This window comes from Luteibacter sp. (assembly GCF_009912395.1).
In the GTDB taxonomy this organism is placed as follows: domain Bacteria; phylum Pseudomonadota; class Gammaproteobacteria; order Xanthomonadales; family Rhodanobacteraceae; genus Luteibacter.
Genome location: NZ_WNDO01000012.1, coordinates 115,343 through 160,100 on the forward strand (window position 1 = coordinate 115,343; position 44,758 = coordinate 160,100).

At 65.4% G+C, this 44,758-nt stretch carries 33 protein-coding genes and 1 pseudogene (1 of these 34 only partly in view); 13 read left to right on the forward strand and 21 right to left on the reverse strand.

The features are described from left to right. Positions 1-583: the final stretch of a TonB-dependent siderophore receptor gene (locus GAK28_RS12615; protein WP_291779425.1), read on the forward strand. The gene continues 1,520 nt to the left of window position 1, outside the view; 583 of the gene's 2,103 nt are visible here — the last part of the coding sequence; the start codon falls outside the window, past its left edge; it ends in the stop codon at positions 581-583. Between the two features lie 126 nt (positions 584-709). On the opposite strand, the gene GAK28_RS12620 is transcribed toward GAK28_RS12615, so the two are convergent. The 8 genes and pseudogenes from GAK28_RS12620 to GAK28_RS12655 all read right to left on the reverse strand — a co-directional run bounded on the left by GAK28_RS12620 (position 710) and on the right by GAK28_RS12655 (position 7,679). Then, on the reverse strand, positions 710-1,177 hold the full coding sequence (locus GAK28_RS12620; protein WP_291779429.1) for a hypothetical protein: 468 nt from the start codon (positions 1,175-1,177) through the stop codon (positions 710-712). Then, on the reverse strand, positions 1,174-2,259 hold the full coding sequence (locus GAK28_RS12625) for an RHS repeat-associated core domain-containing protein (RefSeq protein ID WP_291779432.1): 1,086 nt from the start codon (positions 2,257-2,259) through the stop codon (positions 1,174-1,176). Before GAK28_RS12625 ends, GAK28_RS12620 begins: the two co-directional genes overlap by 4 nt. A 79-nt stretch (positions 2,260-2,338) precedes the next feature. Then, complete coding sequence (locus GAK28_RS12630) at positions 2,339-3,283, reverse strand: hypothetical protein (protein ID WP_291779434.1); 945 nt, start codon at positions 3,281-3,283, stop codon at positions 2,339-2,341. Next, positions 3,280-4,137: an ABC transporter ATP-binding protein gene (locus tag GAK28_RS12635; protein WP_291779438.1), complete on the reverse strand. Its 858-nt coding sequence runs from the start codon at positions 4,135-4,137 to the stop codon at positions 3,280-3,282. The genes GAK28_RS12630 and GAK28_RS12635 overlap by 4 nt, the downstream gene beginning before the upstream one ends. Then, positions 4,134-4,508, reverse strand: a complete 375-nt coding sequence (locus GAK28_RS12640; RefSeq protein ID WP_291779440.1) for a GntR family transcriptional regulator — start codon at positions 4,506-4,508, stop codon at positions 4,134-4,136. Before GAK28_RS12640 ends, GAK28_RS12635 begins: the two co-directional genes overlap by 4 nt. 5 nt (positions 4,509-4,513) lie before the next feature. Continuing rightward, on the reverse strand, positions 4,514-4,849 hold the full coding sequence (locus GAK28_RS12645; RefSeq protein ID WP_291779443.1) for a hypothetical protein: 336 nt from the start codon (positions 4,847-4,849) through the stop codon (positions 4,514-4,516). A 39-nt stretch (positions 4,850-4,888) separates the two neighbouring features. Further along, on the reverse strand, positions 4,889-5,077 hold the full coding sequence (locus GAK28_RS12650) for a hypothetical protein (protein ID WP_291779447.1): 189 nt from the start codon (positions 5,075-5,077) through the stop codon (positions 4,889-4,891). Positions 5,078-5,408: 331 nt separating this feature from the next. Then, positions 5,409-7,679, reverse strand: a pseudogene (locus tag GAK28_RS12655) (TonB-dependent receptor). A 332-nt stretch (positions 7,680-8,011) separates the two neighbouring features. On the opposite strand from GAK28_RS12655, the gene GAK28_RS12660 reads away from it, so the two are divergent. Then, positions 8,012-9,376 carry a porin gene (locus GAK28_RS12660; RefSeq protein ID WP_291779519.1) on the forward strand — a complete coding sequence of 455 codons (1,365 nt, stop codon included), beginning with the start codon at positions 8,012-8,014 and terminating at the stop codon, positions 9,374-9,376. Between the two features lie 258 nt (positions 9,377-9,634). Here GAK28_RS12660 and GAK28_RS12665 read toward each other — a convergent pair whose 3' ends face one another. After that, positions 9,635-11,392, reverse strand: coding sequence for a M28 family metallopeptidase (locus GAK28_RS12665; RefSeq protein ID WP_291779450.1), 1,758 nt, complete (start codon positions 11,390-11,392; stop codon positions 9,635-9,637). Between the two features lie 113 nt (positions 11,393-11,505). Here GAK28_RS12665 and GAK28_RS12670 point away from each other — a divergent pair, with 113 nt between their 5' ends. The 6 genes from GAK28_RS12670 to GAK28_RS12695 all read left to right on the forward strand — a co-directional run bounded on the left by GAK28_RS12670 (position 11,506) and on the right by GAK28_RS12695 (position 25,047). Next, complete coding sequence (locus tag GAK28_RS12670) at positions 11,506-12,888, forward strand: Hsp70 family protein (protein WP_291779453.1); 1,383 nt, start codon at positions 11,506-11,508, stop codon at positions 12,886-12,888. Positions 12,889-13,181: 293 nt separating this feature from the next. Further along, positions 13,182-14,168 carry a helix-turn-helix domain-containing protein gene (locus tag GAK28_RS12675; protein WP_291779456.1) on the forward strand — a complete coding sequence of 329 codons (987 nt, stop codon included), beginning with the start codon at positions 13,182-13,184 and terminating at the stop codon, positions 14,166-14,168. 132 nt (positions 14,169-14,300) lie between these two features. Further along, positions 14,301-20,699: a YadA-like family protein gene (locus GAK28_RS12680; RefSeq protein WP_291779459.1), complete on the forward strand. Its 6,399-nt coding sequence runs from the start codon at positions 14,301-14,303 to the stop codon at positions 20,697-20,699. Positions 20,700-20,797: 98 nt separating this feature from the next. Then, positions 20,798-21,763, forward strand: coding sequence for an LD-carboxypeptidase (locus GAK28_RS12685; RefSeq protein WP_291779462.1), 966 nt, complete (start codon positions 20,798-20,800; stop codon positions 21,761-21,763). Positions 21,764-21,897: 134 nt separating this feature from the next. Beyond that, entirely contained in the window at positions 21,898-23,538 is a 1,641-nt protein-coding gene (locus tag GAK28_RS12690; RefSeq protein ID WP_291779465.1) for a methyl-accepting chemotaxis protein, read from the forward strand. Between the two features lie 99 nt (positions 23,539-23,637). Further along, complete coding sequence (locus GAK28_RS12695; RefSeq protein WP_343161870.1) at positions 23,638-25,047, forward strand: chloride channel protein; 1,410 nt, start codon at positions 23,638-23,640, stop codon at positions 25,045-25,047. 180 nt (positions 25,048-25,227) lie between these two features. Here GAK28_RS12695 and GAK28_RS12700 read toward each other — a convergent pair whose 3' ends face one another. The 4 genes from GAK28_RS12700 to sbcB form a co-directional block, all read right to left on the reverse strand. Continuing rightward, the gene (locus GAK28_RS12700; protein ID WP_291779468.1) at positions 25,228-25,515 is read right to left on the reverse strand and encodes a hypothetical protein; all 288 of its coding nucleotides are present in this window, start codon (positions 25,513-25,515) and stop codon (positions 25,228-25,230) included. Between the two features lie 97 nt (positions 25,516-25,612). After that, on the reverse strand, positions 25,613-25,825 hold the full coding sequence (locus GAK28_RS12705; protein ID WP_291779471.1) for a hypothetical protein: 213 nt from the start codon (positions 25,823-25,825) through the stop codon (positions 25,613-25,615). Positions 25,826-26,077: 252 nt separating this feature from the next. Beyond that, on the reverse strand, positions 26,078-26,767 hold the full coding sequence (locus tag GAK28_RS12710; protein ID WP_291779474.1) for a DUF2461 domain-containing protein: 690 nt from the start codon (positions 26,765-26,767) through the stop codon (positions 26,078-26,080). A gap of 10 nt (positions 26,768-26,777) precedes the next feature. Then, positions 26,778-28,208: an exodeoxyribonuclease I gene (sbcB, locus tag GAK28_RS12715; protein WP_291779477.1), complete on the reverse strand. Its 1,431-nt coding sequence runs from the start codon at positions 28,206-28,208 to the stop codon at positions 26,778-26,780. A 75-nt stretch (positions 28,209-28,283) separates the two neighbouring features. Between sbcB and orn the strand changes: the two genes are divergently transcribed. From orn to GAK28_RS12735, 4 genes are read left to right on the forward strand one after another with little or no spacing between them, the layout of a single operon-like run. Next, a complete protein-coding gene (orn, locus tag GAK28_RS12720) occupies positions 28,284-28,850 on the forward strand; it encodes an oligoribonuclease (RefSeq protein ID WP_291779479.1) in 567 nt (188 codons plus the stop codon). 4 nt (positions 28,851-28,854) lie between these two features. Continuing rightward, on the forward strand, positions 28,855-29,760 hold the full coding sequence (gene folP / locus GAK28_RS12725) for a dihydropteroate synthase (protein ID WP_291779482.1): 906 nt from the start codon (positions 28,855-28,857) through the stop codon (positions 29,758-29,760). A gap of 48 nt (positions 29,761-29,808) precedes the next feature. Beyond that, the gene (glmM, locus tag GAK28_RS12730; RefSeq protein WP_291779485.1) at positions 29,809-31,212 is read left to right on the forward strand and encodes a phosphoglucosamine mutase; all 1,404 of its coding nucleotides are present in this window, start codon (positions 29,809-29,811) and stop codon (positions 31,210-31,212) included. Between the two features lie 17 nt (positions 31,213-31,229). Further along, positions 31,230-32,165: a 2-oxoglutarate and iron-dependent oxygenase domain-containing protein gene (locus GAK28_RS12735; protein ID WP_291779488.1), complete on the forward strand. Its 936-nt coding sequence runs from the start codon at positions 31,230-31,232 to the stop codon at positions 32,163-32,165. A 260-nt stretch (positions 32,166-32,425) separates the two neighbouring features. On the opposite strand, the gene GAK28_RS12740 is transcribed toward GAK28_RS12735, so the two are convergent. The 6 genes from GAK28_RS12740 to GAK28_RS12765 all read right to left on the reverse strand — a co-directional run bounded on the left by GAK28_RS12740 (position 32,426) and on the right by GAK28_RS12765 (position 39,874). Further along, positions 32,426-33,322: a DMT family transporter gene (locus tag GAK28_RS12740; RefSeq protein ID WP_291779491.1), complete on the reverse strand. Its 897-nt coding sequence runs from the start codon at positions 33,320-33,322 to the stop codon at positions 32,426-32,428. 94 nt (positions 33,323-33,416) lie between these two features. Then, on the reverse strand, positions 33,417-35,564 hold the full coding sequence (locus GAK28_RS12745) for an AsmA family protein (RefSeq protein ID WP_291779522.1): 2,148 nt from the start codon (positions 35,562-35,564) through the stop codon (positions 33,417-33,419). 109 nt (positions 35,565-35,673) lie between these two features. Beyond that, positions 35,674-37,287 carry a hypothetical protein gene (locus GAK28_RS12750; RefSeq protein WP_291779493.1) on the reverse strand — a complete coding sequence of 538 codons (1,614 nt, stop codon included), beginning with the start codon at positions 37,285-37,287 and terminating at the stop codon, positions 35,674-35,676. Positions 37,288-37,339: 52 nt separating this feature from the next. Further along, a complete protein-coding gene (locus GAK28_RS12755) occupies positions 37,340-38,089 on the reverse strand; it encodes a siderophore-interacting protein (protein WP_291779496.1) in 750 nt (249 codons plus the stop codon). Beyond that, the gene (locus tag GAK28_RS12760; protein WP_291779499.1) at positions 38,089-38,727 is read right to left on the reverse strand and encodes a PadR family transcriptional regulator; all 639 of its coding nucleotides are present in this window, start codon (positions 38,725-38,727) and stop codon (positions 38,089-38,091) included. Before GAK28_RS12760 ends, GAK28_RS12755 begins: the two co-directional genes overlap by 1 nt. A gap of 175 nt (positions 38,728-38,902) precedes the next feature. Then, positions 38,903-39,874: a thioredoxin family protein gene (locus GAK28_RS12765; RefSeq protein WP_291779503.1), complete on the reverse strand. Its 972-nt coding sequence runs from the start codon at positions 39,872-39,874 to the stop codon at positions 38,903-38,905. A gap of 119 nt (positions 39,875-39,993) precedes the next feature. On the opposite strand from GAK28_RS12765, the gene GAK28_RS12770 reads away from it, so the two are divergent. Next, positions 39,994-41,511: a fumarate hydratase gene (locus GAK28_RS12770; protein WP_291779506.1), complete on the forward strand. Its 1,518-nt coding sequence runs from the start codon at positions 39,994-39,996 to the stop codon at positions 41,509-41,511. Positions 41,512-41,580: 69 nt separating this feature from the next. On the opposite strand, the gene GAK28_RS12775 is transcribed toward GAK28_RS12770, so the two are convergent. Both GAK28_RS12775 and GAK28_RS12780 read right to left on the reverse strand, forming a co-directional pair. Continuing rightward, positions 41,581-42,615, reverse strand: a complete 1,035-nt coding sequence (locus GAK28_RS12775) for an acetate kinase (protein ID WP_291779509.1) — start codon at positions 42,613-42,615, stop codon at positions 41,581-41,583. After that, positions 42,612-44,648: a phosphoketolase family protein gene (locus tag GAK28_RS12780; protein WP_343161871.1), complete on the reverse strand. Its 2,037-nt coding sequence runs from the start codon at positions 44,646-44,648 to the stop codon at positions 42,612-42,614. Before GAK28_RS12780 ends, GAK28_RS12775 begins: the two co-directional genes overlap by 4 nt. Positions 44,649-44,758 lie beyond the last annotated feature (110 nt).

Genomic DNA, 44,758 nt, shown 5'->3' on the forward strand with positions numbered 1-44,758 from the left:
CTTCACGCCGACCTCGCGCACGATGATCCACGCGGACGTCTATCGCATCGACTTCGACAAGCAGATCCAGCTCGACAACACCACGCGTACCTACGGCAACATCGGCAAGACGATCCACCAGGGTCTCGAAGCCGACATCGAGTGGTCGCCGGAAGCACTTGATGGCCTGAAGCTCAACCTGGGCTACGCCTATCTCGATGCTGCGCAGAAGTCGGGCCAATTCGACGGCAAGCGCGTGCCCTACACCTCGCGCAACCAGGTGACCCTGGGCGCCTCGTACACCGCGGGACCCACGGTTTATGCCCTGTCGGGCTACTACTTCAGCAAGTCCTACAGCGACACGGCCAACACCAAGGCCGAAAACGCCATCGCTTCCATCGGACAGTTGCCGTCGTATGCGGTGTGGAACGCCCAGGTCACGCACACCTTCGCCACCTGGGGCACTTCGTCGCTGAAGGGCTCGCTGGCGCTAAATAATATGTTCGACAAGAAGTACTGGTTCCGCGGCATCGACACCAGCCCCTGGGGCCGCCAACCCGCCCCCAGCCGCAGTGTCACCCTGGGCGCAGAACTCACTTTCTAACCCCACTCCCTGTAGGAGCGCGCCTGAGCGCGACCGGTCACCGCGAAACCCGGTCGCGCGCAGCAGCTGCGAAGATGCACAACAGGAAAAGGCACGCTTTAGCAGGATCGCCTGCGGACGTCACCACTACTCACCCTCGGGCCCCTTCTTTGTCGGCCATGGCTGGCCTTCCGCTTGCCCCAATCCCTTGATGGCAGTGAGCGCTCCAGCACTTCGGAACGAACCGTACCCGGTCACATCCAGTGGTTCTGCAATATATCGTCCTTCAAGGTAGACATAATGACCCTCGTACGGCTTGAGAGCCTTGGCCACGTCCTCGGATATCGCGCCCATGACGAGGATTCCGGCCGAAGCATCGCGCATTTCGTAAGCGTCTCGGGACGCGAACAACATGGGGCGCACGCCGCCTACATAGAAGCCCCTCACAAACACGGGCTTTCGATCAAATAGTTCGCTTCGCGCGATCAGTGTGGTGAACGCGACGGGGCATATCTCACCCCCACCCGAGCCCCTTTTGAAGCACGCATCTGCAGGGCTGCTTGCGATGGAGGCGGCAGAACAAAGCGCGCAGATCCAGAAGGCAAGTAGTCTCATCTGGCCTCTCCTCGAATGGTTGTGATGCCATCCCCAAGCTGTCGTTGTCCGTGCCTGTCTACATCCGATTTAAATGACCGGTAATCCCACCCGTAAATAGTCCCATTGGGTAGGGATACGTAACCGTTGATTCCATTGTTGAAGTAGCGCACGAGGTCTCCGTGACCGTAATCACCACTTCTGACTGCAGCACTCTGTAGCGGAAGGGCTACGGCCGTTCTTCCGGAGAAACTATTGTTATCCGGGTGAGTGTGGATCTCCCCCTGCTTTCTATCGGGATCCAGCACGTTACGCAACATGAGTATGTCGATCGTGTTGCGGTCGCCGGTGCTGTACGAATTCGACGAAGAGTAGCCCGTACCATTTCTGAATAGAATGTCCGCGCCAATCTCGACCTTGAGCCTGTTTGTTATGGGTTGAACTACATCGGACCAAGCAATCGACAGTGCGCCTGCGGATCCATAGGATGAACCAAGGACGCCGGCGGATATCAGGGCTTTGTCCGCGAGCTTGCTGGCCCGCAGTCCTTGAGTGAACCTTTCGCCGTCTCCAGGGCCGATGTTTTCGCAGCGGTAAATTTCGCAGTTGATCTGCTCGCCGCTCATTCCCTCTGCATAGAGGCCTGTGTAATCAGCGAGAGTCGCAGGGCTGTTTGCGGCGTACGTGAAACGATTAAAAGTGAATCCCCGCCCCGCGGCAAGATCGAGAGGGTCGGGACTTAAGAATCTTCCCATAGAGGGGTCGTAGTAGCGAGCCTGCATGTAAACGTAATCCGATTCCGCATCAGTTACGTGACCAACAAATCCCGCTTGATTCGCCCGAGAGTCCATGGCTTCACGGCCAAATGGTGTGTATTCAGCTTTGGATCGAAGATTTCCATTTGCATCAGTAGTTGCAAGCACATTTCCTTGAGGGTCAGTGTAGTAATAAGTGACCTCTTCGGTAGCTAATGCTGGCTGAGTGGCTACCAGTGCTAATAAATAGGCCGATAGAAAACTTGCACGTCTTTGGATGTCCAATTCCAGCCCCCTGTTGATGACTCCTCGTTGATCACGATAAAGGACGTCACGAGTGATGGGCAAGAGTGCCCGTGGCGAGGGGGCGGGCAAAAAAAAGACACTAGCCACAGGGCTAGTGTCTTTTTTTTGGGTGTTGCGGGGCTCAGCTCTCGTCCCGCCACCGCCTGAACCAGATGGCCCCCGCGATCATCGCGATCCCTGCGATGGCACCGATCCACAGCGAGGGCTGGGCAAGGGTGCTGTAGTGGTAGGCGAGGTTGACCTTGTCGAGCGCCGCAGCTGGATTGCTGGTGTCGAGGCCGGCGAGGGACGAGGCCTCGGTCAACCAGCCGCCGGGAATCAGTCCGCCAAGCAGGCGACCCGCCACGTAGTGCCAGTAGTTGCTGGAGATGCCGTGCACGCCACCCATCAGGCCCATCCAGGCGATGACCGCGCCGGTGCCCAGGGGTAGGGCGATGGCCCAGAGGAACGGCTTGCTGCGGGCCCAGGCAGAGCAGAGCATCAGCCAGCCGACGGTAGGCAGGGCCCAGATCGCATACAGCGGGATCAGCAGCACGAGGTTGACGATGACCTTGAGCGGGTGGGCCTGCATCAGCAGCGGCCAGATGGAGATGCCGTGGTACGTGCCGACCATGGCGAACATGATCGCCAGCATGAGGCCGGTGACGACACCTACAACCACCGCGACCGCTGGCGCCACAAGGATCGCGCTGGCGACCTTGGACAGCACCGTGTCGGTATCTGACAGCGGCAGCGACTTCCAGAACAGGATGCTGCGATCGCGCCGGTCGTCGTACAGGGCGCCCAGGCAGTAGAAGAACACCACGATGGCGGTGACGATCAGCACCAGGTAGGTCATGCCGTAGAGCAGGCCATCGATGACCGCGCCGGCCTGGACCAGGTCCGCGTCTTCATAGGCACGGGAGAAGTTACTGTGGAAGTTGCCCATGGCGGTATGGGCCTCGCCCACCGCGATGAGCATCGCATTGAGCACAAAGGCGATGGCGCCCGCCACGATCGGCGCGGTGATGAAGCCGCCCTTGTGCTCCCAGAATTCGCGCTTGACCAGCCAGTAGAAGGTTTTCATGCGTAGGTGCCCTTCATGGTGGCGACGAAGAGGTCGCCGATCGATGGGCGTCGTACCTCGCCCAGGCGTTCCAGCTCGGGCCGGCTGACGTTGTCGAACAGGAAGATGCTCTTGCCGAACACTTGGCGCTCGTCCAGCGGTTTCAGCTCGCGGGCGGCGGCGGCCATGTCAGCGCTGACCAGCACCTCGGCGAAGCGTTCGCCCACGGCCTCCATGTCGGCGTCGAGCACGATCTTGCCATCGCGGATGAACATCAGGTCGGTGAGGATATGTTCGATCTCCTCGACCTGGTGGGTGGTGACCAGGATCGTCTTGTCCTCGTCGAAGTAGTCTTCCAGGAGCGTCTGGTAAAACTGCTTGCGATAGAGGATATCGAGGCCGAGCGTCGGCTCGTCCAGCACCAGCAGTTTCGCGTCGATGGACATCACCAAGGCCAGGTGCAACTGCACGATCATGCCCTTGGAGAGCTGCTTCACGCGCTGCTTCGGCTGCAGCTTGGTTCGCGCCAGGAAGCTTTCGCACTTGGCCCGGTCGAAACGGGGATGGGTGTTGGCGACAAAGTCGATCGCTTCGCCCACGCGCAGCCAGCGGGGCAGGACGGCCACGTCGGCGATGAAACAGACCTGCTCCATCAGTCGGTCGCGATCCTTGCGCGGGTCGAGTCCCAGGACGTCCAGGTGGCCGTCGAACGTAGTGAGACCGAGGATGGCCTTCAGTGCCGTGGTCTTGCCGGCGCCGTTCGGACCGATCAGGCCCACGATGCGCCCGGCGCCGATCTGGAACGACGCGCCGTCCAGCGCCAGTTGCGACTTGTAGCGCTTGGTCAGGCCATTGGCGGTGACGACCGCGGTCATGACGCGTCCTCCGCGGGGCCATCGGCCTCCCGCATAAGGGTTTTCAGGTCGAGGCCCATGCGCTGGAGGCGGGCGTACAGCGCCGGCCATTCTTCGCGCAGGAAGCGCTCCCTCTCACTCTTGAGCAGCGCGTCGCGCGCTCCATCGATCACGAACATGCCAAGACCCCTCCGTTTCTCAACCAATTGTTCGTCGACCAGCTCCTGGTACGCCTTGGACACGGTGAGGGGGTTGATCTGGAAATCCCCCGCGACCTGGCGGACCGACGGCAGCGGATCGCCTTCGTTCAAGGCGCCATCCAGGATCATCGCCACGACGCGTTCGCGTAGCTGGCGGTAGATCGGGATGCTGTCGTTCCAGGTGATGGACATGTAGTTCAATCCTTCGCCGAGTGGCGCAGTGCGTTCCCAAACGAATAGTAAGGCATGCTCAGCTGGGCACCGATGATGGCGGCGGCACGATCTTCGGCGCTGCGCTTGATGGCGTCGGCGGCCGAGCCGAGGGACGCCTCGGTGGCGAGCATGGCCTGTCGTACATCGGCGTCCGTCGGGCGGACAGTCAGCGACGGCAGGTCGACAACCCGGACGCCGTTGATGAAATGCGGTTCGGCGGACATGAGGGCCGCGCGGTCATCGAAGGAGCGCAGGGCGAACACGCTGGTCCCGGCGATCAGGATGGACGCGGTAAGGGCGATGAAGTTCGGCGCTTTCATGGTTCTACGACTCCGATGACGTTCGGACGACTGTCCGGTTTAGAGAGCTGCGACGGTGTCGGCGTTGGCGTAGACGACAACCGGGGCCAGGTCGGTGACGTGGGTGCCGTTGATCTCGGTCAGCGGGGCGGTCTTGGTCGACGTGCTGCTGAACATGGCGAGCGAGGCGGCGGCGATGGCGAAAGAGGCGGCCAGGGCGAGGTAGTTGGGGCGGTTCATGGCGTTCATGGTGCTTTCTCCTCTAGTGATCTGGGTGACCGGTGTTGTAGTGAACTATAACACCAGATTTGAGGCCGTCAATCGAAATTTCGTGAATTTCCATATGACTTATGGCCTAGGCCCGGGCGGGGTGTGCTGGTGAGGTAGCGCTCCGGGCAGGCATGAGATGCACCGATTCCGGAAAGGGTTTACATGCTGCTTTTGTAGGAGCGCGCTTGCGCGCGACCGGTACGGGTAGAAGCGTCCCGGCGATCCCGGGTTGCGCGCAAGCGCGCTCCTACAAAAGCGAACGACCGGCTCCTTGCGGGGCCGGCCGTCGCTGGACTACCTGTGCTTCGCCTTACAGTTCGGCGCGGAACTCCACGCCGATGATGCGCGGGTCGTTCACGAAGGCCGTGCGGTTGTTGAAGTCGATGCCGCCGGTGATCACCTTCTTGTTGGTGATGTTGCGGCCATAAAGTGCGACCTCGCGCTTGCCGAAGTCCCAGTTGTAGCCCACGCGCACGCCGCCTTCGAGGAAGGGCTTGCTGCGGAACTCGGCCGAGTCATACAGGAAGAAGTTCACTTCGCTGCGGTAGTTCCAGTCGGTGTAGACGAAGAACTCGCCGCTCTCGCCGTACGGGATGCCGTAGCGGGCGGTCTAGGTACCGATCCACTTCGGTGCGTTCGGCAGCGGGTTGCCGTTGATGAGGGCGTTACCCGAAGCGTTGAGCGGATCGAACACGGTGCAGCCGCCACCGCACGGAGCCACCGCGAGGTTGCGGTCCTTCAGCTCGGTGTGGTTGTAGCTGCCGCCGGCGGTCATGTAGAAGTTGGGCGTCAGGTAGGCTTCGAGGTCGAACTCGGCACCGTAGCCTTCGGTCTTCTTCGCGTTGATCAGCTGCGTGACGTTGGTGGCACCACCCACAGCGGTGAGCTGCTGGTTGTGCATGTTGTACTTGTAGATGTCGGCGTTGAAACGCAGCTTGTTGTCTTCGGAGGTCGACTTGAAGCCGATCTCGTACGAGGTGATCGTCTCCGGCTTCGCCGTGGAGATGCTGTTGGCGAAGTTGATGCGGCCCTGCACGCTGGGCGCGCGGAAGCCGTTGGCGATGCGGGCATAGACGTTGGCGTTGGGCGAGAACTGCCAGGTGGCCGTCAGATCGCCGCTCCAGCGCGAGTCGGTCGGGTCGGAAGCGAGCGGACCCACCGGGCCGGTGAAGCCGAGGAATCGCTGCGCCTTGAAGTCACGCTTGTCGTGCGACCAGCGGGCGCCGGCGCGCACGTCGAAGGTGTCGGTGAAGTTGTAGTCGGCCGAACCGAACACCGCCCAGGCCTTGGTGCGCTGGCTCTGATTCACCCAACCGTTGAGGACGTGGTTGTTGAGCGTGTCGTACGAGTAGTTCGCGATCGCGATGTCCTCGTCGAAATAGTACGTACCCACCTGCCACTTCAGGCGCTCGGCGGTGTCGTTCGATAGGCGGAATTCCTGCGTGATCTGGCGATCCTTGGGCAGGGCGTCGGCGGTCTCGGAATAGAACGGGGTGACGTAGCGATTGCCGAGGCCGGCCTTCGCGGGCGTCTCGGAGGCGTCGTAGCCGCCGTCCACGTCGCCCAGGCTGTACGTGGTGGCGCGCTCCAGGCCCGTGATGGACGCGAAGTTGAGGTCGCCGAAGTGCCAGTTCAGGTGCAGGTTGCTGCCCCAGGTGAACAGGTGCTGCTTGTTGCGGCCGTCCTGCGCGACCTTATCGCGATCGAAGCCCGGCACGAACTGGTCGCTGCCGAGCGTGATGGCGTTGGCGCGGTTGACCATCGCGCTGCCGTCGAGCCAGCGGGCATGCACGTTGATCAGGGCGTCGAAGTCTTCCGACGCCTTGTACAGCGCCTGTAGGCGCACGGCGCGATCGTTGTAGCCGCCGAGCGAATCCTTGCGGCCATTGTATTCGTTGTCGATCCACCCGTCGCGATGCTGGGCGATGGCCGACACGCGACCGGCCCAGTTGGAGCTGAGCTTGCCGCCCAGTGCCGCCTCGGCGTTAGCCGTGCCGTACGAGCCGTAGGACACGCGGGCATAGCCCTCGGTTTCCTGCGTGGGCTTGCGCGATTCGAACTTGATCACGCCGGCGGGGGAGTTGCGGCCGAACAGCGTGCCCTGCGGGCCGCGAAGCACTTCCACCTGCTCGAGGTCGAACAGCGGGAAGCCCTTGAGGATCGGGTTTTCCTGAACGATGTCGTCGTAGACCATCGAAACGGGCTGCGAGGCGTTGAGGTCGAAGTCGCTGTTGCCCAGGCCGCGGATGTAGAAGCGGGGGAACTCACGGCCGTACGAGGTTTCGGCGTAGACGCTCGGGGCGCGCGAGGCAAGCTGGAGCACGCCGTCGCCGGCCTGCCCGAAGGCCTCGAGCTTCTCGCTCGTCACCACGGTCATCGAGATGGGCACCTTCTGAAGATCTTCGGTGCGCTTTTCGGCCGTCACGGTGACGGTCTGCAGCGTGGCCGTCTTGGCCGGGGCGCTGGAGGGCTGCGCGGTGGACGTGGCGTCCTGGGCGATGGCAGCGCCAGCGGACAGGGCCGTGGCGATGGACAGGGCAATGACGAGACGTCGCGGCGAGCGCGAGCTTGCGAGGGACATGGTTTTGGGTTCCGCCTGGGGGGTGCAGCCTGGGTGAGAGTGCCTCGCCAAATCGCGGTCGAGCCGATCCCCTGGCGAGGGCGCGTCTGCCGCACATTATCCCTGTGACAGGGTGATGACGAAAGTGCTGCATTGCGCAAACCTTTGATCGGAATCGTCATAAGCCCTGTCATGTCACTGCAACGGGTGGCCGATAACGTGCCCGCCCGTTGGTGGATTTTCGTCAATGTGGTGCCAATGACGACGTGATCACCGACGTTTGAGTATTTTCTCATGCATATCGGAGCGAGCGTCGTATGAAGCGATTTCCCCTGGCCGCCGCCTTTTGGACCATGTGCGGCACCGCCGCGGCCGAAGGCGAGCCGCAGGCTGCGATCGAGTTGTATGTGGACACGACCACCCGGCAGATCTTCGCGGAGCCCGGTCCCGGTCGGCAGCGCCTGGGGCGCTTCGTGCAGGCGAGCGACACACCCGCTCCGGCAGTCGTGACGACGGCGCAGCCTGCCGTGTCCACGCAGCAGGTCGCCGTCGCGCCGCCGAGTGCGGTTTCGACATCGAAGGGCAAGGCCTGGTACGAAAAGCTCTCGATCCGTGGTTACGTCCAGATGCGCTACAACCAGGAAATCGGTGGCGGTGCAAAGGACTTGCGTTCCCCTGGCGATCGCTTCATTGGCCGGGAGCAGGGGTTCGGCGTGCGCCGTGCGCGCGTGGTCATCAGTGGTGACGTCAGCGACCGCATGTCGATTTACCTCCAGCCCGATCTTGCGAGCACCCCGTCGGGTTCGACCACGACGCATTTCGCACAATTGCGTGACGCATATGCCGATCTCTGGCTGGATGCCGACAAGGAGTGGCGCGTGCGTGCGGGCCAGTCGAAGATTCCGTTCGGCTGGGAAGACCTGCAGTCGAGCCAGAACCGTATCGCGCTGGATCGCGCCGATGCGCTCAACTCCGCCGTGCGCGACGAGCGCGACCTTGGCCTGTTCCTTTACTGGTCGCCGAAGGAGATCAAGGAGCGTTTCGCCTACCTGCAGAAATCGGGCCTGAAGGGCTCGGGCGACTACGGCATGTTCGGCGTGGGCGTCTACAACGGGCAGGGCGCGAACCGTCCGGACCGTAACGACCAGTTGCACACCGTGGTGCACTTCTCCTATCCGTTCAAGTTCGCCAACGGGCAGTACCTGGAAGTGGGTGCCGACGCGTACAGCGGTCGCTACAAGGTGTCCACGGCATCGGTGAGCGTCGATGGCCGCACGTTCACGCCAACGGTGGACGCGCCGCTAGCCGGTTCCACCGACCGTCGCGTCGCCGCGCACGTGGTGTATTACCCGCAGCCGTTCGGTTTTCAGGCGGAATGGACGGTGGGCAAGGGCCCCGAGCTTGATATCGCGCAGCGCAGGGTCCGCACGCGCTCGCTACGCGGCGGCTACGCGCAGGTGATGTACAAGTTCGACACCGCGCACGGCGGGTTCATTCCGTACGCGAAGTGGCAGACCTATCGGGGCGGCGCCAAGTTCGACACCAACGCGCCGCGCATGTCGGTGGACGAGCTGGAGGCCGGCGTGGAGTGGCAGCCGTCCAGCGCGGTGGAGCTGGCAGTGGCCTTCGCCAACATGCGCCGCACCGACGTCGGCGCGGCGCCATATCGCAAGATCGACGGCAAGCTGCTGCGGATGCAATTGCAGGTGAATTACTGACGGGCAAGGGAATGCTCGTCGTTCCTGTGAAAACAGGAACCCAGCGCCTCGGTTTGTCAGCACCGCGAGGGCGTCGCATCGGCTTTTGCGTAGGAAGCCGCGAGGCGATAACCGATTACCTCGCGCTGGGTTCCAGCGTTCGCTGGAACGACGGATCGCCAGCCTCGTCGGTCCTGTGAAAACAGGAACCTAGCGCCGAGCGTTCGGTTATCGCGTCGGGGTGGCCTACGAAAAAGCCACCCCGGCGCACTCAACCTATTACTTCTTCTTTTTCTGCGACCCCTTCGCCGCATCGGCGAGCGACTTCTCGCGCGCGGCCTTGAACTCGCTGCCGTCCTTCCATGCCGGCCACACGTCGCTATCCGCGAGCTTCTCGCCAAGCTTGTAGAAGGCGACCACGTTCTGCGTCACGCCGGTGAAATCCCAGCGCAGGTCGTATACGTCGGTGACCTGGTGGTAGTGGTTCTTGACGTAGTCTTCCGCCGCCGCCTCGCCGGCCGCCTTGCCGCCGTTCACCATGTCGCTGCCGCCATTGGCGGCCAGTGCCGGGACACCGGCCTTGGCGAAGTTGAAGTGGTCGGAGCGGAAGTAGTGGCCTTTCTCAGGGGTGGGGTCGGCGCTGACGACGCGGCCGTCGGCCTTGAGCACGTCGGCGAACATGTCTTCCAGGTCGTTCTGACCCTGACCAACCACTTCCATGTCCTTGGTCGGTCCAGTGACGGGCAGGGCATCCATGTTGATGTCGGCCACCGTCTTCGCCAGCGGGAAGGGCGGGTGGGCGACGTAGTACTTCGAACCCAGAAGGCCCGATTCTTCCATGGTCACCGCGGCAAAGACGACGCTGCGCTTCGGCTTGTCCTGCGCGAACTTGCCGGCGATCTCCAGCAGCGCGGCGATACCGGTGCCGTTGTCGATCGCACCGTTGTAGATCTGGTGGCCCTTCAGCGACGGATCGTGGCCGAGGTGGTCCCAATGCGCGGTGTACACGATCGCCTCATCGGGCTTGTCCGTGCCCTTGACCATGCCGATCACGTTGTTGCTGAGCGAATGGGTGATGTTGCTGTGCAGGGCGATGTTCGCCTTGGCGTCGAGTGGCACGGCCTTGAAGCCGCGCACGTCGGCCTGCTTGGCTAGCTCGTCGAAGTTCTTGCCCGCCTTGGCGAACAGGCGCTGCGCGGCCTCGTGCGTGAGCCAGCCGGCTACCGGCAGACGCGGCGACGGGTCCTCGCTTTCCGGCAGGTCGAGGCGCGGCGTGCTCCAGCCGCTCTTGACCACGTTCCAGCCATACGCGGCCGGCTCGGTCTGGTGCACGATGAAGACGGCGGCGGCGCCCTTGCGGGCGGCTTCCTCGTACTTGTAGGTCCAGCGACCGTAGTAGGTCATCTCGCGACCCTTGAACAGCTTGGGGTCGCTGCCGTTCCAACCTGGATCGTTGACCAGCACCACCAGGGTCTTGCCCTTGACGTCGATACCGTCGAAATCGTTCCACTGGGCTTCCGGCGCGTCGACGCCGTAGCCCACGAAGACGATGTCCGAATCCTTCAGCGCCACATCGGCCTTGGCCTGCAGGGTGCCCACGACCATGTCGGTGCCGAAGGCGAAGGATTCCGTACCGCCGCCTTCGGCCACGTCGAGCTTCAGGGTGTCCTGGCCGGTCAGTTCGGTAGAGACGGCGGGCACGGTCTGCACCCACTCACCCTTGTTGCCGGGCTCCAGGCCCATGCGCTTGAACTGCTCGATGAGGTAGTTGGTGGTCAGGCGCTCGCCGAGCGTGCCCGGCTTGCGGCCGTCGTACTCGTCCGATGAGATCACTCTCAGGTGGGCGGCGAAGTCGTCGGCCGTGATCTCGGGGCTGAACGTGTGTTGCTCGTTGGCCACGGCCGGCAGCGGGGGCGGCGGCGAGGTGGCGGCCGGCGCCGGGCCCGGGGGCGCGGCCTTGGCGGTCTTGTCGTCGTCGTGGGACTGGCAGGCTGCCAGGGTCAGGGCGGCGAGGCAGGCGAGTGCAAGGCGTCGCATCGGTGGGGCGTTCCCTTTGGTCGGGTGGGCATTCGAGTGTAGCGGCTGGCGCCGCCCTGTCACCCGTCCTCAAGCCGGGCGATAATGTGCGGTTTTTCGCACCGGAACACCTCATGCGCATCGGCATCGACTTTGGAACCAGCTATTCGGCGGCCGCCGCCGTGGTGGACGGGCAGCTCCAGCTGGTCCGCTTCGGCGAGGCGTGGCAGTTCCGCACCGCCGTGTTCTTCCCCGAGGTGGTGCCGGACGTGGACGATTTCGTGCTCACCCCGGCCCTGGAAGCCCAGGTGGACGCTTTCGTGCGCTCGGTCCGCGCCGATGAGCGCCAGTCCGGCCGGACCCCGCGCGCAGAGTCCGCGGTGCGTCGCGACGCCATCCGCGTGGTCCGCCGCCAGTGGATGGAGGAGCGCATCCGCGAGGCCTCCGGGTCCGTCGCCAGCTTCCAGGACGCCCTGTTCGGCGAGGAGGCCGTCGAGGCCTATCTCGAGGAGGGCAGCGGCAACCTCATCGAGTCGCCGAAGTCCATGTTCGGCTATCGCCTGGACCCGCGGGTCCGTAAGACGATCGTCAGCATCGCCGCCCACATCCTCGAACATGTGCGCTTGGTGGCCACCCGCCAGTTCGGCGAACCGGTTCGCGAGGCGGTGATCGGCCGGCCCGTGGAGTTTCGCAGCTCGATGGGTGCCGCCGGCGGCGAGCAGGCCTTGTCCATCCTGCGGGAAGCCGCCGGAGTTGCCGGCTTCGACGATGTGTCCTTTCTGGAGGAACCGGCTGCCGCGGCCATGCACTACCACCTGTCGTTGCCCGAGCGGCAGCGGGCGCTGATCGTCGATATCGGCGGCGGTACCACCGACGTGGCCTATGCCGAGCTTGGCGCGGGCCAGGCGCCGGTGATGCGCCGCAGCTGGGGTCTGCCGCGGGGCGGTACCGACCTGGACGTGGGCATGAGCCTGCATGCCTTCATGCCGCTGTTCGGCAAGGATGCCGGCGCCGTGCCCGTGCACCATTTCGTCGAGGCGGCCAGTGTCCACAACCTTCCCAAGCAGCGTGAGTTCCGCAAGCAGGACTACCGGATGGTCGACGAACCCTACGGCCAGCGCCTTCGCGCGCTCCAGGGAACGGGGGCGACCACGCGCCTTAATCAGGCGGCGGAACGCATGAAGATCGATCTAAGTGGAAAATCGTCGGCGAACGCCTCGCTGGAATTTATCGAGCCCGGACTGGCTGTGGATGCGGCTCCCGCGGATTTTTTCGCGGCGTCGGAAGATTTTCTCGATCGAATTTCCCGCCTGCTGGATCAGGCTCGATTGGATATTGGGGAGGCGCCGGCGAGCATTTTCCTGACAGGTGGTACGTCGCGTTCTCCGCAGGTGCGCGACAAGGTCGCCGAACGCTTCGAGGGTGTGCCCGTGGTGCACGGAGACCCGTCGTTGGGCGTGGTGTCGGGACTGGCACAGGCGGCACTTTTGTCAAATTCGTCAGATAGTTTCATCTGACGTTACGCGAAATCGGCATTTTCACGAAGTACTGGTATTTTCTGTCTTACACGGTTAGTTATATGTAATGAGCATTTCGTGCCGGTAACTGGCGGAACGCCCTATTTAGGGAGTATTTTTCCAATCGCATGCAGGCTGGCGTGCCGGGACGTTGCGGGGGTGTTTATGGGAGTGAGGTGCGTTCGGTTCAGGAGGGGCAACGGAGGGGGCGTTGCCGGGTCACAGGATCGCCGCGACGATGCTGTCCCGCCGATGCGACAGTTGTTGAACGAGTTCCACACGGAGGTCCATGCATGAGCCGTCCATCCGATGTGCAGGGGTTGGAGGACTACGATCTGGTCACGCTGGGCGCCGCGCTCGGTGTCTGCGACGTCGACCTGCTTACATTGAGTCCGGCACGTCCGCGTGCCGCGATCGCCACCAAGACCCATGACGGGGTTACCTACTTCAGCGCGCACATCGATTTCGACGTGCGCGGGTCGCTGACCGTTCCCGACGATTCGTGCATGCTCGTTTATCTGCACGAAGCCGGTGAACGCAGCTGGTGCCAGGGTGTGGGTATCGAATCCGACATGGCCGTCACGTTGTTGAGGGGCACGCCCACCGACTTCATGTTCGAGCGGGGCACGCGCTTCACCCTGGTGATCGCACCGTATGCCCGTTTCCGTAGCCGCTTCATGGCCTCGGATCACGCCGATGTCGACATGGCCGCGCAGCGGCTGCGTCTGTTCTCGGTGCATTCCGACCACCTCAAGCGTGCTTATCGACAAATCCGCGATCGCGTGAATGAAGCCGATGACACGGGCTTCGGCCCTGTCGAGGATCTGCTCGACGAGCATATCCGCGTGGCGCTGGCGTCGTCGTCCGAGGAACGCCCGGTGGCGTCGAGAGGTCGTCGCGCACATTACCAGGTGATGCGCCGGGCCGAGCGTTTCATGCGCGCCAACCTGCGTCGCGACATCTACTCGCACGAGTTGTGTCAGGCCGCAGGCGCCAGCGAGCGCGGATTGCGTTATGCCTTCGACGACCTGCTGGGTATTCCGCCCAATCGTTATCTCGCCATGTTGCGCCTGTGCACGGCGCATCGCAGCCTGATCACGGCCGAGGCGGGACGTCGTTCGGTGAAGTCCGTGGCGCTGAGTTGCGGCATGTGGGATCTCTCGCGCTTCGCTGAGAAGTACCGTAGCGTGTTCGGCGAGCAGCCTCGTGAAACGCTCACGCGTAGCGTGGCGGCCGAGGATCTCGCGGCAGCGGGCGAGGGTGGTTACGACGGCTGGTAATCCGGGGCGGCACGTCATCGTGCCGTTTCAGGCCATCCGATTGCCGCAATTGATCAACGGTATCCGGATGCTCCTCCTCTAATCGAAACCCAGCGCGTCAAGGACGCAGGGAGTCGATACGGGGGAACTGCCGTGAATCGTTCAGTAGCCTTGTTCATGAGGCGCGTCGCCAGTGCGACGCGCCTTTTGTTTGCCGTCTCGCGTCGCCTCGCGGCAGCGAGGATCGCCATGCTCGCCACGCTGGTGTTCGTCACCGGAAACGTGGCGGCCGAACAGGTCGCACAGCCCCGCCAGGGGGCGACGACGAGCGACGCCACGGTGTCCGTCGGCAAAGACAAGCCGTCCGCCACGAAGAAAGCGAAAAAAGCATCCACGGACGAGGACGACACGGAGACGTCCGCGACCACGGCCAGTGCCAAAGACGACGCGCCAGTGACGGCATCGATAAGCGGCGTCAATACGCTCGCGCCGCAAGCCAGTGGCCGGGCGGTGTTTACCTCGACACCCTTGATGGCGACCAACATGGCGACGCCGCAAGCCTTCGGCCCATCGATCATCGCACCCGGCGATCCGCGTTATCCGTTGCCTGCCGAGCCGTTTCGCGCCGGCCTTATCCTCGGCTCGGGCGGTCTCGTCGCGCCATCGAATACCGCGCTCGCGCCGACGATTACCTCGTTGCTCAATCCCAGCTCGCAGTTCATCAACAGCGGCGCGCTGAACCTCAACACGGTGAACATTACCAGCACCTTCCAGAGCCTCGGCATCGGCGCGGCCAACCTGGTCAACCTCACGCCCACCTCGACGGCGATCAACGGCACGTTGTTGGGACAGAATCAGCACCTGACCCTGTTGGGTGGCGTCACGTCCGACAGCTACATCACCAACATCAATCGCGGTACCGACAACTTCGGCAATGGCCCGCTCGGCGGCATTCTGCTGCCTGGTGGCTCGCCGGCATGGTCAGCGGATTGCGCGAGTCTCCTGGGTATTCCGCTGGCCCGCTGCTGGGCGGTGAACCCCGCGCAGGACAACCAGGTGATCGTCGGCGACAGGGCGACGGCCAATGGCTCCCAGGAAGTGGTGATCGGTCGTGGCGCGAGCCATACCTTGCCCAGCGAAGACGCCAACTCGGTTTTCCCGGGCGCAGGCCGCAACGATCCGAACAATCCGTCTGGCGTACCGACTAACGACTTCGCCTCGCGCAAGGGCAACTCGGTGGTGATCGGCGATAGCGCGGCGGGTACGGCGAATGCGCAGACGATCCTCGGCGCGAATGCGACGTCGACCCAGGTCAACAGCGTGGTGCTCGGCAACGCGTCGCTCGGCGATCGCGCGGCGCAGGCCAGCTACACGCCTTATGGCCTGACCGCGGCGCAGGCTTCAGTCGGTGCCGTTTCCGTGGGTAGCACCGGCAACGAGCGCCAGATCGCCCACGTGGCGGCCGGCAGCGACAACTACGATGCGGTCAACGTCCTCCAGTTGAAGGGAGCGCTCGCGGGCATCGGCGCGCTGGATCTGCTCGCCGTCACCTACGATCCCGATGCCAACGGCTTGCCGACCAATTCCATCACGCTCAAAGGCACCGGTACCGGTACGGTGGGCTTGCACAACCTGGCACCCGCCGCGCTCAGTGCGACGAGCACGGATGCCGTTAACGGCACGCAGCTCAACACGACCAACCAGGCGGTGGCGACGTACTTCGGCGGCACCACGACGGCGAACGGCGCGGGTGTGTTCACGGCACCGACGTTCAACACGCCCGCGATCAGCACCACCGGTGTCGTCACCCCCGGTACGGCGAACAACGTCACCACGGCCTTCAGCACCGTGGGTACCTCGCTTACCGCGCTAAACACGCAGATCGCCAACATCACGGCCGGTACGCTCCCGTACCTGAAGATCAATTCCACCGGTGCGCCGAGCACGGCGACAGGCGTCGATGGCATCGCACTCGGTGCGGGCGCTTCCGCAGGCAACGCCAACAGCCTTGCCCTCGGTGCGGGATCGACGACGACCGTCGGTGCGCAGACGGGCTATACGGCCATCGGTATCGCCACGCCGCAGAGTTCGCTCGGCGAGGTCGCCATCGGTACGCGCAAAATCACGGGCCTTGCGGCGGGCAGTGCCGCGACCGACGCGGTGAACGTTGCGCAGCTCACCGGTGTGAGCAATACGGTGACCTCGCTCGGCAAACTGGCTGTTCTCTACGACGCGGATGGCGCCGGTAACGCGCTCAACCATGTCAGCCTCGTCGGCGCAGGTGGCGGCACCGTCGGGCTCGGCAATCTCGGCCCCGCCGCGCTCAGCGCCACCAGCACGGACGCGGTGAACGGCACGCAACTCAACACCACCAACCAGGCCGTTGCGACGTTCTTCGGCGGAACGACCACGGCAAATGGTGCCGGCGTGTTCACGGCGCCCACCTTCAACGCACCGTCGATCAGCAGCACAGGTGTCGTCACCCCTGGCACGGCGAGCGATGTCACCACGGCGTTCAGCCGGGTGGGTGGTTCGCTCACCGCACTGAACACGCAGATATCCAACATCACGGCGGGCAGCCTGCCGTACCTGAAGATCAACTCCACGGGTGCGCCCAGCACGGCGACGGGCGTCGACGGCATCGCGCTTGGCGCGGGTGCTTCGGCGGGCAACGCGAACAGCCTCGCCCTTGGTGCGGGATCGACGACGACGGTCGGTGCGCAGACGGGCTATACGGCAATCGGTATCGCCGCGCCGCAGAGCTCGCTCGGCGAGGTCGCCATCGGCACGCGCAAGCTTACCGGTCTCGCAGCGGGCAGTGCGGCGACCGATGCGGTGAATGTCGCGCAGCTCACCGGCGTGAACAATGCGGTGACCGCAATCGGCAAGCTCGCGGTGCAGTACGACGCCGACGGCGCCGGCAATGCCACCAACCATGTCAGTCTCGTCGGCACCGGTGCGGGCAGCGTCGGGCTCGGCAACCTCGGCGCGGGTGCCGTCACGGCGACGAGCCTCGACGCCGTCAACGGTACCCAGCTGTTTGGTACCAATACGACGCTGGCCGGATACCTCGGCGCCGGTGCATCGTTCACGGGTGGCGTGTTCACGCCGCCTGCGTTCTCCATCGGCAGCATCGATCTCGCGGGCAACGTCACACGCAGCACCTACGGCACCGTGGGCGCCGCGCTGTCCCAGCTCGACACGTCGGTGGGCAACGTGAATACACGCCTGAACGCGTTGAGCGGCGCCGATTACCTGGCAGTGAATTCCACGGCCGCGCTGCCGACTGCGACGGGCGCGGAGGGCATCGCCATTGGCGGTGCCGCGACGGCGGTAGGGGCCAGTGGCGTCGCGATCGGTAACGGTGCGTCGGCGAACAATGCCAACAGCGTCGCGATCGGTGCGGGCTCGGTAACCACCGTGGGTGCGCAGACAGGCTATGTGGGTTATGGGCTGGCCGCACCGCAGACCTCGCTTGGCGAGGTCAATGTGGGTACGCGCAAGATTACGGGTGTCGCCGCGGGCAGCATTCCCACTGACGCCGTCAACGTCGCGCAGCTGTCTTCCGTGGGCGCAACCGTCACCGCCTGGGCAGGCGGCGGCGCGACCTACGATGCGGCGACCGGTACCTTCACCGCGCCCCTGTACGCGCTGGGTACGGTCAACGGCGACGGCACGGTCACGGCCGGCAACTACGGCTCGACGGGCGGCGCCCTGTCCTCCGTAAACACCTCGCTGGGCAATCTCAATACGCGCCTCAACGCGCTCAGTGGTGCCTCCGGTTACGTCAAGGTCAACTCCACGGCCGCCGCCGCAACGGCAACCGGTGCCGAATCCGTGGCCATTGGCGGTGCATCGGTCGCCTCGGTGGGCAACGCCATCGCCATCGGCAATGGCGCGTCGGCGACCAACGCGAACAGCATCGCGCTGGGTAGTGGGGCGGCGACCACCGTGGGCGCGCAAACGGGATACACCGCCTACGGCATCGTCGCGCCGCAGACTTCCAGTGGCGAGTTGAACCTCGGCAATCGCAAGATCACCGGCGTGGCCCCGGGCACGCTGGATACCGACGCGGCGAACGTCCAGCAACTGCGTGCCGTGAGCGGCGACGTGGGCGCGCTTGGCCGGCTGGCCGTGCGCTACGACGACGACGGTGCGGGTAACCCCACCAACAACATCACCCTCACAGGTACGGGAACGGGTACGGTCGGCATCCACAACGTCGCACCGGGCGCGCTCAGCGCGACGAGCCACGACGCGGTCAACGGCACCCAGCTCAACACCACCAACCAGGCCGTAGCCACGATCCTGGGCGGCGGCACGACGGTGGACGCTGGCGGCAACTTCACCGGCCCGACCTATGCGGTGCCCGTCATCGGTACGGATGGCAGCAACACGCCGGGCACGGCCGGTACGGTCGGCGGCGCATTGACGACCCTTGGCGACTCGCTAGGCAACGTGAACACGCGTATCTCGTCGCTGTATACCGGTGGCCTGAAGTACGTGCAGGTCAACTCCACAGCCGCCGCAGCGACGGCGACGGGCGCCGAAGGCATCGCCATCGGTGGCGGCGCGACGGCAGCTAACGCGAACAGCGTCGCGCTGGGCGGCAACTCCGCGACCACCGTCGGTGCTCGCACGAACTACACCGCTTACGCGTTGACCGCGCCGCAGAATTCCACCGGAGAAGTGAACATCGGCAATCGCCAGCTCACGGGCGTCGCCGCGGGCTTCGCCGATGGCGATGCGGTGAACGTGGCGCAGCTGCGCGCGGTGAACGACAACATTGGCCAGGCGACCGCGGCGTCGGTTACCTACGATCTCGGCGCGGGAGGGACCAAGCTCAACCACATCACCTTGACGGGTGGCACGGCCGGCGCCGTCGGTATCGGCAACCTGGCGAACGGCGCGGTGGCGGCAGGCAGCCTGGATGCGGTGAATGGCAGCCAGCTGTTCGCATCGAACAGCGCCATGGTGGGCTTCTTCGGTGCCGGGGCCGCGTTCGATCCAGCGACCGCCGTCTTCACGGCGCCGGCGTTCGCCCTGCGTCCGGTGGATGCGAGCGGCAATGTGTCGACGGCCAGCTACGGCAACGTCGGCGCCGCCTTCAGCTCCCTCGATGGCTCGGTGAACGTGCTCAACGCACGCGTCAACAGCCTCGCCTCCGGCCTGAACTCGCCGTATCTGGCCGTGACCTCCACCCAAGCGCCCGCACAGGCCACGGGAACGGAAAGCGTCGCGATCGGCGGTGGCACGGTGGCATCGGCCGCCGACGCCGTGGCATACGGCTCGCAGGCGCAGGCCGTTGCAACGGGTGCCAGCGCGCTTGGCGTGGGTTCGCAGGCCAGCGTGGCCGGCGCGGTCGCGCTGGGCTCGGGTTCGGTGGCTAGCCGCACGGGCAGCGGCACGGAAGCCTATAGCGGCGTCGCCATTCCCGCGCAGGGCGCGGTATCGGTGGGCAGCACCGGCAGTGAACGGCAGATCGTCAACGTGGCGGGTGGTACGGCCGACACCGACGCGGTGAACCTGCGCCAGCTTCGCGCGGTGGCCAACCTGGCCGGCAGCATCGGCGCCTCGTCCGTGCAATACGACGATGCCACGCATACCAGTGTCACCCTCAACGCGGGCGGGGCGGCCGCGCGCATCGGCAACGTTGCCGCCGGCAGCATCGCCCAGGCCAGTGCCGACGCCATCACGGGCGGACAGCTGTGGAACTGGACGCAGAATGCCGGTAACTCCTTCAGCAATATCGCGCTGTACAACAGCATCCTCGCGTTGCAGCAGGGCAGTGGCGGCACGGGTAACGGTGCACTGAGCGTCAATAACAGCAACAACCTACCCAATGCCGCGTCGGCGGGCGGCAACAGCGTGGCGGTGGGCGCGGGCGCGAGCTCGGCGTCGGCCAACAGCACGGTCGTCGGCAACGGCGCCCAGGCCACGGCCAACAACGCGGTGGCGCTCGGCCAGGGTTCGGTGGCGGATCGGGCCAACACCGTTTCGGTGGGCAGCAAGGGTGCGGAACGGCAGATCGCCAACGTCGCGGCGGGTACCGCCGATACCGACGCGGCGAATGTGAGCCAGGTGAACGCGGTTCGTGCGGCGGGCGTCCACTACGATACGCGCGCGGATGGAAGCGTCGACTACGGCAACGTCAGCCTCGGCGCGGCGGGCACCCCGGCGGTCGTCCACAACGTCGCCGCGGGTACCGCCACGACCGACGCCGCCAACATCGGCCAGCTCAACCAGGTGGCCGACTGGTCGCGTAGCTACACCGACCAGCGCGTCAACGCCATGAACCGCGACATCCAGAACGCCAACAACCGGGCCAGCGCGGGTGTCGCCTCGGCGATGGCGATGGCGGGTTTGCCGCAGGCGACCACGCCAGGGCGTAACATGGCGGCCATAGCGGGCGGCACGTTCCGCGGCGAGTCGAGCATCGCGGTCGGCTTGTCCACGGTCAGCGACGGCGGCGGCTGGGTCTACAAGCTCAGCGGCACGGCCAATTCGCGAGGCGATGCCGGATTCAGTGTGGGCGCAGGCATGGAGTGGTGATGATGGAACAAGGGGCGACACGATCCGAACCGGTCAACTTCGGGTTGCCTTCATCGGGGCGTAGCGGTATTGGTATGGCCGGTCACATTTTGCCAGTCATGCCGAAACGTCTCGATATACGGCTCATCGCTCCATCCGGATACGCGGAAGACCGCGCCGCCTGCCAACGTGGCATCGAACGCCTGCAGGCGGCCGGCCACACCATCCTCGGGGATGGCGTGGTCGATCGCGTGGCGCTCCGCTTCGCGGGCAGCGACGCGGAGCGCGCCGCTGACATCAACGCCCTGGCCGATCCCGACACCGCCTTGCCTGACGTGGCGATGGCCATCTGCGGCGGCTACGGCGCCATCGCCCTCCTCGAGGACATCGATTACGCAGGGCTCGCGGCGCGTTTCCGTGAATCGTCCTGCGTGTTCGTCGGCCACGGCGACTTCACCGCCATCCAGTGCGCGCTTCATGCGAAAGCCGGCATCGGTTCCCTGCATGGCCCGATGCTGGTGCCCGACTTCGGCCCCGCCTACCTGCGCGAAAGTACCTGGCGTCATTTCTGGCAGACCATCCAGGAGCCGCGCACGGAGATGGGCTGGATCTGCACCGAGCCCCAGCCCGACGTGCAGGTGGAAGGCACGCTGTGGGGCGGCAACCTGTCCGCCCTGTGCAGTCTCCTGGGCACCCCGTACCTACCGTCGTTCGATGGCGGCATCCTCTACCTCGAAGAGACCGGCGAGCAGGCGTACCGCGTCGAACGCATGCTTTACGAGTTGAAGCTCGCCGGTGTGCTCGATCGGCAGCGCGCCATCCTGTTGGGCGGCTTGGGCGGGCAGCGGGTCAGCGAATACGACAACGGCTACGATCTCGACCACGCGCTGGAGCGGTTCCGCAGGATCTGCGACGTGCCGATGCTCCGCGGCCTCGTCTTCGGCCATGGTCCGGACAAGTGGACGATTCCCTTCGGTGCGAAGGGCATGCTGAGGGTGGTGGGAGGAACGGCGACGCTTTCCGCGTTTGGCTATGCGCATACCGGCATGACCGGCGCCGGAGCGGCACGTCGCGCCGACGGATGAAGCTGCAAGTATCGAATTTGCAACAATCACGCCAACACCCTTGATCATCAATAACTTACGATTTGCCGTCAGGTTCAAGCCCGAGCAGTCCTTGCCGATAAAGGGCAAGCTTTTTCTCTCGGGAGTGATGGGTAATGACGATCAAATGGCGAATCGTGCTGACGATGGCCGGTGCATTGGTGGCGGCCATCGTCATCGGCGTCACCGGCCTGGTGGCGCTGGGGCGGACCCAGTCCAGTCTCGAATCGATGTACAAGGACACCTTGATGCCGGTCGTCCATGTGACGAGCGTGCGGACGGCCCTGCTGGAGCAGCGGGCAGCGCTCAACCGGGCCTTCGTGGTGGCGACACCGGAGGCGGTCGCCGAAGCCCGCAAGCGCGTCGAGGCCATCGGCGCCACGCGTGACAAGGCCTGGGCAGCCTATTACCCGGCCCTGGTGACCAGCGATGATGAGATGGCGTCGGCCAAGGCGTTCATCGCCGCCCGGCAGGCGGTAGATCAGCACATGGTGGAGGCGCTGGACAAGGCGGCGGGCGACCGCGCGGCGGCGGTAACCTTCCTCGTCAAGACCATGGCGCCGATCTTCGACGCCGCGACGGATGAGATCGGCAAGATCGTCGCCGAGAACGAGCGGCAGGCCGACGAGGCCTTCACCGAATCCTCCCAGCGCGAGCAGCGCATCGTGATGTTGACGGTGGGCGTGCTCGTGGTCGCCGCGATCCTGATCGCCCTTGCGGGTTTCCTCCTTGCCCGTGCGGTGATGGTGCCGCTGCTGCGGGCTCGTGATCTCGCTGGCAAGATCAGCCAGGGCGATCTCAACCATCACCTGCAGGTCGAGGGTAGCGACGAGCTGAGCGACATGCTCCGTTCGCTGTCCACCATGGACGTGAAGCTGACCGAGATCGTGGGTCGCGTACGCGACAACGCCCGACAGGTGACGTATGCGGCGCGCGACATTTCGGGCGGTTCCGACGACCTTTCCAGCCGTACCCAGGAGCAGGCCTCCTCGTTGGAGGAAACCGCTGCGTCGATGGAGGAGATGACCGCCACCGTGCGCGAGAACTTCGAGGGCGCGGAAGTGGCGCGCGACCTCACGGCATCCCTGCTGCGCGACGCGACCGCCGGTCATGAGGTTGCCGTGGATGCGGTCGGCGCCATGGAGCAGATCACCGAAGCCAGCCGCAGCGTGGGCGAGATCGCCGTGCTGATCGACGAAATCGCGTTCCAGACCAACCTGCTGGCGCTCAACGCGGCTGTCGAGGCGGCACGTGCCGGCGAACAGGGCAGGAGATTCGCGGTGGTGGCTGGCGAAGTGCGTTCGCTCGCCCAGCGCAGCGCCACGGCCGCGCGCGACATCAAGAAACTGATCGGCGAGGCCGCCGATCGCGTCGATACGGGCTCCGTGCTCGTGCGTCGCACCGGCGATGCGCTGGCCTTGATCGGCAGCGGGGCCAACAAGGTGTCCGGCATCGTGGGCAATATCGCGGCCGCTTCGTTGCAGCAATCCGCGGGTATCGAACAGGTCAACAGCGCCGTGACGGCGCTTGACGACGTTACCCAGCAGAACGCGGCGTTGGTGGAAGAAACCAGCGCGGCCAGCCGGCAGATGCTGGAACTGGCGGAAGAGCTGATGCGTCAGGTGGCCTTCTTCCACATCGATGGCGAGGCCGAGCCCATCGATGCTCCCGTGCGTGCCCAGCGCCCGATCGCACCGTCGGTGACCCGCGTGGCGCCGAAGGGCGACCATGACGCGGTGGCCTGGCAAGAGTTTTGATCGCGTCGGGGCACGGATGCCCCGTTCATCTGCCAGCCAGCTACGAAGCGCAGTTCCCGGTAGCCTTCTCGCGCAGGTTTCCCCTTTCGCGACGACACCATGACCGACCCTCTACATACACCGCACGACCGTGCGGCGATTCCGCTCGCCCCTTCGTTGGACCAGGCCCTCGTCGATGCCCGTATGCCGACGCGGTTGCCGCTGCTCGACAGCCGTATCGTCCGCATCTGCCTGCTGGCCATCGGTCTGGGCATGGGCGTTGCCTGCGTGGCGCGCCTGCTCACCATGCTGATCGGGTTGGTGACCAACCTGGCGTTCTACGGGCGGCTCAGCACCAGCTTCGCCAGCCCCGCCGGCCACCACCTCGGTGCCTGGGTGATCGTGCTACCCGCCATCGGCGGCATCGTGGTCGGCGCCATGGCGCGCTGGGGTTCGCGTGCGATTCGCGGCCATGGCATTCCGGAGGCCATGGAGCAGGTGCTGACGAACGAGAGCCGCATCCCCGCACGGATGACCTGGCTCAAGCCCGTGTCGTCGGCGATCGCCATCGGTACGGGCGGCCCGTTCGGTGCCGAAGGCCCGATCATCGCCACGGGTGGTGCGCTGGGTTCCTTGCTGGGCCAGCGCCTGCCCGTGAGCGCCGACGAGCGGAAGACCTTGCTCGCGGCCGGCGCGGCGGCCGGCATGGCGGCGGTGTTCAGCGCGCCCGTTTCGGCGGTGCTGCTGAGCATCGAACTGCTGCTGTTCGAACGTCGCGCGCGTTCGCTGCTGCCGGTGGCGTTGGCCGCGGCGGCCGGTACGGGCGTGCGCTTCATGGTCGAAGGCGCAGGGCCGGTCTTTCCGATGCCGGCGCTCGCGCCCGTCGCACCCGTGGCCCTGGTTATGTACGCGGTGCTTGGCCTACTGATGGGCGTGGCCGGCGTGGGCATCACCCGCCTGACCTATGGCATCGAGGATGCCTTCGAAAAGCTGCCGATCCACTGGATGTGGTGGCCGGCGCTGGGCGGACTGGTCGTGGGTGCCGTTGGCTACGTGGCGCCCGCGACACTGGGCGTGGGCTACGACAACATCGTCGCGGTCATCTCCGGGCATCTTGGCCTCGCGGCGATGGCGTGGCTCGCGCTGGCAAAGCTGGTGTCGTGGTCGGTGGCGTTGGGCAGCGGCACATCCGGCGGCACCCTGGCGCCGCTGTTCACCATCGGTGGCGCGGCAGGCGGCGTGGCGGGTGTATTGATGGCCCAGTTGCCTTGGCTGCACGTGGATCCGCGCATGGCGGCGCTCATCGGCATGGCGGCCCTGTTCGCCGGCGCCTCACGGGCGTTGATGACCTCGGCGGTGTTCGTCTTCGAAACCACCATGCAGCCCCATGCCTTGCTGCCGCTCCTCGCGGCCTGCGCGACGGCCTACATCGTCTCGGGCTTGATGATGCGCCACACCATCATGACCGAGAAGATCGCCCGCCGCGGAGTGTACGTCCCCACCGACTTCGTCGCCGACCGCCCAATGTAGGAGCGCGCCCTGCGCGCGACAGGTCGGAGAAGTGAGCCGATCGCTAACGCGGCCTTGTAGGAGCGCGCTTGCGCGCGATCGCGCGCAAGCGCGCTCCTACAGGCGACTCGCGGCCGATCCGAGGGCAAAGAAAAACCCGGCGCCTCGCGGCGCCGGGTTTCGTTTCACACGACGGCGATCTTACTTGCCGGCGGTGGAGGTCGCAGCCGGAGCGGTTTCGGTGCCGGCGGCGGCCTTCTTGTGGCTCTTCTTGTGGGTCGACTTCATCGTGCCGTCGGCGGCGCCGGCGGCGGTCGAGGACGAGGCCGGGGCCGACTCGGCGTTGGCCTTCTTATGAGCCTTGTGATGGGCCGGCTTGGCGGCGGCCGTCGACGCGGACGCCGGAGCGGCGCTGTCCTGCGCGAACGCGGCGCCGCTGAGGAGGGTGCAACCAGCCAGCATAGCGAGGATCAGTTTCGTGTTGCGCATGAAGAAGTCTCCTTGAAAGCGTTGGGGTGTGCTACGGATCGTGCTGCTTCAAACGGTGTACGTGTTGCCTGTCGCTCCGGCGATGGCCGGGCGAGCCTTACTTGGCGGCAGCCTTGGCCGGCTTGGTGGCCTTCTTGTGCGGCGCCTTCTTGTGATGGGTGTTCTTGGCCGTCTGCTTATGGGCGGCGGCGTGATGAGTGGCGCTGGTCGGAGCCTTGGCCGGAGCCGGAGCGGCATCCTGCGCGAACGCCGCGCCGCTGAGGACGGTGCAACCCACAAGCATCGCGAGGATCAGTTTCGTGTTGCGCATGACGACGGTCTCCTTGAAACGAATGGCGCCATGAAAAGGACCACGATGCACGGCGCTTGAGCATCGCTTTCCCGGGAAACCCGGATGTGTACGTTCGGTGCAGAAGCTAGCGCTTTTTATCTGAACTGTGTCGTGGTCCATACGACATTTCGTAGATTGCGTTCAGGTTGGAATTAGTCTGCGTTAAGTGTCGGTACGGCGTACACGGCTTTGCCGGAAAAGCAGGGCGATAGGGCAATTTCTTGCGATCGCTCAGAATTCCAGCTCCTGGGCGGCGCACAGGTAATCCACCATCGGCGCGAGGCGCTTGAAATTGTCCACCACGAAGGGCAGCAGCTCCGTCGAACAGGCGAGATCCTCGTCGAAATTCTGGCCGGCGGCGAAGTTCTTCCGTTTCAGCTCCTCGATCAATTCGTGGTTGGGATCGAAGCCGCGTGGCGGGCGCGTGAGGTTTTCGCCCCAGAAGGTGTAGCGCTCGCGGAACGCCTTGCCGTGCGTGGCGCGCTTCCAGGCATCCGGGTTGTCGGCCAAAAATTCGCGCAGGTTCTTCAACACCGGCGGATCGGGATGCCACATGCCGGCGCCGACGAAACAGTCGTCCGGCTGGATGTGCACGTAGAACCCGGGCGCCTGGATCTCGTGGCGGCGTTCGTGGAAGAAACGCGAGCCCTGCCAGTTCTTGTACGGCTGCTTGTCGTTGGCGAAGCGCGTATCGCGGTGGATGCGATAGAGCGAGCCGCCGACCTTGCGCGGATCGGCGCGGAAGTGCGAGCTGATTTTCGCCAGCGGCGCCTGCAGGTCGACGATCAGCTGGGTGAACGGCTCGCGCACGTGGCGCTCGTAGTCGTCCTTGTGCGCCTGGAACCATTCGCGGCTGTTGTTGCGGGCCAGCGACTTGAAGAAACGGAAGGTGGCGGGGCTGAAGTAGCTCTTGTGCGGCATGGTGGGCTCGTTAGCGCAATTGGGTCGCCCAGGCGTCCAGCTCGTCGAGCAGGGCGTGAGGGGCGTCGGGCAGGGCGCGCAGGGTGGCCAGTTCGGCGGCGAAGTCGTCGAAGGTCAGGGTTGCGAGTGGCCCGTGGCGGGTAAGACGGTCGAGCCGGAAGGCTTCCCAGCGGGCGTGTTCTTCCGCATCGAGCGTTTCCGGCCAGTTGCGCGCCCGATAGCGGAACAACAGCTCCGGATACCGGGTGTCCCGGAAAGGGAAGGAGCGTGAGCCCAGTTGTTCCGGCGGCGTGCCGCGGACCTCCGCGAGCAGGCCGCGATCGGCATTCGGCAGGAACGCACCGTAGAGGCCCAGCTCGGGGTCCTCGGCAGGTGGCATCTCGGCGGCATGGCCGTAGACGCGGCGGAGCTTTTCCGCCAGGCCGGAAGCCTCGCGCAGCGACGCCAGGTGGCGATCCACCGCCTCCATGTCGAGGCCTAGGCGCCCGAGATCGGCGTCCTTGAGCACGGACATCGGCGCGAGCGCCGGCGCGTGGTTGGCGCGGATGGTGCGCAGGGCGATACGTTCGACCCCTTCGGGCAGATCGGCGCGGGAGGTGAACACGCGGTCGGCGATGTCGCCGTCATCCAGGGCCAGCAGGTCGGCCGGGTCCGCCGTGAGGTCGTACACGATGATCTCGCCCTGGCGCGAGGGGTGGGCGGCCAGCGGGGCGATCACGGTCAGGCATTGGCGACTGGCCGGGTAGCGCGAGGACACATGTACCACCGGCGTCATCGCCGCGACGTCGAGCAGTTCGAACACCCGCTGCTTGCGCCGCAGGGCGAAGTACCAGTCCCACAGGCGCGGCTGCTGCTGTCGGATCAGCCGGGCGAGGCCGATCAGCGCCTCGACGTCGGAAAGCGCATCATGGGCACGCTCCTGCTTCAGGCCGTTGGCCCGAGCCAGGTGTTCGAGCTTGAAGCTGGGCAGACCGGTGCCGTCGTCGCGGGTGGGCCAGACGATGCCTTCGGGGCGCAGCGCCTGGCACATGCGAACGAGGTCGATCAGGTCCCAGCGCGAATTGCCGTTTTCCCATTCGCGCCCGTACGGATCGTAGAAGTTGCGGTACAGGAGGTGGCGGGTGAACTCGTCGTCGAAGCGCAGGGAGTTGTAACCCACCGTGCAGGTACCGGGACGGGCGATCTCGTCGTGGATCGCCGCCGCGAATTCCGCCTCGCGCAGGCCTTCGCGCTCGGCAAGCTGTGGCGCGAAGCCGGTGACCAGGCTCGCGACGGGCTGGGGTAGGACGTCCCGCGGTGGTTTGCAGTAGATCATCAGCGGTTCGCCGATGATCTCGAGATTGGCGTCGGTACGGATGCCGGCGAACTGCGCGGGACGGTCGCGCCGAGGGTCGGTGCCGAAGGTCTCGTAGTCGTGCCAGTAGAAGGTCGGTTCGGCCATCCGACGATGATCGCACGCCACGACCTGATTTCGACGGCCCTTGCCGCTAGACTTCCCGCATTCAAAGGAGCCCCCATGTCGCAAGCGCACGAAGACAACCTGATCTGGATCGACCTCGAGATGACCGGTCTGGACACGGACAACGATTCGATCCTCGAGATCGCCACCATCGTGACCGACAAGGATCTCAACGTGCTCGCCGAGGGCCCCGTCTTCGCGATCTCCCACTCCGACGCACGGCTGCAGGAGATGGACGCCTGGAACCGGAACCAGCACACCCGATCGGGACTGTGGAAGCAGGTGGTGGAGTCGGACCACCACGCCGACGAGGCCGAGGACGCCACGATCGCCTTCCTCAAGAAGTGGGTGCCAACCGGCAAGTCGCCCATGTGCGGCAACTCGATCTGCCAGGATCGCCGCTTCCTGCATCGCGAGATGCCGAAGCTGGAACGTTACTTTCATTACCGCAACCTCGACGTCTCCACGCTCAAGGAACTGTCGCGTCGCTGGTCGCCGGAGATCGCCAAGGGCTTTCAGAAAGACTCCGCCCACACGGCGCTGTCGGACATTCGCGATTCCATCGACGAGCTGCGCTACTACCGTCGCTTCATGGGCGCCATCGGCGGCACGCAACAGGGCTGATCCCATGAGCTTCGATCCCTTCGCCGCCTCCCTGGACTGCAACGGTCGCGCGCTGGTCCTCGACCGGCCGCGTGTCGTCGGCATCGTCAACGTCACCCCGGATTCCTTCTCCGACGGCGGCCGCCACGCCACGCTGGAGGCCGCCTATGCGCACGCCATGCGTCTGGCGGAAGAGGGCGCCGACATGCTCGACGTTGGTGGCGAATCCACCCGCCCCGGTGCCGACGACGTGTCTGCCGAGGAGGAGATCCGCCGTGTCGTGCCGTTGATCGAGCGCCTGGTGGCCGCCACGACCCTGCCGATCTCCATTGACACCTCCAAGCCGGAGGTGATGCGTGCGGCGGTGGGGGCGGGTGCCGGGATGATCAACGACGTCTACGCTCTGCGTCGCGACGGTGCGCTGGACGCCGCGGCGGATCTGCGTGTCCCGGTCTGCCTGATGCACATGCAGGGCGAGCCGCGCGGCATGCAGGATGCGCCGTCCTACGACGATGTCGTGGGCGAGGTGCACCGTTTCCTCACCGACCGCCTGTTCGCCTGCGAACTGGCCGGTATCGATCGACGCCGGATCCTGGTCGACCCGGGCTTCGGCTTCGGCAAGGACCTGGACCACAACCTGGCGTTGTTGCGCGCCATGGGCCGCTTCGCCGAACTCGGTGCGGGTGCGTATGCGGGCCTGTCGCGGAAATCGATGATCGGCCGGCTCACCGGTCGCATGGAGCCCGTGGACCGCCTCGCCGGTTCCGTGGCCGCCGCGCTCATCGCGGTGCAGCGCGGGGCGATCATGGTCCGTGTCCACGACGTGGCGGCCACGGTCGATGCGTTGGCGGTCTGGGCGGCCGTGAAGGCCGGTGACACCGCACCCCGGGTCGACAAGCCCGCCATGCCGCGCTGGCCGGACGACGACTGAGGCCGTTCGTCGGCGTATGATTCTTCGTCCCTGGAAGGATTTAGAGCCATGAGCGAACGTAAATACTTCGGTACGGACGGTATCCGCGGCCGGGTGGGCAGCTACCCGATCAGCGCCGATTTCATCCTCCGGCTCGGCCGCGCCGCAGGCGCCGTGCTGGCGCGTCGCCGCGCCGCGGACCGTCGCCCCGCCGGTGCCGGTCCCGACCGTCGCGACCACAACCGCAAGGTGATGGTCGTCATCGGCAAGGACACCCGGGTCTCGGGCTACATGTTCGAATCCGCACTGGAAGCCGGCCTCGTCGCCTCCGGCGCCGATGTTCGCCTGCTCGGACCCATGCCCACCCCTGGCGTCGCCTACCTGACGCGCTCCCTGCGTGCCGACGCTGGCATCGTCATCAGCGCCTCGCACAATCCGCACCAGGACAACGGCATCAAGTTCTTCTCCGGCCAGGGGGAGAAGCTCGACGACCAACTGGAAGCCGAGATCGAGGCCGAGCTGGACGCGGACTTCGCCACGGTGGCGTCCGAATCGCTGGGCAAGGCCAGCCGCGTGGACGACGCGGTCACCAAGTACGCCGAGTTCTGCAAGTCCACGGTCAGCGACGATTTCACGCTGCGCGGCCTGCGTCTTGTCCTCGACTGCGCGCACGGCGCGACGTACCAGGTCGCTCCGAAGGTATTCCGCGAACTGGGCGCTGAGGTAACCACCATCGGCGCCGAACCCGACGGTCTCAACATCAACCGCGACGTCGGTTCGACGGCGCCTGACGCGCTGGCGCGCGCGGTGGTCGAACGTGGCGCCGATCTTGGCATCGCCTTCGACGGCGACGGCGACCGCATGCGCATCATCGACCAGGACGGCAGCATCACCGACGGCGACGACATGCTCTACGTCATCGCCCGGCACTGGAAGAAGAAGGCGACGCTGCCCGGCGCAGTGGTCGGCACGCTGATGAGCAACTACGGTCTTCAGCGCGCGATGAAGCAGATGGACATCCCCTTCGTCCGCGCCAACGTGGGCGATCGCTACGTGCTCCAGCAGCTCAAGGAGCACGGTGGCGTGCTCGGTGGCGAAACCTCGGGGCACGTGCTGTGCCTGGACCGCTTCACCACGGGTGACGGCATCGTTGCCGCGCTGGCGCTCTTGGAGGCGTTGGGCGAGGCGGGCGAGACCTTCGCCGAAGCCCGCGCCGACCTCGTCAAATTGCCGCAGACGATGATCAACGTCCGTGTCGAGGGCGCCAAGGCGGCGCTGGGCACGGACACCGTGAAGCAGGCCCTGGCCGAGGTGGAGCGTGCGCTGGAAGGCCGCGGTCGCGTCGTCTTGCGCGCCTCCGGCACCGAGCCGCTGGTCCGCGTCACGATCGAGGCCGCCGACGCGGCGGAAGTGGAACGTCTGGCGGCACAGCTTGCCGAGGCCGTAAAATCGGCGGCCCAGGCCGCTGCCTGAACCAACGCAGAGATCCCATGAAGAAGGTTCCCACCCTCGACATCCGTCGCTACGAGACCGACCGCGACGCCTTCGTCGCCGAACTCGGCGCCGCCTATCGTGAATTCGGCTTCTGCTGCATCAGCGGCCATGGCATCCCGAAGGAAGCCATCGACGGCGCGTATGACGCGTTCAAGCGCTTCTTCGCGCTGCCCGACGACACCAAGCGCAAGTACCACATCCCGGGCGGTGGCGGCGCGCGCGGCTACACCCCGTTCAAGGTCGAGACCGCGAAGGATTCGAAGTTCGCCGATCTCAAGGAGTTCTGGCACATCGGTCGCGAGATCCCGCGCGACTCGAAATTCGCCGACGTGATGCCCCCCAACGTGTGGCCGGTGGAAGTGCCCGACCTCAAGGACAAGGGCTACGGCATCTACGAGGCGCTCGACCAGCTCGGCGCGCGCGTGCTGCGTGCCCTGGCGCTGCATATCGACCTGCCGGAGAACTTCTTCGACGACAAGGTCAACGTGGGCAATTCCATCCTGCGTCCGATCCACTATCCGCCGATCACGCAGACCGACGTCCCCAACGTGCGCGCCGGCGCCCATGAGGACATCAACTTCATCACGCTGCTCGTCGGTGCCAGCACCGCCGGCCTGGAAGTGCTTACCCGCGAGGGTGCGTGGCTGCCGATCACCAGCGAAGGCGACGCCATCGTGGTGAACATCGGCGACATGCTCCAGCGCCTGACCAACCACGTGTACCCGTCCACCACGCATCGGGTGACCAATCCGCAGGGCGACGCTGCCCGCCAGCCGCGCTACTCGGTGCCGTTCTTCCTGCACCCGAACCCCGACGTGGTCCTCGACGTGCTGCCCTCCTGCATCACGCCGGACAACCCGAAGCGCTACGACACGCCGATCACGGCGCACGAGTATCTTCAGGAACGTCTGCGCGAGATCAAGCTGATCTGACCGCGGCTTAGCGGGTTTTTCACCGGGAGGGTCGGAGCATCGACCCTCCCGGTTCCGTTTCCGGAGATACCGATGCCCTCACGCCCGCGACCCAGCAAGCGCGCCAAGCGCTCCGCACCCCGATCCAAGGCCCAACGCGCCCGTCGCCTGCGCACGGTCCGCGCCCGCGGCCGCGCCTGATGCTGTTGTAGGAGCGCGCTTGCGCGCGATGGGTCTGCCGCAACGTGGATCGCGCGCAAGCGCGCTCCTACAGTGCGTTGTCAGGGCGCCAACGCATCGCTCGTATCCGCCCGCTCCCCGCGATGCAACCACGGATGCGCAAACACGGCGCCCAGGATGACTGCCACCCCGAGATAGAACGTCCACCCCAGTTGGCGCTGCTCGCCCAGTAGCGGAATCGCCAGCACGATGGCGTATATCGGCTCCAGATTCGTGATCATCTGCGTGGCGAAGGCCGACATGTGGCGCAACGCCGCCAACAAGGTGGCGAACGGCAGCAGCGTGCAGCCGAAGGCCAGCAACAGCAGAAGCCAGGTATCGTGCAGGTCGGGCAGCACGAAGGCGGGATGGGCGACGAAGGGTGCCAACAACGTGAGAAACAGCGTGCCGGTGCCCAGTTCGAGGCAGGTCGCAGTGAAGGTGTCGGCCTGGTCCGCGAGACGTTTGTTGATGGCCGCGAAGATGGCCACCAGCAACGCGGAAAGCACGCCTATCGCCAACCCGAGTCGCATGCTGTCCGGCATGCCGCCCGCGACCAACGCCACACCCGGCACCACGGCCACGCCGATCAAAAGCTCACGGGGATCGAAGCGTCGGCGGGCGATCCAGGGTTCCACGAAGGCGAGAAACACCGGCGCGGTCGCCAGGCAGGTGGCGGCGACCGACGCGTTCGCCATCTTCACGGCGGCATAGAAGGTGAGCCAATGCAGGGCCACGGTGACACCGGCGCCGGCGTAGGCCAGGCGTAGCCGACCAGGCATGGCACGCAGGCCGCGCCATACGCGCGGCAGGCAAAGCAGGGCGACGGATACCAGTCCCATGCGCCACCACACCAGCGGCAACGCCGGCAGGGTGATCAGCTTGCCGAGGATGGCGGTGAATCCCCAGAGAATCACGCACAGGTGGACCTGGAGATGGGCTTTGCGGGTCGGTGTCATCAGCCGGGCCGTGTGTAGGAGCGCGCTTGCGCGCGACAATCCTACGGATCATACGGCTACACCGCTGCGTTGGCTCTCGCGCGCAAGCGCGCTCCTACATTTTCTTTTTTCCCGGCGGAGGGGCCTTCGGCGGGCTGTTCTTCAAATCATCCAGCAACGGTCGGCACTGCGCCGCGTTGGCCTTGCCACTCTCCGGCACCGCGAGCGGGGCCAGCGCGGCGACCGGGGCGGCGAACACCGCCAGCGCCAAGGCGCCACCACCGCGCAGGATCAGCGGGCCGGCATGCACGCCCGGCGACGGATCCTTGAACGTCCCATGCACGTACAGCGGCGAACGCAGCGAGAACAGGCGGAAGCCCTTGGTGTGCGGCACGATGTCGAGGTCCAGTTTCTCGTCGCGGAAATTGACCGTGCCGTTGACGTTGATCAACGCCTTCTCCGTGTCGAACGCGAACAGCCGCGATTCCATGACGCCGTTGGTCGACACCAGGTCCGCCGCCATGCAGTTGATCTTCACCACGTCGTCGCCGAACAACTTGTTGACCACGTAGTTGCCGACGTTCAGGCCGGCGATCTCCAGCAGCGACGAGCTGATGGCGCCATCGTTGATCAGCAGCTTCACTTCGCCGTTGGAACTGCCGAGCAGGGCAGCGGGCGAATTGCCCGTCGCAGTCAGCGACGCGTCGCCGTTCACTTCACCGAAGGCCGTCTGCATCGGCGCAAAGGTGGGGAACAGCTCCTTGAGCTTCAGGTGACGCGCTCCGAGGTTCAGCCGGCCCTTCATCGGGGTGGTCGAGCCGTCGAGCCGGATATTGCTGCCGACCGTGCCGCCGGCCACGCCGAACTTCAGCGGATCGAGCGTCAGCACGGCGTCCTTCATCACCAGGTGCGTATCCAGGTTCTGGATCGGCAGGCGCTCGCCGTGCACGATCTTCGCACCGGTGAAGTGCACGTCCGCGTCCATGGCGTTCCAGCGATCGGTCTTGAATGGCTCGACCGGCAGCACCTTGTCCGCAGGCTGCTTCACCGCGTCGCCGCGTTCGGCCTTCTCCTTGTCCGTGCCGCCGCCAATCAGCGGGGCCAGGTCGCTGAACAGCAGCTGGTTCGATTTCAGTGTGCCGGTGAGGCTTGGGCGCGGTCCGGAGGTCGCGAAAGTGAGCGTGCCACCCAGGTCACTGCCGCCGACACGGCCGGAGAAATTCTCATAGGTGAAGGTGCTCGTGCCTTTCTTCAGGTTGGCCTTGAGGTGGCCTTCGGTAGCGAACGGCGGCGTGTCGGGCAGGGTGACACCGGTCAGGTCGTACAGGTGCGACATGCTCGTGCCGGAGAACCACAGGCGGATATCGAGCGCGCCCAGGTTCATGGGGTCGGTCAGCGTGCCCACGAAGGCGATGTGCGTGTCGCCGAAGCGTGCGTCGGCCTGCACGGGGAAGGGTTTCGCCGCGTCGCGCAGGGCTAGCACGCCTCCGGTGCGCGCCTTGGCCTGCACCGTGGATTTCTTGTAGGTGCCCTTGGCGTCCCAGGCGAAGTAATAGGTCTGCTGTTGCTTGGTGGTGTCCTGGCGATCCTTTTCGTCGGCATCGCCTTTCGCCATCGTCTTCGCGCTGGCGCCGGTCGTCTTGCTCGCCTGCTCGCGCGAGTCCTTCTCCTGCTGCGCCATGATCTCGTTGAACGGGATGCCCCGGCCCAGCGGGGTCACGTCGATGCCCATCGTGATCTGGTTCTGCGCATCGGTTAGGTCAATATGCCCCTTGTCGAACGCGATGGCGTCGATGCGGAGGTTCCACTCCGACGGACCACTGCTTTCAGGGAGCTTGAAGGTCCAGGTGTTTTCACCGTTTTTCTGACGCTCCAGCGCTACGTTAGGCTGGCCGAGGCGTATCTCCGGCACCACGATGTCGTGGCTGATCAAGGGGAAGGGGGCGAGACGGAACTGGATCGAATCCAGCGTGGCGAACTGCTTGTCCTTCGCCCAGTCGGGATTGGCGACGGTGATGTCGCGTGCCAGGAAATGCGGCCAGGGAATCAGGCCCACCAGCCCGCCTTCGCCGGGCTCGCGCGACCACTCTGCGGAGAGGTCACCGTTGATAGCGAACGGCCGGCCGATGGCCTGGGACACCTTGTCGTTGATGAAGGGCTTCAGCCGGTTCCAGTCGAAAAAGGCGATGAACAGCACAATCGCCACGATCAGCAGGACGATGATCCCGAGTACCCAGGCCAGTATTTTCCTGCCACGCCGCATCTTCACGCCTCCTCTCCGTCGAACGGCCCCACAGTTAACCTGTGGGCCGCAAAGGTTATGTGTTCACGGCGGGATGCGATTAAGCAACGTCGTCCTGACGTGACGGCGCTCAGCGGGCGAGTGCTTCCTCGATGTGGCGTCGGACATCGGGCGCAAGGTCGCCCGCCCGGCGACGGAGTAGTTCGCCGAAAACGGTACGGTGCGCCGATGACGGCGACCACCAGCCCAGCATCTGCTTGACCAGGTGGCGAAGCGCGCCATCCAGCCATGCGTGGTGATCGCTGTCGCGGGGCCATGCGGCCGTAAGCAGTTCCAGGCGCTCCCCGTTGTCGAGGCTGTCCAGCAGCCACTGTCGCCCCTTGTCGTCGGCCTGGGCGGTGAGCTGGACGAAGCGCGTCGCATCGAGTGCCACGCCGTCATGACGGATCACATGGCGCAGTGCCTTGCGTACGTGCCCGCTTTCGTCGCTTAGCGCCGAAGCGATCGTCGCATCGTCCAGGCGTGTACCGATACGGCCCAGTGCGCGGATCGCGGATGCCCTGGCGTGGCCGTTGGTGTGTGCTACCGCTTGGCGAAGGCGTGGTTCGTCGCTGGCGTCTGCCCTCTCGGCCAAGGCCTGTACGACGCCACGCGACGGCAACGAAGGCGCGTCGAACATCTCACGCCAAACGTTGATCGCCGCCAGACCGTGACGCTCTTTCGCAAGGTAGGCGGCCAGCGAGCGGACGCCGCCGGCGCTGTCGGACAGGGCGTCGACCAGATCATCCCGCGATAGCTGGTTCTCTGTATCCATCGCCCGCAGCGTGTCGCGACGGATGATCGGATGGCTCGAGACCAGCGCCCTGCGTTGCAAGCGGTGTCGATCGTCCATGGGCAGGTCGGCCATCGCCGCCGCCCCCCGTTTCGCAATGGCAGGATCGGCGTCGTCGATCGCGAGCGCCAGGAGATGGGCGCTTGCATGAGCGGGCCTCGCCATCGCGAGTTCGAATGCCCATCGCCGCACTCGCGTGTCCGGATGGCCCAGTAGTCGCTCCAGTCGATCGGCCGTAGACACCCAGTCGCGCATGGCGGTGGTGAAGCCCTCGTGGTCCACGCGCTCGTGACCCAGCAGGCGGAGCAGTAGCGGAAAGATGGCGTGCATGTCCGTCTCGTCGGCGCGACCGATGAAGCCGAGCGCGAGCGGCGTAGCGAGGCGACGAATCGGGTGCACCCAATCGGCACTGCGAATCGCCGTGGCGATGAAGCCGAGGAACGACGGATGCTGGCCGTAGGCCTCCAGCGCGCATTCCCGCTCTTGCCCCTGTCCGCTCATGGCGAAGACGAACAGGCCCGCATCCCGAACGTCGGACGGGGCCGCCATGAAGGCGCGGAAGGCGTCGACGCGCTGTTCGCGGGGTATGCCGGTGTATCGCCTTACGAGCAAGTCGTAATCCAGAAGGCGCGTCGGCGGCAGGGAGCGCAGCGCCACGGCCGCCGTGGAGAGGCCTCCCTGGTTTGACGGCCACTGGGGAAATGCGAAGCCGAGCACTTCACGTAGCAGTGCTTCCAGGTCGGACAGGTCGACAGGCGCGGGTGCCGGAGGCCCGGCGTGAATCGGTCGGGAAGGCGCCGGCGCCCTCAACGGGATCGTGACGTTGACTGGGGCCGGCATAGGCGTCGGCGAAGCGGGCACTGGCTTGATGCGCTTCCTTCCGGAAAAGATGCGCTCGATCCATGTCGGCATGACAGGGGAGTCCATTCGTTGGCTGTGCGCCCAGTGTATCGGAACCCAGGAATCAGGCCTGCCAGTAGCCCGTGGCCTTCACCCAGTCCTTGTCGATGCCGCGTGTCTCGACCAGCAGCGAACGAAGCTCGCGTGTGCGCTTCGATTCCGTGGCGACCCACCAGAACGTATCGCCCTCGGGGATCGGCAGCGCGGCGAGTGCCTCGTCGAGCGACGGCGATTCGCCGCGCACGAACCAGCGTACGTCGCGTGCCAGCACCTGCTTCTCGTCGGCGGAGGCGACTTCCGCGAGCACGGTGACCTTCGTGCCCTTCGGCATCTCCTCCAGCCAGCGACCGATGGCAGGCAGGGCCGTCTCGTCGCCGACGAGCACGTAGTGGTCGAAATCGTCGGGAACGATCATCGAGCCACGCGGACCGCCGACGCCGACCTTGTCGCCCACCTTAGCCTTCTCGGCCCAGCTCGACGCGGGGCCGTCGCCGTGGATGACGAAATCGAGGTCCAATTCGAGGCTGTCCGCCCGGAACTGGCGGGGCGTGTAATCGCGTGCCGGCGAGGGCTCCTTGCCCTGGGGATAGAGCGGACCGTCTGGCGTCATCGTCGGCACGTTGAACTCGCCGCCGGAGGTGGGCAGGAACACCTTCACATGGTCGTCGGGCGAGGCGGAGGGAAAACCCTCCAGCTCCGGGCCGTGCACGGTGATGCGGACCATGTGGGGGGTGAGCTTTTCGACGCGGACCACGGTGAGGATGCGCATCCGCAACTCATGGCGGACGCGCTGGATCGCATGCTTTTCACTCATCAGCGACGCTCCCCGATGACCTTGGCCGCCTCGGCAACCAGCGCGGCGACACGCTTGATCTCGGCCTCGTCCCAGGACTTGTGATGGTTGAGCAACTGGTGCTTCAGGGTGTGCATGGCGTCGCGGATCGCCTCGGGCACGCCCATGCGGCGCATATGGCGAGACATCACCTGGAGGCGCTCGGTCAGGGCTTCCAGGGTGTGGCGGTTCTCCTCGAGGAAGGCGCGGCCTTCGTCGGTGATGGCGTAAAGCTTCTTGCCGCCGGTCTCCGCTTCGACGCGGGCGTAGCCCAGTTCCTCGAGCATGGTCAGGGTGGGGTAGATGGCACCCGGGCTCGGGCTGTACTGGCCTTCGAACATCTCCTCAATGGTGCGGATCAGCTCGTAGCCGTGGCGCGGCTGTTCCTCGATCAGGGCGAGCAGCAGCAGGCGGAGGTCGCCATTGCCGAACATGCGGCCGCCAAAGCGACCGCCACCCCGCCCCCCGCGCATACCGTCGCGCTCGTCGAAGCCGAAGGGGCTGCCGCCACCGAAGCGGCCGCCCCGGCCCATGGCCGCGAAGTGCTCGTGGTACCGATCGTGGCAACGCTCCTGGAAGCGTTCCTGGAAGTGACGCCTGGCGTGATGGAAAAAGTGCATCGGTGTTCTCCGATATATCGTACGTAGTGATCGCACGATATATCGTAAGAAACACTCTTGCAAGCCCTCGACTCATCCATCGCGTATGCGATCCGCTCCCACACCTTCGGTAGGTGCCCTACTGGAAGGGTGGGAGCCGACCGTGTCGGCGATTCCTGCGGAGCGGGTGTTTGCGTCAGCCGAAGGTGAACGTGAACGCGTGGAAATTCGCCTTCGGCACCTTGATCGTCAGCACGTGGTCCTTGTACCCGTCCCCATCGAACAGGGTGTAGAGCATCGATTTCTGCACGGTCACCGGGGCCTGCGGCTTGCCGTCCACCAGCACCTCCAGGGTCACCGGGTCGTTGGCGCTGGCCACCATGTGCACCTTCTTCGCCTTGAAATGCAGGCGGATCTCGCCGCTGGCGCCGACCAGGCTGGCGTTCTCGCGGCCGATTTCCCAGCGGCCCACCAGGGCGAAGCGGTTGAGGTCCAGGCGCGACGGCGCGGTGAAGTCACGGGTGCCCGTACGGGCGCCCTCGGGGCTGGCGTTGTTTTCGCTGCGGTCGCTGCCGAAATACATCTCCGGCGAGCCCAGTTGCGCGAAGTCCGGGGCGTCCTTGTCCATCTCCGCCTTGCCGTCCGCCAGTCGGGGCAGGCCCAGCAGGGTGCGGATGGCGTTCTCCATCTCTGCGTAGTTGCCCTCGCCATAGTGGTGCGCGACCACGTTGCCGCGCTGGTCCACGAGGTACTCGGCCGGCCAGTACTTGTTGTCCCACGCATCCCAGGTGGCGAGGTCGTTGTCCTGCGCCACCGGATAGGTGATGTGGTAGCGCGCGATGGCCTCGCGCACATTGGCTTCCTGCTTCTCGAACGGGAATTCCGGCGAATGCACGCCGATCACCACCAGGCCCTTGTCCTTGTACTGGTCGTACCAGCGTGTGACGTGGGGCAGGGTGCGCAGGCAGTTGATGCAGGAGTACGTCCAGAAGTCGATCAGCACGACCTTTCCGCGCAGCTGCTTCATGGTCAGGGGCTTGGAGTTCTGCCAGGCCTCGATGCCGTCGAATTCGGGGGCCGTCTGCGCGGCGGCGGCCGGCCGGGCAATACCCAGGGCGGCGGCCGCGAAGGCGACGGCGAACAGGGCGATGCGGAAGGGATGGCGCATGGGGACTCCGTGGTTCTTGGGGGTGCCTGGAACAGACCGGGGCACCTGCCAGCACCTTACACCGGTGGGGTGCGCTAAAATGGGCCTCTTTGCCAGCCGCACGAGCCAGCCGTAGCGCCATGACCGCGATCAAGCAGGACGACCTCATCCAGAGCGTCGCAGACGCCCTCCAGTACATCTCCTACTACCACCCGGTGGACTACATCCGGAACCTCTCCGCCGCCTACGAGCGCGAGGAGTCCCCGGCCGCCAAGGACGCCATCGCCCAGATCCTGATCAACTCGCGCATGTGCGCCGAGGGCCATCGCCCGATCTGCCAGGACACCGGTATCGTCACCGTCTTCCTCAAGGTCGGCATGAACGTACGCTGGGACGACGCCACGATGGGCGTCGAGGACATGGTCAACGAAGGCGTGCGCCGCGCCTACAACCATCCGGACAACAAGCTGCGTGCCTCCGTGCTGGCCGATCCGGCCGGCAAGCGCATGAACACCCGCGACAACACGCCGGCCGTGGTCAACGTGTCGATCGTGCCGGGTGACAAGGTCGACGTGATCGTCGCCGCCAAGGGGGGCGGTTCCGAGGCGAAATCGAAGTTCGCCATGCTCAACCCGTCCGACTCCATCGTCGACTGGGTCATCAAGACCGTGCCGACCATGGACGCCGGCTGGTGCCCGCCGGGCATGCTCGGCATCGGCATCGGCGGCACCGCCGAAAAGGCGATGCTGCTGGCGAAAGAAGCCCTGATGGAGCCGATCGACATCGTCGACCTCATCGCCCGCGGCCCGTCCAACCGTGCCGAAGAGCTGCGCCTTGAGCTGTACGAGAAGGTCAACGCGCTAGGCATCGGCGCGCAGGGCCTGGGTGGCCTCACCACCGTGCTCGACATCAAGGTCAAGGATTACCCGACCCACGCGGCGAACCTGCCGGTGGCGATGATCCCCAACTGCGCCGCCACCCGCCACGCGCATTTTGTGCTCGACGGCTCCGGCCCGGTCGCGCTCGATCCGCCGTCGCTGGAAGATTGGCCGAAGCTCACGTATGACTCGTCGAAGGGTCGTCGCGTCAACCTCGACACGGTCACTCGCGAGGAAGTCGCCAGCTGGAAGCCAGGTGAAGTCATCCTGCTCAACGGCAAGCTGCTCACCGGCCGCGACGCCGCGCACAAGCGCATGATCGACATGCTCAACCGTGGCGAAACGCTGCCGGTCGACTTCACCAACCGCTTCATCTACTACGTGGGTCCGGTTGATCCGGTGCGCGACGAAGTGGTCGGTCCGGCCGGTCCTACCACCGCCACCCGCATGGACAAGTTCACCCGCCAGATGCTGGAGACCACCGGCCTGCTGGGTATGGTCGGCAAGTCCGAGCGCGGCCCCACCGCCATCGACGCCATCCGCGACAACAAGGCCGTGTACCTGATGGCCGTGGGCGGCGCCGCCTACCTCGTGTCGAAGGCGATCAAGGCCTCGCGCGTGCTGGCCTTCGAAGATCTCGGCATGGAAGCGATCTACGAGTTCGAGGTGAAGGACATGCCGGTGACCGTGGCCGTCGACAGCCAGGGTACCTCGGTGCACCAGACGGGTCCGAAGGAATGGCGCACCAAGATCGGCAAGATCCCGGTCGTCGTCGAGTGATGCTGTTGTAGGAGCGCGCTTGCGCGCGATGGGGGACCGCCGCAAGCCCCATCGCGCGCAAGCGCGCTCCTACAAGATGGCCAGGCGCCAGGCGTGCCTTGCGATCTGCTCGTCTTCTTCCGTGCGGATCACCCGGCATTCGAACGGCCCGATCCAGCGCAGGCCGTCGAGGATCGCCGCGCGCATCACCGCATCGTTCTCGCCGATGCCGCCAGTGAACACCAGCAGGTCGATGCCACCCAGCGAGGCCACCATGCCGGCGGCCTGCTTGCGGGCCACGTGCACGAAGACATCCTGCGCCAGCCGCGACGCCTCATCGTCCACCGCATGCAGCTTGCGCATGTCGCTCGTGCCGCCGGAGAGGCCCTTGAGCCCCGATTCCCGATCCACCAGCGTTTCCAACCGCTCGGCATCGTAGCCACGCTCGCGCATCAAATAGAGCAGCACGCCCGGATCCAGGTCGCCCGGTCGCGTGCCCATCACGATGCCGCCGGTCGGCGTCAGGCCCATCGTGGTATCGATGGATGCACCATCCCGCACCGCGCACAGGCTCGCGCCATTACCCAGGTGCGCGATCACCGTCCGGGAGAGCAGCGCGTCGCCCAACTGGCGCACGATCGACTCGTAGGACAGGCCATGGAATCCGTAACGCTCGATTCCGCCCTCGCGCAGGTCGGCCGGTAGCGGCAACGTACGCGCCACCGCCGGCATCGTGGCGTGGAAGGCCGTATCGAAGCAGGCCACCTGCGGCACGTCGGGCAGTGCGTTCCGCACGCGCGCCACCATCTCGACGGCAGGCGGTACGTGCAAGGGGGCGAAAGCCTTCGCTTCTTCCAGGTGACGCATGAGCGCATCGTCGATGCGCGCATGCTCCCGCACGTTCGGGCCGCCGTGCACGATGCGATGCCCGACGATGTCGGGCATCGGCAGCTCGCGCTCGCGCAGTGCGCCGAGAATGTCGCCGATGGGGTCGGTCTCACCGCCGGGCGCATCGGTCTGGTTGGCGAGCAGGGCGTCGCAGCGTTCGCCGTCGACACGATACAGCCCGTATTTCAGTGACGACGACCCGGTGTTGAGCGCCAGCACATGCCGGACGTGACTCATGCCTCCGCCTTCCACTGCCAGTCACGCACCTCCGGCAGGTCCTGACCATGCTCGCTGACATAGAGCTTGTGCCGCTGGATATCCGACCAGTAGCGCTGCTTCGCCTTCTCGCGCTCTCCGGCAAGACGCGGCACGCGGTTGATGACGTCCAGCGCGAGCTGGAAGCGATCCATGTTGTTGAGCACCATCATGTCGAGCGCCGTGGTCGTGGTGCCTTCTTCCTTGTAGCCGCGCACATGAAAATTGTCGTGGTTGTGCCGGCGATAGGTCAGCTTGTGCACGATGCCCGGGTAGCCGTGGAAGGCGAAGATCACCGGGCGATCCTTGGTGAAAAGGTCGTCGAACACATCGTCGTCCATGCCGTGCGGGTGCTCGTCGGGCGTTTCCAGCGACATCAGGTCCACCACGTTCACCACGCGGATACGGATGTCGGGCACGTACTCGCGCAGCAGCATCACGGCGGCCAGTATCTCCACCGTGGGCGCGTCGCCCGCGCAGGCCATCACCACGTCGGGGTCGTCACCGCCGCGGCCAGCCCATTCCCAGATGCCCGCGCCGGCGGTGCAGTGACGCACGGCGGCTTCCATGTCGAGCCATTGCCAGTCCGGCTGCTTGCCCGCGACGATCACGTTCACGTAGTGCCGGCTGCGCAGGCAGTGGTCGGCGACCGAAAGCAGGCAGTTGGCATCCGGCGGCAGGTAGATGCGGACGATCTCCGACTTCTTGTTCGCCACATGGTCGATGAAGCCCGGGTCCTGGTGGGAAAAGCCGTTGTGATCCTGGTGCCACACATGCGAGCTGAGCAGGTAGTTGAGCGAGGCGATCGGCGGACGCCAGGCCATCTTGCGTGTCACCTTCAGCCACTTCGCGTGCTGGTTGAACATCGAGTCGATGATGTGGATGAAGGCCTCGTAGCACGAGAAGAAGCCGTGCCGGCCCGTGAGCAGGTAGCCCTCCAGCCAGCCCTGGCACTGGTGCTCGCTCAGCATCTCCATCACGCGGCCGTCGGGCGCGAGGTCGGTGTCCACCTCTTCGTACTCACCCAGCCAGGTCTTGCCGCTGACCTCGTACACCGCATCGAGTCGGTTCGATGCCGTTTCGTCAGGCCCAAAGAGACGGAAGCTCTGCATGTTCTGGCGCACCACCTCGCGCAAAAAGCGCCCGAGCAAGCGGGTCGCTTCCGCCTTGTGGTCGCCGGGCGCTGTCACCGTCTCGGCGAAGGGGGCGAAATGCGGCATGTGCAGCGGCTTCAGCAGACCGCCGCCGTTCGCATGCGGGTTCATGCCCATGCGTCGCTGCCCCGTCGGGGCGAGCGCGGCGAATTCCTCGCGGAAACGCCCCTTCTCGTCGAAGAGTTCCGTCGGCTCGTAGCTCTTCATCCAGTGTTCGAGGATCGCCACATGCTCGTCGTTCTCGAATTTTGCGATCGGTACCTGGTGAGCACGCCAGGTGCCTTCCACCGGCTTGCCGTCCACCACCTTGGGGCCCGTCCAGCCCTTCGGCGAGCGGAACACGATCATGGGCCAACGGGGGCGTTTCGCGTCGGCGGCGTGGCCTTCGCGTGCCTCCTTCTGAATGCGTGCGATGTCATCGAGGCAGCGATCCAGCGTCGCCGCAAATGCCTGGTGCATCGGTTCGAACTCATGGCCTTCCACGAAGTGAGGCTCGTAACCGTAACCGCGCATCAGGTCGCGCAACTCGTCCGGCTCGATGCGGGCCAGCACCGTGGGATTGGCGATCTTGAATCCGTTGAGGTGCAGGATGGGCAGCACGGCGCCGTCGCGCGCAGGGTTGAGGAACTTGTTCGAGTGCCAGCTCGTCGCCAATGCGCCGGTCTCGGCTTCGCCATCGCCGACGATGCAGGTGACGATCAGGTCGGGATTGTCGAACGCCGCGCCAAACGCATGCGAAAGTGAATAGCCCAATTCGCCGCCCTCGTGGATGGACCCAGGTGTTTCCGGCGCTACGTGGCTGGGAATGCCGTAAGGCCACGAAAACTGGCGAAACTGATCTTGCCCCCGTTTCACGGACACCCCTATAAGCGATTAACTATCGCAATAGGAGGTGGACGATGACCAAGAGCAAGGCAGGCAGAAAGGGGCAGGAGTTCAGCCTGGAGTTCAGGCAGCAGGCACTGTTGCGA

Excerpts from the sequence above, each read along its gene's own strand:
- GAK28_RS12620 (WP_291779429.1), bottom strand. The coding sequence starts at position 1,177 with ATGAGACTACTTGCCTTCTGGATCTGCGCGCTTTGTTCTGCCGCCTCC.
- GAK28_RS12630 (WP_291779434.1), bottom strand. The coding sequence starts at position 3,283 with ATGAAAACCTTCTACTGGCTGGTCAAGCGCGAATTCTGGGAGCACAAG.
- GAK28_RS12635 (WP_291779438.1), bottom strand. The coding sequence starts at position 4,137 with ATGACCGCGGTCGTCACCGCCAATGGCCTGACCAAGCGCTACAAGTCG.
- GAK28_RS12640 (WP_291779440.1), bottom strand. The coding sequence starts at position 4,508 with ATGTCCATCACCTGGAACGACAGCATCCCGATCTACCGCCAGCTACGC.
- GAK28_RS12645 (WP_291779443.1), bottom strand. The coding sequence starts at position 4,849 with ATGAAAGCGCCGAACTTCATCGCCCTTACCGCGTCCATCCTGATCGCC.
- GAK28_RS12650 (WP_291779447.1), bottom strand. The coding sequence starts at position 5,077 with ATGAACGCCATGAACCGCCCCAACTACCTCGCCCTGGCCGCCTCTTTC.
- GAK28_RS12660 (WP_291779519.1), top strand. The coding sequence starts at position 8,012 with ATGTGCGGCACCGCCGCGGCCGAAGGCGAGCCGCAGGCTGCGATCGAG.
- GAK28_RS12665 (WP_291779450.1), bottom strand. The coding sequence starts at position 11,392 with ATGCGACGCCTTGCACTCGCCTGCCTCGCCGCCCTGACCCTGGCAGCC.
- GAK28_RS12670 (WP_291779453.1), top strand. The coding sequence starts at position 11,506 with ATGCGCATCGGCATCGACTTTGGAACCAGCTATTCGGCGGCCGCCGCC.
- GAK28_RS12675 (WP_291779456.1), top strand. The coding sequence starts at position 13,182 with ATGAGCCGTCCATCCGATGTGCAGGGGTTGGAGGACTACGATCTGGTC.
- GAK28_RS12685 (WP_291779462.1), top strand. The coding sequence starts at position 20,798 with ATGCCGAAACGTCTCGATATACGGCTCATCGCTCCATCCGGATACGCG.
- GAK28_RS12690 (WP_291779465.1), top strand. The coding sequence starts at position 21,898 with ATGACGATCAAATGGCGAATCGTGCTGACGATGGCCGGTGCATTGGTG.
- GAK28_RS12695 (WP_343161870.1), top strand. The coding sequence starts at position 23,638 with ATGACCGACCCTCTACATACACCGCACGACCGTGCGGCGATTCCGCTC.
- GAK28_RS12700 (WP_291779468.1), bottom strand. The coding sequence starts at position 25,515 with ATGCGCAACACGAAACTGATCCTCGCTATGCTGGCTGGTTGCACCCTC.
- GAK28_RS12705 (WP_291779471.1), bottom strand. The coding sequence starts at position 25,825 with ATGCGCAACACGAAACTGATCCTCGCGATGCTTGTGGGTTGCACCGTC.
- GAK28_RS12710 (WP_291779474.1), bottom strand. The coding sequence starts at position 26,767 with ATGCCGCACAAGAGCTACTTCAGCCCCGCCACCTTCCGTTTCTTCAAG.
- sbcB (WP_291779477.1), bottom strand. The coding sequence starts at position 28,208 with ATGGCCGAACCGACCTTCTACTGGCACGACTACGAGACCTTCGGCACC.
- orn (WP_291779479.1), top strand. The coding sequence starts at position 28,284 with ATGTCGCAAGCGCACGAAGACAACCTGATCTGGATCGACCTCGAGATG.
- folP (WP_291779482.1), top strand. The coding sequence starts at position 28,855 with ATGAGCTTCGATCCCTTCGCCGCCTCCCTGGACTGCAACGGTCGCGCG.
- glmM (WP_291779485.1), top strand. The coding sequence starts at position 29,809 with ATGAGCGAACGTAAATACTTCGGTACGGACGGTATCCGCGGCCGGGTG.
- GAK28_RS12735 (WP_291779488.1), top strand. The coding sequence starts at position 31,230 with ATGAAGAAGGTTCCCACCCTCGACATCCGTCGCTACGAGACCGACCGC.
- GAK28_RS12740 (WP_291779491.1), bottom strand. The coding sequence starts at position 33,322 with ATGACACCGACCCGCAAAGCCCATCTCCAGGTCCACCTGTGCGTGATT.
- GAK28_RS12745 (WP_291779522.1), bottom strand. The coding sequence starts at position 35,564 with ATGCGGCGTGGCAGGAAAATACTGGCCTGGGTACTCGGGATCATCGTC.
- GAK28_RS12750 (WP_291779493.1), bottom strand. The coding sequence starts at position 37,287 with ATGCCGACATGGATCGAGCGCATCTTTTCCGGAAGGAAGCGCATCAAG.
- GAK28_RS12755 (WP_291779496.1), bottom strand. The coding sequence starts at position 38,089 with ATGAGTGAAAAGCATGCGATCCAGCGCGTCCGCCATGAGTTGCGGATG.
- GAK28_RS12760 (WP_291779499.1), bottom strand. The coding sequence starts at position 38,727 with ATGCACTTTTTCCATCACGCCAGGCGTCACTTCCAGGAACGCTTCCAG.
- GAK28_RS12765 (WP_291779503.1), bottom strand. The coding sequence starts at position 39,874 with ATGCGCCATCCCTTCCGCATCGCCCTGTTCGCCGTCGCCTTCGCGGCC.
- GAK28_RS12770 (WP_291779506.1), top strand. The coding sequence starts at position 39,994 with ATGACCGCGATCAAGCAGGACGACCTCATCCAGAGCGTCGCAGACGCC.
- GAK28_RS12775 (WP_291779509.1), bottom strand. The coding sequence starts at position 42,615 with ATGAGTCACGTCCGGCATGTGCTGGCGCTCAACACCGGGTCGTCGTCA.